The organism is Cystobacter fuscus (assembly GCF_044360685.1).
GTDB classification, from domain to species: Bacteria; Myxococcota; Myxococcia; order Myxococcales; family Myxococcaceae; genus Cystobacter; species Cystobacter fuscus_C.
The window spans coordinates 9756298-9813175 of sequence record NZ_CP043491.1 but is presented as its reverse complement, the minus strand read 5'-3'; the positions used below and the strand labels follow the sequence as shown (position 1 = coordinate 9813175).

The following is a 56878-nucleotide window of genomic DNA, read 5'->3' as shown; positions in this document are numbered from 1 at the left end:
GGGACTCGTGGGTGAGGATGTGGTCGGACACCGTGAGCAGGCCGAGGGCGCGGGCGCCGAACTCGGCCGCGACGCCGTAGAGGCCGGCCACCTCCATCTCCACCGCGAGCATGCCCATGCGGGCATACAGGGCGTTCTTCGCCACCTCGCCCTCGGGGGCGTAGAAGAGATCCGAGGTGAACACGCTGCCCACTCGCACGGGCCGCCCGCGCTTCTCGGCGGCCTCCACCGCCTGGCGGGCGAGCATGAAGTCCGCCACGGCGGGGAAGTCATGGCCACCCAGGCGCATGCGGTTGACGTTGGAGTCGGTGCCCGCGGCCGTCGCCACGATGATGTCGCGCAGCTTCACGTCCTGGCGCAGGGCGCCGCAGCTGCCCACACGGAGGATGACGCGCACGCCGTACTCGCGGATGAGCTCGGTGGTGTAGATGGAGAGCGAGGGGATGCCCATGCCATGGCCCATCACGGACAGCCGGCGGCCCTGGTGGGTGCCCGTGTAGCCGAACATGTTGCGGACCGAGGTGACCTCGCGCGCGTCCTGGAGGAAGCGCTGGGCGATGTAGCGGGCGCGCAGGGGATCTCCGGGCATGAGGATCACCTCGGCGAAGTCTCCCGGTGCGGCGGAAATGTGAGGAGTAGGCATGGGGCGGCAGCATAGCCCCTCCCCCGGGGACGGGATGAAGTTCCGGAATCCACCGGAACTCGGACCGCGCCCTGACGTTTCCCGGAGACTCACCCCGAACGGGGCTGCCCCGTGGGCCCATGTCATGCCCCGCGATGCGTTGGCGCCGGTCTTGCTCGTGACAATCCTTGCGCGCAGACCATGCGTTCCATGTCCTTCCGTTCGCTCTTTCTGCTGCTGATGGTGACACCAGTGGTGGTGGCGACGGGGCTGTTGGGCTGGTTGTCCTACCGGGCCGCCCGCGAGGTGGTGGATCAGGACGCCATCCGGGCGGTGGAGATCGTCGCCAACGCACGGGAACAATCGCTGAAGTTCCGCCTCTCCCGGCAGCGCGAGCGCGCCCAGGGCTTCCTGAACCTCACGCGCGTGCGGTGTGTTCCCATGTCCGAGCGCGAGCGCACCCGGTGTTTCCGGGACGCGCTCGCCGACTTCGCCTTCACCGAGACGGCACTGGGGGCGCGGCTCCAGCTCTCCCACGGAGAGCCGCTGCGGGTGGGCACCGCAGCGGAGGACCCGGCGCCCCTGGCTCGGCTGCCGCCCGACCAGTGGGTGCGCTTCGAGCCGGGACAGGGCTTCGAGCGCGTGTACGAGCTCATCGTCCACTCCGGAGACGACCTGCTGGGGCTCCGCTTCGGCCTGGGTCCCATCAACGGCATCTTCCTGGAGCGCTATGGGCTGGGGATGTCCGGAGAGACCTTCCTGGTCGACCCCGAGGGCGCCTTCCTCACGACGCCGAAGTACCCCGGGCACGGAGTGGAGAGCCATCCCCTCGACTCGCGGCCCATCGGGCTGTGTCTGGAGGGCCGGGACGGCGAGATGGCGGGGGTGGACTATCGCGGCGTCCAGGTCATCCACGCCTTTCGCTACATCGAGGAGATAGGCGGGGGCTGCATCATGGCCCACATCGAGCAGGCCGAGGCCTTCGCCCCGGCGTACAGGTTGCGCACCCGGGTGGCCCAGGCCTCCGCCGCGCTGGTGTCGCTCACCGTGGGGCTGTCCTTCCTCTTCTCGCGCCGGTTGTCGCGCCCCGTGCGCAACCTCACGCGGACGGCGCGGGCGCTGCAGGCGGGGGACTTCGACGTCGCGGTGCCGGCCGAGGGCCCCGGGGAGTTGAAGACCTTCGCCACCACCTTCGAGCGGATGGCGCGCTCGCTCCAGGCCTCCACCGACGAGCGCAACCAGTTGCTCGTGCGCGAGACGGAGGCCCGCGAGGAGGCCGAGTCCCAGAAGGCGCTGCTGCGGCTCATCATCGAGCAGAGCGGCGAGGGCCTCATCATGGCGGACACGAATGGAATCGTTCGTCTCTTCAACGCCGCCGCCGAGCGTCACCATGGGGCCACCGCGGCGCAGGCGTCCGCGCCATTCGATGCCCGGCCCTACAAGCTCTTCACGGTGGACGGGCGGGCCCTGACGCGCGAGGACGCTCCCTTACAAAGGGCGGTGCGGGGCGAGCTCGTCACCAACGCCCGCTGGCGGGTGCTCCGGCCGGATGGCCAGTGGCGCACGTTGGAGGGAACGGCCTCGCCGCTGCGCCAGCCCGACGGCACCCCCGTGGGCGCGGTCCTCATCGCCCATGACGTCACCGAGCAGCAGCAGGCCGAGGCCGAGCGCGAGCGGTTGGTGCGCGAGCTGAAGGTGGAGCGCACACGCCTGGTGGCGCTCGCGGGCCTGTCGCGCGCCCTGGCCGAGTCCCGGCTGTCGCTGGAGTCCATCCTGGACACCACGTGCCGGCAGCTGGCCGAGCACGTCGGGGACGTCTGCTGCTGGCGGATGGTCTCCGCGGATGGTCGCCTGCTGGAGGCCCGGATGCTCTATGCCCGGGACCCGGAGCTGGAGGCCAGTGCCCGCCACTTCCTGATGCAGCTCCCCCTGCACACCCAGGACGAGGTGCCAGCCCGGGCACTGGCCTCGGGCGAGCCCCTGCTCGTGTCTCCCCGGGCACCCGGTATCCATGACGTATTCCTGGCGGTGCCGCCCAAGGGATCGCTGGAGCTCGAGCGGTGGCGGCCCAACGGTGTCGCCCTGCTACCCTTGCGCGCTCCGGGGCGGACCCTTGGCTTGATGGTGCTCTACCGGTTCGCTCCCAATCCGGCCTACTCCGAGGACGACCTCGTGCTCTTCCGCGAGGTCGTCGATCGCACGGCGCTGGCCATCGAGAACGCCCGGCTCTTCCAGCAGGAGCAACAAGCGGTGCGCATCCGGGACGACCTGGTGGCCGTGGTGTCCCATGACTTGCGCAATCCCATCTCCGCCATCTCCATGTCGGCCAGCGTGATGCTCAAGCGCGAGGGGCTCACCGACTGGCAGGCCAAGGGGCTCAGCCGCATCTACTCGGCGGCGGATCGGGCGCTGCGGATGATCCGGGATCTGCTCGACTCCACCCAGGCGCGCGTGGGGGGCATCCCCGTGTCGCCCAGGCCGCTGGATTTGCACGGGCTCGCGCGGCACGTGGTGGAGGAAGTGCAGCTCGCGCACCCCGAGCGGCACATTCTCTTCCAGGCGAGTGGGGACGCGCACGGCGCGTGGGACGCGGACCGCATGGCCCAGGTCATCACCAACCTGGTGGGCAACGCCGTGCAGCACAGCCCCGCGGACAGCGCGGTGCGCGTGGAGTCGCGGGGTCTGGAGGCGGAGGTCCAATTGAGCGTCCACAACCAGGGCACGCCCATTCCCGCCGAGGAGCTGCCGACCTTGTTCGAGCCCTTCCGGCGGGGGCAGGGGGCGGGGGGCACTCCGGGCAGCGTGGGCCTGGGCCTCTTCATCACCCGGCGGATCGTCGAGGCGCACGGGGGCGTCATCGAGGTGCGCTCCCGAGCGGGGGAGGGGACCGTGTTCCAGGCCCGCTTCCCCCGCGACCGGATGCCCCCACCCTCGGCGGTGTGAGCTACGGCGCCGAGCACTTCACGGGGCCGGCCTTCTCCTGGAAGAAGTAGCGGTAGGGGTCCGGCGCGAGCGTGAAGTTGCAGGTGTTCACGCTGTCCGGATCCAGGCCGGGGTGGTTGCGCACGTAGCTGGCGATGTAGTCGCGCACGCCATCGGCCGAGGTCCACAGCACGCGGCCCTCGCGGTACATGGTGTAGCCGCCGCCGCCGCCCGCCCGGTAGTTGTTGATGGCGACGCGGAAGACGTCCGTGTCGCTCACGTTCTTGCCCTGGAAGCGCAAGTGGGTGAGGCGCGAGCCGGCGGGCCGGGTGAGGTCGTACCCGTACTCGATGCGCGAGTAGAGATCCCAGTTGTAGTCGGCCACGGTGCTGGTCAGGGCGCTCCGGGGCTTGGTGACGTCGGCCTGGGTATTCCAGGGCGCGAAGTAGTTCGCGTTCCACTCCAGGGCGCGGCGCAGGATGGAGCCGTTGATCTCCATCACGTACAGCGTGTTGTCATAGATGTAGATGCTGTAGGCGTCGCGCAGGGTGAGGTCGCCCACGGGCAGCTGGCCCTCGTCGGTGAAGAGGGCCGCGAGCGAGAAGTCCACGGGATGGCCATTGGCCGCGGCCGCCTCCTCCTGCACGGCGTTGATGAGGTCCGCGAGCGCGCTGTCCACGTAGCGCGCCGGGAGGCCCCCGGGAAACGCCGCGCGCGTGGAGCCGATGGGCGTGTTGACGTAGGCGACGGTGGTGTCGTGGTAGCCGCGCACGAGCCGCGTCACCTCCGCGTCCTCGGTCACGCTGGCGTCCACCTTGAGCAGGCGCGAGTCCTTGCCCTCCACCTTCCAGCGCTCGTTCTCGTGGACGAGCGACAGGTCCACCACGCCCAGGTGGCTGCCCCAGCGGTTGGGCTGGATGAGCAGCACGTCCTGGCCGCTCGTGTTGCGCAGCAGCATCTTGGGGATGGGCTGGTGGGTGTGGCCGGTGAGCATCACGTCGATGCCCTCGACCTGCTGGGCGATCTGCACGGCCTCGTTCTCGCCGGGCAGGTTGCCGCGGTCGGTCCACTTCGACGTGTCCGCGTAGTCCACGAGCCAGCTCGCCGGATCGCTCGCGCTGCCGGTGGGCTGCTTGTCCGGGCCGCTGTGGATGGCCACCACCACCACGTCCGCGCCCGCGCGCCGCAGCTCCGGCACGTACTTCCGGGCCGTCTCCAGGGGATCCGCGAAGCGCAGGCCGGGGATGTTCTCCGGGCGCTCCCAGGTGGGCACGCCCGGGGTCACCAGGCCGAGGATGCCGACCTTCACCCCGCATACGTCCTTGAGCAGGTAGGGGGTGAAGGCCTCGCCATCATCCGCGCTCTTGCGCACGTTGGCGCCGAGCACGGGGAAGGACAGCTCGTGCTGGAACCTGCCGAGGGTGTCCAGGCCGTAGTTGAACTCGTGGTTGCCCAGCGCCATGGCGTCATAGCGCAGCGCGTTCATGGCCACGGCCATGGGGTGCGGGGACGTCTTGTCCACCAGGGCGTAGTAGGTGCCCAGGGGCGTGCCCTGGATGGTGTCACCCGTGTCGAGCAGGAGGGTGCACTCCGGGTTCTCCGCGCGGGCTTGCTGCACGAGCGTGGCGACCTTGGCGAGACCGCGCTGCGCGTCCGCCTTGCCGGTGAAGTAGTCCCAGGCGAACACGTTGGTGTGCAGGTCGCTCGTCTGGAGCAGCCGCAGGGTGCGCGGAGTGGGGGGCGAGGGAGGCGAAGGCTCCGGGGTCTCACAGGCGGCGAGTGGAAGGAGGGCGCAGGTGAGGACGCGGAGCAGGGCCGCTTGACGCGTGCGCGTCGCGGAACGTGGAGTCATGGAAGAGCACCTCGAGGCAGGGCCCGGAACACCTCACCGGGCGCGCGCACCCTACTATCTGTCCCTGACCCCGGCCCTGTCCGGTGGACGACCGAGCGCTCGCGCGCCCCTCATTGGAGTGGAGAGGCGCATGCCCTCTTCTTATTGTCCTGCCCCCCCAATCCCTCGAAGGATGGACATGCGCGGTTCGAGCAAGACGAGAAAGCTGTGGGCGGTGCTGGCGGCGGTGGCGGTGTTGGGTGTGGGCTGCCGGGAGGACGAGACACCGGACGACCCACTTCCCGTGGATCCTCCCCCCATCACCCCGACCCATACGTGGAGCTGGGTCGACTTCCCCAACACCCAGTGTGACGAGGGAACCCCCACGGGCCTGGGCGTCAACCTGGCCAACAGCAAGAACGTGGTCATCTTCTTCAACGGCGGCGGGGCCTGCTGGGACGCGCGCACCTGTCTGGAGCAGAACCTCTCCACCCACGGGCCCTTCACCAAGGTCCAGTTCGAGCAGCTCGCCCCGCGCATCTCGACGGGGAGCATCTTCGACCGGGGGTTGGCCAACAACCCGTACAAGGACTGGAACCACTTCTTCATCCCGTACTGCACGGGCGACCTGCACATCGGCAACGCGGACAACGTCTACACGAGCGGCTCCGTCTCCGTGACGATCCACCACAAGGGCCGGCCGAACGCCGAGGCCTTCCTCGCGCGCATCGCCGCCACGGTGCCCGAGCCCGAGCAGGTGGTCGTCACCGGCTCGAGCGCGGGCGGCTTCGGCTCGGTGCTCAACTACGCGCTCGTGCGCTCGCACTTCCCCAAGGCGAAGGTCTTCCTGCTGGACGACTCGGGGCCGATGCTCAGGAGCGATGCGATCAACCCGCTGCTGCGGGCCGCCTGGGCCAACGCGTGGAAGTACGACGCGGTGATGAACGAGATCGATCCCGCGGTGAAGGATGACTTCTCGGCCATCCACCCGGCGCTCCAGCGCAAGTTCCCCGAGGATCGCATGGCGCTCTTGTCCTCGGCGCAGGACCAGGTCATCCGGGGCTACATGGGGTTGGCGCCGGACAAGTTCCAGGCGGCGCTGCTGGATCTCTCCAGCTCGGTGCTGGAGCCTCTTCCCCACACCCGGGCCTTCATCGTCCCGGGCCAGAGCCACACCATGCTGCTCAATCCCGGCAGCTACAGCGCCCAGGGCGTGCCGCTGCTGGAGTGGATCAACCAGATGCACACCGCGGACGACGCCACCTGGAAGACCCTGCGGCCGTGAGCGCTTCCGGGACGCGGCCTCGGGGGGAGGCCGTGTCCCGGACACCCCGCGTTCCTACTGCCCCATGAAGGGGTAGGGGACGCGGGTGGGCGGCACGAAGTTCTCCTTGATGGTGCGCGGAGACGTCCAGCGCACCAGGTTGAGCATGGAGCCGGCCTTGTCGTTGGTGCCCGAGGCGCGCGAGCCGCCAAAGGGCTGCTGTCCCACCACCGCGCCGGTGGGCTTGTCGTTGATGTAGAAGTTGCCCGCGGTGTGGCGCAGCGAGTCCATCATCTGGCGGATGGCCTTGCGATCCCTCGCGAACACGGCGCCCGTGAGCGCGTAGGTGGCGCACTGGTCGCACTCGCGCAGCGCGTCCTCAAGGCGCGCGTCCGGGTAGACGTACACGCCCACCACCGGCGCGAAGATCTCCTCCTGCATGATGCGGTGGCGGGGGTTGGTGAGCTGCACCAGGGTGGGCTTGACGAACCAGCCCTCGTTGCGGTCCACCTCGCCGCCCGCGAGGATCGCCGCCTCGGTGCCGCCGTGCCGGGCCATCTCGATGTACGAGGAGGTCCGCTTGAAGGACTTCTCGTCGATGACCGCGCCCATGAAGTTGCGGAAGTCGCTCACGTCGCCCACGCGCAGCTCGGAGATGAACTCCTGCAGCCGCGACTTGAGCCGGGGCCAGATGGACTCGGGCACGTAGACGCGCGAGGCGGCCGAGCACTTCTGTCCCTGGTACTCGTAGCCGCCGCGCACGATGGCGGTGGCGAGCGCGTCCAGATCATCGGCCGCCGAGGGGTGCGCGAAGATGAAGTCCTTGCCACCCGTCTCGCCCACGAGCCGCGGGTACTGCTTGTAGTGGGAGATGTTCTCGCCGACGAGCCGCCACATGCCCTGGAACGTGGGCGTGGAGCCGGTGAAGTGCACGCCGCCCAGGTGGGGGCTGGCCAGCACGGGGTTGCCGATGGTGGGGCCGTCGCCGGGCAGCATGTTGATGACGCCGTCGGGCAGGCCCGCCTCGCGCAAGACCTCCAGGAGGTACCAGTTGCTCAGCGCCGCCGTGCTCGAGGGCTTGAAGAGCACCACGTTGCCCATGAGTGCCGGCGCCGTGCTCAGGTTGAGCGCGATGGCGGTGAAGTTGAAGGGCGCCACCGCGAAGACGAACCCGTCCAGCGGCCGGTAGTCCGTCTGGTTCCACGTCTGCGCGGAGCTCACCGGCTGCTCGTGCAGGAGCTGCTGGGCGAAGTGGACGTTGTAGCGCAGGAAGTCGATGGCCTCGCACGCCGAGTCGATCTCCGCCTGGTGCGCCGTCTTCGACTGCCCGAGCATGGTGGCGGCGTTGATGAGGGGCCGGTACTTCGTGGCCAGAAGCTCCGCGGCGCGCAGGAAGATGGCCGCGCGCTCCTCGAAGGGCGTGCGCGCCCACTCGTCCTTGACCTCGAGGGCGCACTGGATGGCCTGCTGCGCGTGGGTGGCATCCGCCTCGTGCAGCGTGGCGAGCACGTGCGAGTGCCGGTGGGGCATGCGCACCTTGTCCGTGCGGGTGGAGTGGATGCGCTTGCCGCCGATGAGGATGGGGATGTCGATCTGCTCGGAGGCCATGCGCTTGAGCGCGGCCTCGAGCCCGGCGCGCTCGGGGCTACCGGGAGCGTAGGAGAGGATGGGCTCGTTCTGCGGAGAGGGAACGCGGACGTAGGCGTTGATCACGCGGAGCACCTGGGGTGGAAGAAGGGCGGCGGAGCATAGCCGCTCGGTGGCAATACCCAGGAACTTCCGGGGGCGTCCTCAGCTTCCCGTCTGCGCGGGAATGGCGCGGCGCGGCGGAAGCAGCTCGTGCAACCGGGAAACGAGGATCGCGGGGGGCACCGGCTTGACGAGGTAGGTGTAGCCCTGCTCGCGGACTCCCGCGGGGGGCTCATGTCCGCTGAGGAAAAGGAAGGGCACCTGCTCCAGGGGAGGTTCGGCGCGCACCTGTCGGTACAACTCGAAGCCGTCCATGCCCGCCATGTTCACGTCCGACAGGATGATGTCGGGCGGATGGCTCCTCGCATGGTTCAGGGCGGACGGACCGTCCTCGGCGAGCGCGCAGTCGAAGTCCGGGGCGAGCAGCAACCGCAGCGTCTGCCGCATGGACCACGAGTCGTCCACGATCAGGAGCCTCGGTTTCACGGCGGCCACCTCTCTTTGGAAATGGGGTGCCGCCGGTCTTCTGCATGACCCGCGCACCGCGAGCCCAACCTGTTCAGTTTCGCTCGTTTTCCGTGAAGAGGGAAGAGGATGCGGGTGAATGTCAGTTGGGCCCGGAGTGACCGGCGCCGCCCACTCCCTGTTGGGCGTCGGGCCGGGCCACCTCCGCGACGAGCATGTCCACCAGGGGGGAGAACTCGGCGGTGGGCGCGGCGATGCTGCACGCCGCGCCGCCGTGGACCAGGCCCACCACCCGCAGGTGGCGGTCCACCACGGGGGCGCCCGAGTCCCCGGGTTCACCCCTCAAGCTGGTGAAGAGGGCGCGGGGCACGTCCGGCAGCGACGGGCAGCGTCCGAGCCGCCGCAGCTCGACTTCCTGGGGGGCGATGGCGCGGTCGTTGCGGCCGGCGAAGAGGAGCGCCTCGCCGGGATTGGGGAGCCACGAGGCCACGGCCAGCGGGTGCACCGGGGCCAGGGTGTCGAAGCGCAGGACAGCCAGGTCGCGCTGGGAGTCCACGACCTTCACCTCGCCCCCCAGCACCTTCCCGTCCCGCGTCACCACGGATTGCCGCGCCCCGGGGGCGCCCTTGATGCAGTGCGCCGCGGTGAGCGCATGGCGGCCGTCGGCCACGATGACGCCCGCGCAATGTCCCGGAGAGATCGTCACCGTGGCGTCCTTGAGGGAGCGGATGTCGTCCTGCCAGGCCTCCTGCTGGGGCGCGGGCTCCTCTGGCTTCGTGGGGGAGCAGCCCATCAGACCCATCCCCAGGATCAGTCCCGCCAGTCTCGAGCGCTTCATCATCACGCCTCCCGTCTTCCCGCGGTGCCGCCCCGGCTCCGCTTCCTGGAAGGACGATGTGCATGCCCCGGGCACGGCCCTCGTCGCAGGTTCGCCCAGCGGGCGAGCCACCGGGCCCTGCGTGGAGTGCTAGGGTGGCGGCCCCATGTCTCCTGGCGGTCCCGCGGTGAATGCGCTCGTCGAGCTCTTCCTGGTGCTCGCCGTGCTGGCGATGGCCGTGAAGCTGTTGATGCTCAACGCCTGGCGCGCCTTCCTCTTGGTCTTTCCGGACCGGGTGCGGCTGCTGCCCGACGCGTCCGCGGAGCGGATGGCGCTGCCCCCCGCGCTGGTGGCTCCGGCCGAGCAGCTCCGGGCCCTGGGCTTCCGGCCGCTCGGCGTCCACCTGGAGAAGTCCCCCTTGCGCCGGGGCACGCGCTCCTATGACTTCGTCCACCCGGAGGAGCGCGTCTTCGCCACCCTCCACCTTTCTTCCCAGGAGCACCCCCGGCTCTACCTGCTGACGCCGCTCGCTCCCAGGGGGTTCGTGCTCACGGCCGACTTCAAACGGCCCACGTCCGACGTTGCCGGGGTGTACCGGGCGGTGGGCATGCCGCAATGCCCTCCCGAGTTGCTCCTCCAGGCCCATCGCCTGCGAGTGCGGGACGTCTGTCCAGCGGAAGACTTCACGTGGGAAGGCCGGTTACAGGCGGGGCGCGACTGGTATCAGGGGCCGGGTGCCCAGGAGATCCGGCGACAGAACCTGCCGGGGTTGTTATGGACGCTCGTGGCCCTCGCCATCGTGGTGTCCCTCTTCCTGGGCGGCGAGCGCACGGTCTGATGCAGCCGGGGCGTGCACCGCGCACCGGTGGAGAGTAGGAAGAGTCATCTATGAAGAGCCTGTCCAAGAGCGAAGAAATCTATTTCCTGTCCGGGAAGCGGACGCCGTTTGGGACGTACGGTGGCGCGTTGAAGGACGTGAGCGCCACGGACCTGGCCATCGAGTCCGCCCGGGCCGCGCTCGTGCAGGCCAGGGTCTCGCCCGAGTCCATCCAGCACGTCATCTATGGCAACGTGGTGCAGACGAGCGCGGACGCCATCTACCTGCCCCGCCACGTGGGCCTCAAGACGGGGGTGCCGGTGCCGGTGCCCGCACTGGGCGTCAACCGGCTGTGCGGCTCGGGCTTCCAGGCCTTCGTGAACGCCGCGGAGATGATGCTCACCGAGCAGGCCGACTGCGTGCTCGCCGGGGGCACCGAGTCCATGAGCCAGGCGCCCCACGTCATCCGCGGCGCGCGCTTCGGTATTCCCCTGGGCATGGGCAAGGGCAGCGGCATGGAGGACATGCTCTGGAGCGCCCTCACGGACAGCTATACCGGGAATCCCATGGCGATGACCGCCGAGCAGCTCGCGGTGGACTACGCGCTGTCGCAGGACGCGGTGGACGAGTACGCGGTGCTCACCCAGAAGCGCTTCGCCGCCGCGCAGGAGTCCGGCCGCTTCGCCCAGGAGATCTCCCCCGTCACGCTCAAGGGCAAGAAGGGCGATACGGTCTTCAGCCGGGACGAGCACAACCGGCCGGACACCTCGCTCGAGGGGCTCAAGAAGCTGCCCAAGGTCTTCAAGAAGGACGGCGTGGTGCACGCGGGCGCGGCCAGCGGCATCTGCGACGGCGCGGGCTCCATGGTGATGGCCACCCGGAGCTTCGTGGAGAAGCACGGGCTGACGCCCATCGCCCGGCTGGTCAACTGGGGCATCTCCGGGTGTGATCCGAAGGTGATGGGCATCGGCCCCGCGCCGGCCATCCGCCGGCTGCTCGAGCGCGCCCAGTGCAAGCTCGGCGACGTGGACCTCTTCGAGGTGAACGAGGCCTTCGCGCCGCAGTTCCTCGCGGTGGAGAAGGAGCTGGGGCTGCCGCGCGAGCGCACCAACGTCAACGGGGGCGCCATCGCCGTGGGCCACCCGCTGGGTGCCTCGGGCGCGCGCATCACCATGACGCTCGCCTATGAACTCAAGCGCCAGGGAGCCCGCTATGGCATCGGCTCGGCGTGCATCGGGGGCGGCCAGGGAATCGCGCTCCTCATCGAAGCGCTCTAAGAGGCGCTCTCAAGAGAATGGATCCGATGACGATGAGCAACGAGCTGGATGCGAAGGCGGCCCGGGAGCGGGCCAAGGCGATCGCCGAGCAGCGGCGGGCCGAGCGGCGCAACCGCAAGCGCCGCTGCGTGGTGTGCGGTCTGGAGGAGAGCGACAAGGCGCCCCTGGTGGCCCACCCCGATGGCATCGGGCCGTCCTGCAAGGACGACCTGTCCTGCCAGGCCCGCCGCGCCTCGGGTACGCGCTGAGCCCCCGCCCGGGTACGTCCCGGGCCACCCTCCCACTCCCAGAGGTAGGGTGGGAGGACGCCCCGGATTGTGGTCCAGCGGGTGGAAATCGGGGTCGTTTCCTTGATGGCCGTCAAGACTCGCGGTAAACCTGCGGAATCTCTTCGGCTGCATGAGGATCGGAATGGCCGTTACCAACTTCACGGGAGTGAAGGTGTTCTCCACGACGCTCGCGCGTGATCGCGAGAACATGGGCGAGAACATCACCAAGTGGCTCAAGGAGAATCCGAACGCGGACGTGGTGGACAAGACGGTCACGCAGTCCTCCGACAAGGAGTTCCACTGCCTGACCATCACCCTGTTCTACCGCCATAAGTCCTGAGTCGGACGTCGGCCGAGGCCGATTCGCACGAAGGCGCTCTTCCCGGATACAGGGGGAAGGGCGCCTTTCGTCATTTGGACTGGGCGGTAGTGGACGGAAACGGTTGCCAAGCGCGCGGCGTTTCCCCACCTTTGTCCGACTGCTGGATACTCCGGGTGGAGGGTGACGTGATGAGACCGATGCGAAGCTTTGGCGGGGGCGGGTTCGGCTTCGCCGGTGTGGAATCCATGGCCGCCAAGCTGGCCATCGGGCTGGTGGCGGGCTCGGTGCTCTCCCTGCTGCTGCGTCCGGCGGGAGACCTGTTGCTGCTGTCGCCCGAGGGCGTGCTGTCCCAGTTGTGGCTGTGGCAGCCCTTCACCTACGGCTTCATCGAGCGCAGCCCGCTGGGCATCATCTTCGGGGCGATGATCCTCTACTCCATCGGCGGTGGCCTGGAGATGAGCTGGGGTCCACGCCGCCTGCTGGCGGTGGTGTGGGGCGGCTCGGTGCTCGCGGGCCTGCTCACCGTCGCGGTGAGCCTCTTCACGCGCCTGCCCAACGGCTACACGGGCGGCGGGGTGATGACGACCCTGGCCTGGGTGACCTACGGCCTGTCGCTCGGACGCGCCCAGTCGAACTTCTGGGGCATCCCCGTCACCGGCAACGTACTGGCCGGCATTGGCGCGGGCTTCGTCCTGCTCAACGGCCTCACCGCCGGGTGGGTGACCCAGATTCCCGAACTGTTCGCGCTCGTCATCGCCTTCGTGGCCACGCGCGGCTTCAACCCCCGGCACCTGTGGCTGCGCGTGCAGCACTGGCGGCTGCAGCGGCAGCTGCGCGGGCGCTCGCGCCACCTGCGTGTCATCTCCGAGGAGCGGCCGAACGACCGCTACCTGAACTGAGCTCCCCCGTGCCCGGGGGCGGCGGCTCGGGGGGCTCGCCGTACTGCTTGAGCTTGCGGTAGAGCGTGGCGATGCCGATGTCGAGCTGCTCGGCGGTGCGGGCCCGGTTGCCGCCATTGCGCGCCAGCACCGCGAGCACGTACTCGCGCTCCATTGCCTCCAGGGTGCGCGGTTGCTCTCCGGGCAGGATGCTCGGGGGCGCCGCACGCACCTCTTCCGGCAGATCGTCCTTCTCCACCCGCGCGCCCTCGCACAGTGCCACGGCGCGCTCGATGGCGTTGCCCAGCTCGCGCACGTTGCCCGGCCACTCGTAGCGCAGCAGTTGCTCGGCCGCCTCCGGCGACAGCCCCATCACCCGCCGCCCGAGCCGCTCCGTCGCCTCCGCCAGCAACAGCCGCGCGAGCGGCAGCAGATCGTCCCGGCGCTCGCGCAGCGGCGGCACCTTGAGCTCGATGACGCGCAGCCGGTAGTACAGGTCCTGCCGGAAGCGGCCGGCGGCCACCTCGGCGGGGAGCTGGCGGTTGGTGGCCGCCACCAGACGCACGTCCACCTTGCGGCTCACGTTCTCCCCCACGCGCCGCACCTCGCGCTCCTGGAGCACGCGCAAGAGCCGGGCCTGCATCGCCGCGGGCACCTCGCCCACCTCGTCGAGGAAGAGCGTGCCGCCGTGCGCCGCCTCGAAGAGCCCCGGCCGGTCATGGGTGGCGCCGGTGAAGGCGCCGCGCACGTGGCCGAACAGCTCGCTCTCCAGCAGGCTCTCCGTCACCGCCGCGCAGTTGACCGCGATGAAGGCCTTGTGCGCCCGGCCCGACTCCTCGTGGATGAGCCGCGCGATGCGCTCCTTGCCCACGCCACTCTCGCCGGTGATGAGCACCGTGGAGTCCACCCGGGCCGCGCGGCGCGACAAGTCCAGCACCCGCTTCATGGTCTCGGTGCGCGCCACCATTCCCGCGGGGTCCTCCTTCACGCCCGACACCCGCGCGAGCGTCTGGCGCCGGGCGCGCAGCTCCCGCTCGGCCTCCTTGAGCGCGTTCGTCACCTGCGCGAGCGTTCCCTCCATGCACTGCGTCTCGTAGAAGCGCAGCGCCTGGCGGCACTCCGGGTGCCACTCCTCCTCGGGCTTGCCGATGATCTGGCAGACGGGGTCTCCCTTGCCCACGCAGCGCGTCTCGATGCAGTAGATGGGCTTGCCGTTGGTGTAGCTCATGTAGCCGCTGGCGAAGCCCGTGAGCGACCAGCACACCGGCTCCTCCGCCGTGCCCAGGTGCAACAGGTGCTGCTCGGCCTCGTACGAGTCGCGCCACAGCGCCTCGGCGAAGGGCGCCGGGCCGTCCTCCTCGCGGCGCTCCACCGGCTCGAGCACCACCAGGCCCTGCAGGGTGTGCAGCCGTCCTCCCGAGCGGCGCCAGTGCGACTCATCCGTCCAGGGGATGGCGCCCTTCATCGTCTCCGCCGTGCGCCAGCCGTGCGCGAAACCCAGCCGCGTGAGCAGTCCCCGCGCCGCCGTCACCCCCAGCGTCTCGATGAGCTCCTTGCGCAACAGCCCCATGGCCACCGGATCCCACAGCAACACCCGCTGGCCCGCGAAGTGGATGAGCCCTCCGTGGGGGTCGAACGTCAGCAGCTCGCGCAGATCCAGCGGGGGCAGGGGCTCCATGGCATCCTCTCGAAATGAGTGGTCAACCTATCATTTTGAGAGGCCGTCCGCGAGTCCAGTGGAGAGTGTCCGAGTAGTTTCAAGGGGTTGGCGGGTTGGGTTCCATGGCTCGGGGCTTGCTGTAGAGTCCGGGCATGCATTCGGACATCCAGGGAGGCGAGGTGGCGGCAGGGGCGGTGGCCCCGGCGCTCTTCGTGTCACCTGGCGCGCGGTGCTGGAGCGATGCACCGGATCGCCGGCTCGCGCATCCCTATGCCGAACGCTTGTCGCCGTTGTTCTTCGTCCTCGGTGCCGCCCTCCCCGAGGACCGGGTCATCCCCCGTATTCGAGGGTTTTCATCACGCGGGCTCGTCCATGCGCAGCTGCGCGCTGCGCGGCTGCGCCGCCTTTCGTTCGTGCCCCCAGCTGGAGATACACCATGAAGATGTTCATGAAGTCCGCCGTCGCCGCCCTCGTGCTCGCCGCCCCCTCCGCCTTCGCCACCGAGTACGTCATCGACTCGGGTCACTCGAGCGCGGCCTTCTCCGTGAAGCACATGATGGTGTCGAACGTGCGCGGCGCGTTCTCGAAGGTGACCGGCACCGCCAACATCGATGAGAAGGACCTGACCAAGTCCACCATCGAGGCGACCATCGACGCCACCACCATCAACACCAACGAGCCCAAGCGCGACGAGCACCTGCGCAGCGCGGAGTTCTTCGACACCGCGAAGTACCCGACCATCACCTTCAAGTCGACGAAGGTCGCCAAGGCCGGCAAGAACCTCAAGGTGACGGGCGACCTCACCCTGCACGGCGTGACCAAGCCGGTGGTGCTGGACGTGGAGGGCTTCACCACCGAGTCGAAGGATCCCTGGGGCAACTTCAAGCGCGGCGGCTCGGCCACCACGAAGATCAACCGCAAGGACTTCGGCCTGAGCTGGAACTCGGCCATCGAGACGGGCGGCGTGGCCGTGGGTGAGGAAGTGGCGATCACCATCGACCTGGAGCTCAACAAGAAGCAGGAGGCCGCTCCGGCCGCCGCTGCTCCGGCCGCCGCCCCTGCCGCCCCCGCCGCCAAGAGCACGAAGTAGTTCCCGGCGAAGTCCGGTGTAGCACCCGGCGGGGCCCTGGCAACGGGGCCCCGTCGTCGTTGGTGCTCCTTGGCTCGTGCCCCGGGATGAGGCATCGTGGTGTTTCATGATGAACACGAGATGTTCGCGGGCGTCGCGCTGGCGCGCGTTCGCTGGTGCCTTGATCGCCACCTGTGCCCTGTGGGGAGGAGGCGAGCGCACCGCCGAGGCCCGTGAGGCCCCAGCGCAGGGCGCGCCCGAGAAGAAGGCACCCGAGAAGAAAGCGCCGGAGAAGAAGGCACCCGAGAAGAAGGCGCCGAGCAAGAAGGCTCCCGGCAAGACCCCGCCCGCCAAGGCGGCCAAGCCCTCGGTGGATCCCGCCGCGCTCTTCACGAAGCTCGGCTGCCCGGTGTGTCACGCGCCCGGTGCCCGCTACCACGGGAAGATCCTCTCGGCCCCCTACAAGGAGCCGGAGATGCTGGCGAAGTGGATCCGCAACCCCGAGAAGTTCCTCCCCAGCACGGCGATGCCCTCCTACGAGACGATGCTCGACGAGCCGAGCGCGCTCGCCCTGGCGCGCTGGCTCCATGAGGCCGGTCCCGGCTCTCCGACGCACGGTTATTAGGGGCCCCGCGCGGCCGCGCGCTCACGGCTCGATGACCTGGTTGAGCATCCACTCGAAGAGGGAGGGGACGCGGGCGAGCTGTCGGATGATCCGGGCACGCAATCCGGGACGCCGCGCCAGGGTGAGCAGCAGCCGGGTGAAGAACACGTAGCGGAGATAGGGCGCGCGCACGGCCCGCTCATAGCTGGCGAGCGACGCGCGTGACGCCCCGTTCGCGAGCACCTCGGGCAGCCGCCGTCCCAGCTCGGCCGCGGAGCGGAAGGCGAGCGTCAGCCCCTCACCGGTGATGGCATCCACGTACCCCGCCGCGTCTCCCACCAGCACGAAGCGGTCCAGGCTCCGGGCGCGCACGCCGCGCTCCAGGGGGCCCGCGCCTCGTGGCGAGGAGTCCGGGGCCATGCCCGCGAGCCGGGCCTCCAACGCGGGGAAGTGGCGCACGAGCTCGGCGAAGCCGATGTGCCCCTGCATTCCTCCGTCCTGCCAGAGGAAGGCCACGCCCACGCGCTCGCCACCCGCGGGCGTGACATAGGCCTCCACGCCCTGGGCGAAGTGGACCTCCACGAAGGGGGTCCAGGGCTTCATCCGGAAGTGCTGGCGCAGGCCGTAGCGCTTGGGCGCCGAGGCGGGCGACTCCACGTCCAGGCCCTGGTCCCGCCGCAGTGGCGAGGCCAGTCCATCCGCGGCCACCAGCAGGCGCGCCTCCACCTGCTCTCCGGTGGCGGTCGTCAGCCGCACGCGCTCGGACGTCCGATCCACCACGGTCACCTGGGCGTGTTCGCGGATCTCCACGCCCACGTTCCGGGCCACGCGCTCCAGCGCCGTCTCCAGGGCGAGCCGGCGGATGCCGAGCCCACCGGGCGAGGGCAAGCGGCCCTCGACCGAGGTGCCATCCTCCTGGAGGTAGCGGATGCCCACGATGGGGGCACAGTCGGCCGGGGTGAGGTGCTCGCGCGCCCCGAGCGCCTCGAGCTCGCGCAGCCCCGCGGGCATCAACCCCTCCCCACAGGCCTTGTCGCGGGGCAGTCCCTGCCGCTCGAGCAGGAGTGTGGGGATTCCCCGCCGCGCGGCATGGATGGCCACCGCGAGCCCCGCGGGTCCACCTCCCACGATCGCCACGTCCGTCTTCGTCATGGCGCGGCGGCCTCAGCGCGGCTCATGGACGCTTCCGGGAATGAAGCGGGGACGTGCCTGGAAGGCCTGACGGTACTCGGCGCCGAGCGCCGCCTCCTCCGCGCGGATGCGCACGGTGAGCAGCACCGCGTTGGCCACCGAGAACACGAGGGCCGTCAGGTAGCCCCCGTGGATGAGGGGGATGCACACCATCTCCAGGATGACCGCGACGTAGTTGGGATGGCGCACGAAGCGGTAGGGGCCGGAGGTGACTGGCTGGGCCCCGGGAATGAAGATGATGCGCGTGTTCCAGCGCTCGCCGAGCGTGGAGATCGCCCAGTAGCGCAGCGCCTGCGCCGCCACGGCCCCTACGAGCGCGGCCCACCCCAGTGCTCCCGGGAAGGCCCGCTGGAAGACGAGCACCTCGCCCACGCAGGCCAGCAGGAACGCCGTGTGGAGCACCGTCATCACCCGGTAGTGCCCCTGGCCGACTTCCCGGCCTCCCTGGGCCAGCGCCCGGCGCGCGTTGCGCGCGGAGAGGACCAGCTCGAAGAGGCGCTCGACCAGGATGAACCCCAGGAAGAGCAGGTAGGCCCGTGCGGAATCGGACATCACCATCGCAGCTACACCCGTTCCAAGATGAAACGGCCTCCCCGCAACCCGGAGGTTGCAAGGGGCCGTTGGTTCAAGGGCGTTCTGGATGGCGAGCGCCCGCGGGGAAGATAGGCCCGCGGGTCCGCTCACGCACCCACTCGGGGAAGACTCCGAGTGGAACTCAACCTTCCGCGACGGTCTGCACGCTGGAGCGATAGATGAAGATGCGCGAGGTGTTGGTACGGGTGTCCGCGGGGATGACGAAGAAGCCCTGGCCCGTGCCCTGGTAGTCGTTGGAGAAGCCCGCGACCTGGCGGCCGTCGTTGAAGGTGACGCGGATCTTCTGTCCCTCGGGTTGAGGGGGACGGCTGCCGGTGGCGAGCATGAAGAAGATGGCCTTCACGCGCTGGATGGCGATGGACTCGGGGGCGAAGCCGGCCTGCTGCTCCAGGGGGATGGCCGCGTCGAGCAGGTCCACGTCGCGGATGGCGCCCCGCTTCACCTGTCCCTCCACCGTATGGATGATGACGCGGTGCTCGCCCGCGATGAAGGCGTTGAGGGGAGCCACGGCGGCCTGAGCGGGCGGCGGGGTCGTCACGGTCGCCATGGCCTGTCGCGAGGCTCGCGGCGGCGGAGCGCCGGGCACGAGGGCGGCGGGCGCGGTCGGGATGGCGAAGACCGGCGGAGTGGTCTGGGCCCTCGGGAGCGGCGCGGGCGCGGCGGGAGGCGCCACGGGCGCGGGCGGAGGTGTCACGGGCGCGGGCGGAGGCGCCGTGGGGAGCGCCACGTTTCGAGGCGCCGGAGCCGCGGCGGGAGCCGGAGCCCTGGGGGCGGGCACGGGCGCGGGCGGAGGCGCGACGGGAGCCGGCGCCACCGCCGGAGCCTCCTCGGCGGCATCCGAGAGATCGATCTCCTGGAAGTCCATCGTGGCCAGACGCACCGGCTCGGGCTCGGCTTCCATGACGGGGAGGTCGGGCTCGGCGGGCGGCGGTGGCTCGGCGGGCGCGGCGCTCTCCTGGGCTTGTTCCCACGACTCGGAGGCGGCGGGAGCGCTCCATTCGCTCTGCATGGGGCTGGCCCAGGTGGAGTCCTGCTCCGCGGCGGGAGCGCTCCATTCAGGTGCGGCCGTCCCCGAGGCGGGCTCCGACGCCGCCCATTCGGAGGAGGCCTGCTCGCCCGGCGCACCCCACTGCGAGGCGGCGCCATCCGTCGACCACTCGGGCTGGGCGGGAGCCGTCCAGTGGGCGGAGTCCTGGCCCGGGAGTGGCTCGTGCGCGGGCATGGCCCACTCGGGCTGGGCCTCGGCGGCCGGCTGGGCCTCCGCTGACGCGCTCCAGTCGGAATGCGTGTCGGTGGTGGGCGCGTAGGGGTCGGCGGGTGCGGACCAATCCGTCTGAGCCCCGGTGTCGGGTTGGGCCTCGGCGCTCGCCCACCCGCCCTGGGCACTCCACTCGGGCTGGGCCTCCATCACAGGCTGGGCGCCCCATTCGGGCTGGGCCTCCGGTTGGGCGCCCCACTCGGTCTGGGCTGGCTGAGCTTCTGGCTGGGCGCCCCACTCGGGCTGGGCTTCCGACTGCGCGGCCCACTCGGACTGGGCTTCCGGCTGGGCGCCCCACTCGGGCTGAGCCTCTGGTTGGGCACCCCACTCGGGTTGTGCCTCCGGCTGAGCGCTCCACTCGGGCTGCGCCTCCATGACCGGCTGGGCTTCCGACTGCGCGGCCCACTCGGACTGGGCTTCCGGCTGGGCGCCCCACTCGGGTTGCGCCTCCATGACCGGCTGGGCTTCCGACTGCGCGGCCCACTCGGACTGGGCTTCCGGCTGGGCGCCCCACTCGGGCTGGGCTTCCGGCTGCGCGGCCCACTCGGGCTGAGCCTCTGGCTGGGCGCCCCACTCGGGCTGAGCCTCCATGGCCGGCTGGGCTTCCGACTGAGCGGCCCACTCGGGCTGAGCCTCCATGACCGGCTGGGCTTCCTCGGGCTGGGCTTCCAGCACCGGCTGGGCCTCCGGCTGAGCGGCCCACTCGGGCTGAGCCTCCATGACCGGCTGAGCTTCCTCGGGCTGAGCCTCCAACACCGGCTGGGCTTCCGCTTGAGCGGCCCACTCGGGCTGAGCCTCCAGCACGGGCTGGCCCTCTTCGGGCTGAGCCTCCAACACCGGCTGGGCCTCCGCTTGAGCGGCCCACTCGGGTTGAGCCTCCAGCACGGGCTGGCCCTCTTCGGGCTGAGCCTCCAACACCGGCTGGGCTTCCTCGGGTTGGGCCTCCAGCACAGGCTGAGCCTCCGGCTGAGCGGCCCACTCGGGCTGAGCCTCCATGACCGGCTGGGCCTCTTCAGGCTGGGCCTCCAACTCCGGCTGGGCCTCCGGCTGAGCGGCCCACTCGGGCTGAGCCTCGATGGGGGCCGGCTCGCTGGCGGGAGTGGACCACTCGGCCTGGGCTTCGGTGGCCGGGACCGCTTCGCTCGGAGTGCTCCAGTCCGCGGAGTCGCTCGACCCGTTGCCGTCGTACGGCGTGCCGTAGGCATACGTCCCCTCGGCGGCGCTGGTCTCCTGGGCGGGCTGCTCGCTCTCCGGCCGGTGTCCCCAGGTGGCGCTCGCCGAGATGAACTCCGGCGTGCTCATGAAGTCCGCGGCGCTCTGCAACTGGAGCGGCTCCGACGTGCCGTGGTCCAGGTCGTTGCTCATCCAGCTCGAGCGGATGTCCGCCTCGAGCGGCACCGGCTCGTCGGACACCGTGCCGTTGGCGTGCCGCGTGTTGTGTCCCAGGTAGTCGGAGGCGCTGGTGAGTGGGACGGGGTCTCCCGGATGGCCCGTGTCGAACGTCTGCTCACCCGTGCCCCAGTCCGACGGCTGGGTGGCCTCGGGGTTGAACGAGTCGGCGACTTCGACGGTGTCCGCCACCAGATCGGGTCCCACCTGCACCGGATTGAGCTCCAGCGAGGTCGGATGGTAATCGGCCGGGTCTTCCACGGCGGCCGGAGCGGGCTCCATCTCGGCGCCGAGGTCGGCCACGTCGAAGGTGGGTTGCTCCGTGGACTCGGGCTCCGCCGCGAGCTGCGCGGAGGGCGGTGGCTCGACGGGCGCGCTCGGTGCCACCTCCGGCGCGGTCTCCCACGGGGTCTCCAGCGAGGCGTCCGTGGGGGCCGGTTCGGGCGCGGCCTCGAGTTCGGAGACGTCGAACGTGGGCGCCTCGTCGGCCGCGGGGGTCTCCGCGGGGGCGGGGTAGGGTTGTGGTTCCGCATAGGCGGGCAGCGCGTACGACGCGGTGACCTCCATCCGGTCCGCTTCCCTCAGGGCCTCTTCGGTGGACGTGGGCTCGAAGGAGCGATGTTCGCTGGCGTCCGTCCAGGCGTCCTCGGTGGGCGGAGGCGCCGAGGTGGCGCCGTCCACCGCGAGCGGCGCGGAGGCCCATTCCTCGGAGACGGGAGCCATGGGCTCCTCGGCGAACATCGGCTCGGCCGGGAGCGGTCCCTCCGCGGTGTCGAGCACCGAGATGTCCGTGGCCGGGATGTCGAGGGTCTGGGGATGCGCCAGCAACTCCTCGTGCACGGGCGGCGGGGAGGAGACGGGGATGGGGTCCGCGTCGGTGTTGAGCGAGGAGAAGTCGTCCTCACCCAGTTCCTGGATGGGCTCCGAGGCGCTCCTCACGGGAGCGGGAGCCGGCGCGGGAGGCGGGGGCGCGAGCGCGGTGGCCGAGGGAGTGGTGGTGTCCTCCCAGTCGCTCATGTCGACCGTCTCGACAGGCTCGGGAATGCTGATGGCCTCGCTGACGGGCGTCAGGTCGGTGTCGGCCACCTCGAAGACATCGTCGGCGGGCTGTCCCCCATCCAGGGACAGGGGTTCGGGGTCGAGCGGAAGCGCGGTCAGCTCGGTGGTGGGCGGGACCTCGAGAACGGCATCGTTCGCATCCTGGGCCGACAGGGGCTGGGCGGAAGGGGCCGTGTCGCCTGAGTCCTGCTGCGCGTAGGCCTGGGGGTCATAGGCCTGGGGCTGCTGGGGATCGTAGCCAGCGGGGTAGGCGTACCACTGGCCATCATCGCCGTAGTAGCCCTGGGGCTGCTGCTGCGCGTAGGCCTGGGGATCATAGGCCTGGGGCTGCTGGGGATCGTAGCCAGCGGGGTAGGCGTACCACTGACCATCGTCGCCGTAGTAGCCCTGGGGCTGCTGCTGCGCGTAGGCCTGGGGGTCATAGGCCTGGGGCTGCTGGGGATCGTAGCCAGCGGGGTAGGCGTACCACTGGCCATCGTCGCCGTAGTAGCCCTGGGGCTGCTGGGGATCGTAGCCAGCGGGGTAGGCGTACCACTGGCCATCATCGCCGTAGTAGCCCTGGGGCTGCTGCGCGTAGTCCGCGGCCTCCGTGGACGCACCCTGGCCGCCCAGGAGTCCCTGGAGCTCGGTCCATCGAGCTTGTTCCGCCGGGGAAAGACTCCCCTGCGTCCGCTTCTCATCCAGGAAGCGAAACTCCCTCATCGCCACGCTCGTGTCGGACATCCGTCACCTCGCTGCGAACCGGAGAGCCGGCTCTCCCGTCACAGCGCCAAGCAAGAAACTTTCCGCGCGCAAGTCTAGGAGAGTCAGCAAGGGGGGTAAACTTCACGAACGCGGATTCCGCCTGCCTGTTACCTGCGCGAGAGAGCCGCCTTCACCGCTTCGTCCAATTGCGTCACGCTCCGGCCGTACTGGTGCTGGAGCGCCTCCTCGAAGGTGGAGCCCTGGCCGACCTGACGGATGAGGCCGAGGAGCCGGCCGGGCCCTCCCTGACTCAGCAGTTCGCGCACCGCCATGCCCGCGGTGCCATAGGCCAGGGCCGGGTCCCCCTGCTGGATGAGGGCCTCGCCCGCCATCCGGGACAGCGAGGGGAGCTGACCGGCCTGGGCCGCGCCCCGCAGGCGGTTGACGAGCGAGTAGGGCGGCTTGTCGCTGCCCAGGTAACGCCACTCCACGTACTCCGCGAGCCCCTCGTTGAGCCAGACGGGGACGGGTTGGCCGCCCGCGTCGGCGCCCACGAGGTCATCCACCACGGCGTGCACGTACTCGTGCACGAGGGTGGCCTTGGTCTGGGGGGTGAGCTCGGCGGCGTCGTTGATGCGGATGGCGCCCGCGGAGTACAGGCCGGCCACGGCGCGCGCGAGGGCGGCGCCCTGGTGGGTGCGGAACTCCTCGCGGGTGTAGAGGACGACGTCGACGGGCGTCTCGCGCGCCTCGCCGAGCACCTGGCGGGTATGGGTGCGCGCCTCGTCGAGCGCGGCGACGATGCGGCCCTCGTACTCGGCGCGCTGGCCGAAGTCGCGCGCGTTGTTGAAGTACTTCACGATGAAGCGGCTGTTGGCGCGCGTGCGCATGCCGTCCTCGCCCACGCTGGAGGCGAAGGCGAGCCCCGAGGTGGACGCCGGGCGCGAGGGCGGAGCCTCCGCCTCGCCCGAGAAGCGCCGCTCGATGGCGAGGAGCTGGGCGCGCGCCGCGTTCTCCTCGTTCGCCGCGGCGAGGGCCTTCTGCATCAGGGCCTGGGCCTGGGGCGCCTCGGGGGCGCGAGAGGGAACGCGCCGCAGCACCGCGAGCGCCCCCTCCGCGTCCTTGTCCTCGAGCAGCAGCCGGCCCAGTTCCAGCCCGAAGTAGCCCTGCTTGGGGAAGTGCTCCAGTCCCTGGCGCAGGGCCTCCTCGGCGGCGCCGCGCTGGTCGGTGACGAGCGCCGTGCGGACCAGGCAGCGCAGGCCCCGCACCGTTTCCAGGAAGTTCACGGCGCGCTCGGCGAGCGAGTACGCCATGACGGCATCCGAGCCGGCGAGGGTCTCGCATCCCTGGAGCAGGGCGGTGGCGATGGTGCGGCGCTCGGCGGGGGAATGGGTCTTGGGTTTCACCGCGGCCCAGGCCAGGTACAGCTCATCCCAGTTGCCCTGGGCGGCGAGCTTCTGGGCCTGCGCCGGCGTGGGGGGGGCGGCCGAGAGCAGGGCGGAGAGGAGCAGGGCACGCATGCGCGCCGCAGTATGGCCGAGCCCACGCGCCCGGGCGAGCCGGAAGTCTTCCCAGGTGGGTCCTCCAGCAGGCTCTTGCAGGTAGTCCCTCGCGGACCCGGGCACCTGCCTTCCTTTTATTTATCGGGTTTCGAAGTCGAGCCGGCTCGACCGCGAAGGATGACGAGGCGGCTCAGGGACATTCGTAGCGGAAGTCGCGGCGCACGGGCCCCTCATCCAGGCCCGGCGTGCCCGAGTACTCCTCGTGCACCAGCCGGCCCGTGGCATCCCGGACGTGCGTGCGCTGGGCATCCACCGCTCCGTCCTCGTTGTTGTCCCACTCGTCGAGCGCGACGATCGGGGTGCCACAGATGAAGGTGGTACGGCGGGTGATGCGCTGGTGGGTCCAGTAGTCCTCGCAGGCACCGATCTGGCAGTCACCGAGATGGAAGACATCCTTCGCGAACCGCTCGCGCCAGCCCGCCGGATCGTGGACGGTGGTGGTGAGGGACTCGCTCGAGGTGGTGAACGTGCTGGAGGACGTCCTCACGCGGATGAGGCGGCCCGACGCGTCGTAGGCCAGCGTGGAGTCGCTCCCGCCAGCGCTATACTCCCAGCCCGAGTGGATGAGCCGGCCGGCCTCGTCGTACTCATCGAAGTAGGAGTTGTATCCCGCCATCGACCAGTCATGGCGTTTGAGCTGGCCATTGGGCCAGTAGGAGAAGGTCGCGCAGCGGTTTTCATCCCGGCCGCAGATGTCGGCGCTGTCGATGGAGATCAGCCGGCCCGCCGCGTCGTACGCGTAGTGGCTCGTGATGACAATGGTGTTGTAGTGGCCGACCACCTGGGAGATGCGGCCCTGGGTGTCGTAGGTGATGTCGAGCGAGTTCGTGCCGTACCAGTTCCATCCCGTCATGACCCGCCGCAAGAGCCGCCGCTGCGCGTCGTAGGTCCACTCCGTCTGCTCGAACCGCCCATCCGGGTAGTCCACCCGGCGCAGCAGCTCGAGCCCGTTCCGCCAGGTGTGGGTCTCCACGGAGGCGAGCGCTCCCGTGGCGGTATAGGTGCGCAGCTCCAGCAAACGGCTGTCGGCGTCATACCGGGCGCGCTGCGTGGTGCCATCCGCGAACTCGGAGGACACCTCGCAAGCCGTGGCCCGTACCGGAGGCGTGGTGTACGTCCACGGGATGCAGGCCCGCGGCGGCAGTGAAGGCTCGGCCTCCAGGGGCGAAGGCGTGCCACCGTCTCCAGGAGGCGTGCCGCCATCCGAGGGAGGCGTGCCGCCATCCGAGGGAGGCGTGCCACCGTCTCCAGGAGGCGTGCCGCCATCCGTCGGCGCGGGGCTTCCCGCGTCCGGCGGGGCGCCGCCTCCGCCGGGAGGCGTGGAGCCATCGGGCGTGGGAGATGGTGTGCCCGGGCCAGTGCCAGGAGGGGGGCCCGTCCGCTCGCCATTTCCTGGCGTCTCCGGGGACGGAGGTGGAGTGGAGGAACCGCATCCGATCAACGCCAGACAGACGCCCAGCGCCCATGCCCCGTGCCATCGCCCCATTGACTCCCCTCCGTGGGCGCAAGCTGTTCATTGATTGCCCGATCGCCAAGTCTGGAGTTGGCCGCGCTCGCTGGCTCGCCTCCCGTTTCGCTCAGGCGAGGCGCAGCTCCTGGGTCTCGCAGGACTGGAGCCGCAGACACTCACCCCGCACACAGACTTCCAGCGGCTGCTCCAGGGGGCTCCACAGGCCGGTGAGCCGCAGCACGGCCGGAGTGAGCTCCACCTCCACCCAATGCTTGTGATAGCGCAGCGAGAACTTCAGCCGCTTCACCTCCTGGGGCAGGTGGGGATTGAAGTGCAACACGCCTGCCCGGACCTCGAGGCCCGTGTACGCGCGCTGCAGCAGGTCCACCGTGCCCGCCATGGCGCCCAGGTGGATGCCCTCGGGCGTCGTCCCGCCCTGCACGTCCGAGATGTCGCTGCGCAGGGCCTCGTTGAAGAGCCGCCACGAGGCCTCCCGGTCACTGCGTGCCAGCACCCACGAGTGCACCACCCCGCTGAGTGTCGAGCCGTGCGAGGTCCGTTGCAGGTAGTAATCCACGGTGCGCGGGATCATCTCCGGCTCGAACGGGTAGCCGAGCCGCTCGAAGAGCTCGCGCAGCTCGTCGGCCGAGAAGAGATAGAAGAGCATCAACACGTCCGCCTGCTTCGACAGCTTGTAGCGGTTGGGCGAGTCCCCCTCGGCTTCCAGGATGCGATCCAACCGATGGATGTCCGGGTAGCGCCCGCGGTACGCCTTCCAGTCGAACTCCTGGAGGCGCTCGTAGCCCTCGAACTGGCTGAGCACCCCGTCCTGGTGGAACACCAGCCGCATCTTCCGGCTCACCTCGTCCCAGCGCTTGAGCTCCGAGTGCTCCAGCCGCAAGGACTCGAGGAGCTCCGCGCGGCGCTCGCGCGGCAGCAGGTGGAGGGTCTCCAACGCCTTGCTCAGCACCCACACCGCCATGAGGTTGGTATAGGCGTTGTTGTCCAGCCCGGGCCCGGACCGGTCCGGGTAGCCCGTGTGGTACTCGTCTGGCCCCATCACGTTCTTGATTTCGTAGCGCCCCAGCACGGGATTCCACTGGGCCAGGCTCGCCCAGAAGCGCGCCAGCTCCAGCATCATCTCGGCCCCGTAGTAGTAGAGGAACTCCGAGTCGGCCGTGGCCCGATGGTATTGCCAGACATTGTAGGCGACGGCCGCGTTGATGTGCCGTTGCAGCCACGTCACGTCCTCCACCCACCGCCCCGAGCGGGGATTGAGGTGCAGCCGCTGGCTCTCCTCGCGGCCGTTGCTGCCGCTCTGCCAGGGGAACATCGCTCCCTGGAAGCCCGCCTCGCGTGCCGCCTGGCGCGCCCGTCCCAGCCGCCGGTAGCGGTAGCGCAGGATGGCGCGGGTGAGGAAGGGCAGCCTCAGGTTGAGGAAGGGGAAGATGAACAGCTCGTCCCAGAAGATGTGCCCCCGGTATGCCTCGCCATGCCAGCCGCGCGCGGGCACGCCCACGTCCTGGTCGATGCTGTGCGGGGACACTGTCTGCAACAGGTGGAAGATGTGCAGGCGCAGCACGCGCTGGGGCTCGTCCTGCCCGTCCAGCTCCAGCTCGATGTCGACCCGGCGCCACAGGTGCGACCAGGCCTGGACGTGCGTGGCCACCAGCTCCTCGAAGCGCCCGGGGGCCGTCTTCAGCGCCTCCCGGGCCTCCATCGCCGCCTCGGACACGGCGGGATCCTTGGACGAGTACAGCGCGACCACCTTCTCCACGTTGAGGCGCTGACCCTCGGTCAGCGTCACGGTGAACTCGTGCGCGAGGAAGCCCTCCTCCTGCAGGAGCGTCTTCTGGAGCACCGCTGGGTGCCCCTCCACGAACAGCCGGGTGCGCGCCGCCTCCGCCACCTCCAGGCGCGACTGCACCGTCTCGACCTCCAGCAGCAGCGTCTCCGGATCCACCGCCTCGGCCACGAGCAACCGCAGGTGCCGGCCATTGAGCTGCCGGTAGCGGGCCACGCCCGCGTTCACCACCCGCCCATCCAGCCCCGAGCGCACCTGGACGCGCCCGCTCCAGTTCTCGGGCACGAGCACCAGCTCCTGTCCCGCCAGGTGCTTGTCGCCCATGTGCACGAACCGGCGTTGCTCCAGGCGCGTCCTGCGGCCCGCCGCGTCCTCGAAGCGCACCGTGCGCAGCAGCAGCCCTCGTTCCAGGTCCAGCACCTGCCGGTATTCCAGCGGGGTGACGGAACGCACGTCGAACCAGTCGCCGCCCTCGAGCCGGAAGGTCAGGGGCAGCCAGTTGGGCATGTTGACGAGATCCTCGTTCTCCACCACCCGCCCGGCGAGATCCGTCTTCAACCGGTTGTAGCCGCCCGCGAGGTAGGTGCCCGGGTAGTGCGTCCCCTCCGCGTGGGCCTCGGGCGCGGCCCCGCGCGTGGCGAAGTAGCCATTGCCCAGCGTGCAGAGCGCCTCGCGCAATCCTTCCCTCGCGAGTTCGAAGCCTTCATAGGTGAACAGCCATTGTTTCCGGCTCATGGCATCGCTTCCTCGGCGTGGAACTCCGGACGCGGGGGCGCTGTACCCTCCACGCGCACGGCGGACAGTTCCTCCACCTCCACGTCCGCGCCAGCTCGCAGCAGGGCGCCCGTCTCTCCCGAGCGGCGGACTCCGATGACGAGCGCGAAGCCTCCGAGGCGCCCGGCCCGCACTCCCGCCTGGGCGTCCTCGAACACCGCGGTCCGCGCCGGCACCGCCCCCAGACGCCGGGCGCCCTCGAGGAACGTGTCGGGAGCGGGCTTGCCCGCGAGGCCCAGCTTCCCGGCCTCCACTCCATCCACGCGGGCGTCGAACAGGTGCTCCAAGCCTCCCAGTCGCAGCACCGCCGCGCCGTTGCGGCTGGAGGTCACCACCGCCGTGCGCAGGCCCGCCGCGCGCACCCGCTCCAGCAAGGCCACCGCCGCCGGGTCCACTTCCACGCCTCGCCGCTCCAGCTCCTCGAGGAACCAGGCGTTCTTGCGCTCTCCCAGCCCGTGAACTGTCTCCGCGTCCGGGCCATCGGCGGGGGAGCCCTCGGGGAGGGACAGGCCCCGGCTCGCCAGGAAGCAGCGGATGCCCTCCAGCCGGGGCCGTCCATCCACGTACCCGCGATAGTCCTCCTGCGTGAAGGGCCGGAAGTCCCGGGCCGGGTCCGCCGCATGCTTCCAGAGGAACGTGTCGAACAGCCGCTTCCACGCGGCGGCATGCACCTGGGCGGTCCGGGTCACCACGCCATCCAGATCGAACAGGACCGCGTCGAGTTCCCCACGCGACAGGATGACGACCACGGGGTCGGGCGAGGACATGGCGGGGCACTCCTGGAGGGCACGGTGCCTCTCCGCCTTCACGCTATGCACGCGCCCCGTCTGCGGGTCAGTGTCGTTGGGGGGTCAGGTCCCGGTGCCAGGCGATGGCTCCCTGGACCGGGCGAACACCTGCCCGGCTTGCTTCCGCTTGAGGACCAGGTGCCGACGAGCGACTCACCGCTGCGGGCGCCACCATAGGCCTTTCAGTCCCGCCTTGTCACAGGCCTGCTTCGCTTCTTCCGTGAAGCAGTAGAAGGTCAGTTCGGGTACACTGAAGACCGGTGGGAATTCGCCGTCCGGCGTGCGCAGCTCGAGGTGCTGGGCCTCTTCCATTCCCAGGTAGCTCACATCTGCCTGTTGGAATGGCACGCCGTTGACGAGCGTACGGTCACGATCGAGGCAATCGATCTCCTCCATGAGTTGCAGGATGACGAAGTCATCATTCCTCAGCGTGGGGTCCTGCACTTCGTACCAGGTGCGCCGCCGCGTCAACCTGTCGATCACGAGGTGCTTGATTTTGTCCGAGTAGATCGTCGCTGGGATCAGCCGATAGTGAAACGGCTTCACGGACTCGAGTACGCGCACCATCCTCTTGGAGATCAACAAGAGACCCATGGGCGCGGTGAAGATGTGATCAAGCCATGCGGCATGCTCCAGGTTTCCGACGAACTCGATGACCTGGGGAGCGCCACATCGCTCATGGTAGTCCACGCCTGGCTGGAAGAACGTAGCGCCTTCGAACCCATCGAACTCGATGAGGACGGCATCGAACACATCCTCTTCCTGGATGTGTGCCGCGTCAGCTGTCAGTCCATGAATCATGCAGTAAAGCTGGCTCCATTGGGTCGCAACTCCTGCATCGCCAGCTTCTTTCCCACTGGGATGCCATCCTCGATGAGTTCCTTCAGCACCTTCTCCGGGAGGCTACCAGACTCGATCGCCTTGCGCAGATCGTTCTCGATCTTCAAGATCAAGCTTTCGATCACGTTGGGTGCGAGCTTGGAAGGAGTGGACAGCCTCCTCGTTGCATCGTCGAGCTTGGAGATGACGTACTTGTTGTATTCGGGGTGGCTACCAAGGTGCAGGATCTTTCCCTCCGTGTTCTTGGTGGCTGGCATGTCGAGGATGTTCGTTCCGTGATCAATCGTGTACTTTTCGACGCGCTCGAGCGCTTCCCGGAGCAGTGGGTGGCGTTGAGCAACTGCGTCCGGGATCAGGTGGTGCAGTTGGTTGCCAGCGCTGATTCGAGCTGCGGCCGCTTCGCGGGCGGGCCCACCCTGCGTCTTTTCTATCCAGTCCAGGTAGTTCGTCCGATAACGGCTGTAGATACTGATGCGGTTGGCCCCGTCCACCTTGAGAACGATCAATCCGTCCTCCGTCACCGTGAGCGCCGCGTGCTCGTCGCCTTGTGCTTTTCCTTTCAGGCGACGTAGCCGGTACGGCTGCGGGCCCTCCTTCAGCACATCCAACTGGTAGCCGGCCGCCTCCAGCTCCTTTTTGAGAGCGTTGAACGCTTGCGTACCTGGCTTCGGAATGCGGTGTCCAATGTAATCCTTGATCTTGTCCCAGTTCGGGAGCTTTTCCAGCAGCTTCTCCAGCTCGGCGTCGTTGAGCGTTCTGTTGGTGAGCTCCTTGCCGGTGGATGTGCCCCTGGCTTCATTCATGCTCGTGGAGAGGACGCTCGCCATGGGCTTGATGGAGATGGTCGTCGCGCCCGTGGCGGTGATGCTGCCAGGATGGAACACAGGCACGGCGACCGCACGGCCGTTTCCTCCCACTCCCGCCATCATGACCATGCGTGGCGGTGTGATCTTCACCCCCGCGGCCAGCTTCAACCCACGCCCGAGGTTCGACTTCATGCCGATCTTCGCCAGCACGGCCATGGCGATGCACACCAGCATGCGGATGAAGGACTTGCTGGCCGCCGCGAGCTGTGCCATCTCCCCATGGGCCTTCCATGCCCGTGTGATCCAATCCTGGGCATGTTTCAGTGCTTCGACCCCGGCCTCGACCATTCCCTGAGCTCCAAAAGCCGCCAGCCCCAGTTGGATGACTGCCGCCGCGAGCTGCCCCACACCCGTGGGGGTCGTAGCCAGGAATGCCGATAGCGCCTCCGCCGCGATGAACGCCGCCACGATCCCCACGATCTCTCCGAGATGCTCGCGGAGCGCATTCGCATACTCACCGGCGACGGCCTCGAAGTACCTAGGCGACATCCTCACCGAGGCGATGATGTCCTCCAGGTGTTGCGCCGCCTTCTTCGCGGATGCGAACGCGCCTCCTGTGATGGAGCCACTCGGCACGAGCTTCTGCAACTGATTGGCTAAAGCCATGCTGACCAGCCAGATGCGATGGTCCGCGACGAGTTGCACATCGTCACCGATGCGTCGGATGCCCGCGCGGCCAGCCTGTTGGTTCACGTAGAGGATGACGTTCTCGTAGAATCGCAGGTCGCGACCCGGCTCGATGCCCCGGTGATAGAGGCGCGCCGCGACCGGCTCGAGCATGTCGCCCGGCTTGACGTGGTAGAGCGTCGCGGACAGCTCGGGAAGCTGGGTTGTGATGCGGAAGCCTTGTACATACCCACGCAGCAGGTGGTTACCAATGATGGTCGCGACATATGACCATTCTGGCTTCTGCGGGTGGGGACGGATGAGGGTCACGGGCGTGCCTGGCGGCAGTGGCACCGTCGTCAGACATTTCGTCCCAGGCAGTTCCGCCGGGGCGGTTCGGATGTTCGCTCCATCGCCGTGATCGATGAACCCGCTCTGAACGGCCAGCGTGCCTCCCCACAGGGCCCGTAAATGAATCCGGGGCGACAGCAGAGCAAGAACGACACGGGCAGGGCAAGTGACCTTCCCTCGACTCCTTCCCTCCCTCCTGAAGTCCAGGACCGGGTCCGCCGCCTGCTTCCAGAGGTACGTGTCGAACAGCCGCTTTCACGCGAAGGCATGCACCTGGGCGGTTCAGGTCACCACTCCATCCAGGTCGAACAGGACCGCGTCGAGTTCCCCACGCGACAGGAGGACGACCACGGGTTCGGGCGAGGACATGGCGGGGCACTCCTGGAGGGCACGGTGCCTCTCCGCCTTCACGCTATGCACGCGCCCCGTCTGCGGGTCAGTACTGTGCGAACACCTGCCTGGCTTGCTTCCGCTCGAGGAAGCAAGCCACGTCCCTGAGCGGAGCCCCTCACCGCCGTGAGTAGGTGCCTTGGGGGACGGGTTCCACTCCGTAGGTGAAGATGAACTCCTCGCCCTGGTGCATTTCTCGGGTATGCACGGTCCCATCATCGCGGCACCAGTCCATCTGGTCCTCGCGCAGCGAGCGCGTCAGGTAGGGCAGGAGTGTCCGCGGATCCGTCACGAGTTCGAAGCGCTTGAGGGCCCGGGCCCGCTCGCATGGATCAGACGCCCGGTACGGGTGGAGGGGCTCGGTCACCGAGAGCACCCGCACACATTTCTTCTCCGAGTCGTCCTGTGAGCACGCGACTCCTGTTTCGATCGTGATGCGCTCCTCGGCTTCCATCTCCTCCCGCTCGAGGGAGCTCTGCCCCACCCACATCCTAGTCTTGAGCCGCACCGTCTCTCCCGGCACGAACATGACGTCGCGCCAGCGTCCCACGCGCTGCATCCAGCGCTCCCGGGCCACCTCCTCCCGCGCCGCCTCCAGCTGCTCGCGAACCGCGGCGGCCTGCTCGTCACTGAGCGGCAACGCGTTCAGCAAGCCCAGGGCTTCCGATTCCTCGTGCGACTCGTGGCTCACGAAGTCGCCCTGGGCGTCGAAGATGATCGAACTCTCGGGGTCCGCCATCGCGGAGAGCGGGGACTGGGAGGTACCGGCCTCCTCTCGAACGAGCAGCCGCCGCTGTCCCTCCTCGGGTCCTGGCCGCATCGACCACCAGTAGGTCCGCTGGCCTTGGGAGCCGCTGATGAGGAGGGTGTGGGTGACCCTGGCGGAGAGCTGCTCCGGCCACGCGAACCGCAGGACGACTGCTCCTTCGGGTACTGGCTTGTGTGAAGCAGAGGAGGTGACGCAGGCACACAGCCCAGTGAGCAGGGCGGCGGACAACGATGAGCGAAGCATGGGGTTCATGATGCCCGCAGGATAGTCGAAGCGCTTCATGTGCGAAGGAACTGCACAGGTCGACGCCGTGGGCCTTGGGCTCGCGCCGCGAGTGCGCCAGGAACGCCTTGCATCCATGGACCACGCCCCAGCGATGCTCGCGCCATCTGCGCATACCTCCTCCTCCTCGCCAGATGTGTCTTATGGCTCCTTCGCTGATGCCTTATGTGCCAGGAGTGCGGTGTCTCCGTGACAGACAGATAGGTTTTTACCTCTTGAACGGATTGAATTGATATGCTTGTATAGCCAGGAAAACTGGAGATTCTTGAAAATGCGGAATGAATCTGTGCGCTACACGCTGCTCGCCCTGCTCATCGCGGGAGGTTCGCTCGGGGGATGTGGGCCGGAAGGAGCCGAGACGATCCCTCTCGACGAGCCCACGGCCTCGACGGAACCTTCAGCGGCTGGCGCGGTGAACCCGGGCATCAGCGTCGATAGACCGGACGCGACTCCAGGGTTGGCAACCGCTGCTGTCGTGGCCAAGACCTATTATGTTTCGCCCACCGGAAAGCCGACCAATACCGGCGCTGGTTTCAACAGCGCCTGGGATTTCAAGACCGCTCTCGCCGCGGTCGTGGCCGGAGACACCATCTTGCTTCAGGGCGGGACGTACGCGCTCCCCTATACTCCCGGGGCGAAGAACACGATTGATTTCACCAAATCCGGCCAGGCCGACAAACGGATAACCGTTTCGTCCTACAACAACGCCAGGGCCGTATTCGACTTTTCCTTCCCCGCGCAGGCCTGGGTCCAGGATTCCTTCGGCTTCTACGTGACCGGCAGCTATTGGACCTTCAAGGGGATTGATATTACCCGGGCTGGCTACCAGGGGGCCTATGTCACCGGCTCCTACAACACTTTCGAGAACTGCCGTTTCTACGAAAACCGCAACACCGGCCTGGAGATCAACAAGGGGGGCAACCATACCACGGTGCTCAACTGCGATGCCTTCCGGAACTACGACCCGAAGAAGCTCGGCAGCATGGCCGACGGCTTCGGGCCCAAACAAACCATGGGTCCCGGTAACGTCTTCATCGGCTGCCGGGCCTGGGAAAACTCCGATGACGGCTACGACGCCTTCGACAGTCCTGAAACGGTTGTCTTCAAGGATTCCTGGGCCTTCCGCAACGGGGTCGACGTCTGGGGTTACGGCGGCTTCACCGGCAACGGTAACGGCTTCAAGATTGGTGGCAACGCCAAGCAGGCCAATCACCAACTGACCAACTGCGTGGCCTTCGGCCAGCCGAAAAAGGGTTTCGACCAGAACAACAATAGCGGTGGGGTGAGCATCTACAACTCGATCGCTTACAAGAACGGCACCAACTTCGGGCTCGGAAACCCGGTGAACTCGGGTCAGAAGCACATCCTGAAGAACAATATCTCGCTGGGTGCCTCGAACAGCATCGCCAATTCCACCGAGCAGAAGAACTCCTGGAACACCGGCTTCTCGGTGTCGTCGGCCGACTTCCAGAGCCTGGACACCAACCTGGCGACCGCCGCCCGCAACCCGGACGGGAGCCTGCCCGCCACGACCCTGTTCCGCCTCAAATCGACGAGTGCCCTCGTCAACGCTGGGGTCAACGTCGGTCTGCCCTACAACGGTTCGGCGCCCGACCTGGGAGCTTTCGAGACCCCGTAGCCGCATCGGCGCGACGTCATGCGCGACCTTCCCTCTGGGCAATCCCCCTTTTCACGTGGAAGGTCCGGGCTTCGTCGAGGAGGGCACCTGACGGCGCTCCCAGCGGTACAACGCGGCGACGAGGGCGAGCGTCGCGGCCAGGCCTCCCAGGAAGAAGGTCCGGCCGCTCACGAGGGCGGCGATCGCGCAGAAGGCGGCTACCTCGAACTTCCGGGCACGCGTCACCGTCATGACCGTGCCCCGGTCGTAGCTCAGGCTGACGCCCGCCGCCTCGGGCACATGCAGCATCCGGCGGAAGAGCACGAGATTCTGCAGGTGAACGGAAATGACCGCGAAGCGCGTCATGACGAGCGCGCCACACATGGTCTCGGACAGCTTGTCGGCCAGCCCCTCCGGTAGCTCCTCCGCCACCCACTGGAAGTACGCCACCGCCATGGGGAACAGGAAGGCGCCAAGTGCCAGCGTCAAGAGGAACCGCCGGGATACCCACTGTCCCTTCTCCACCGCCCGCACGAAGAGGGGATTGAGCTCGAGGCTGCCCCCGAAGCGCACCCGCTCCGGGAGATCCCCACGGACACGCAACCTCGCCGTGGCGATGGTGAGCAGATAGTCAGCGCAATGCAGCACGAGCCACAGCACGCCGATCCCGACCGGACTCCAGAGCCAATCCATGAGACCTCTCCCCTCCGGCGCATAGCACGAAGCCTCCGCGCCCCGCGTCCCCGCTCACACCCCGCGCTGCCTGAGGCGCTCCAGCTCGGCCTGTGACTCCGCGAGGCGGCGTTCCAACTCCTCCCGCCTCCGTGTCTCGTCCGCCAGACGCCGCGTCTCGTCCTCCAGACGTCTTTCCGCTTCCTGGCGCAGCTGCTCCGCTTCCTGGCGCAGCCGCTCCGCCGCCTCCAACTGCCGGGCCTCGTCATCCGCGCGCTGTTGCAGCCCCTCCATCATCTCCTGCATCCGGGCGATGAGCTCCTCGTACTCCAGCAACAGCGCGTGCCCCGCCCAGAAGCGCAGCCGCCCCTCTTCCACCTGCAACTCCAGCCCCAACACCTCCGAGGCATAGCGGCCCTGCTCCGGGGTGATGGGGACGTACTCCCTCGCCGCGCTGGACGGCAGCCGATAACCCTCCAGCCGCTGACGGGCCCGGTCGTAGATGAAGTACTCGGGGATGCCCAGCCGCGCGTAGCGCCTCACGTTGTATTCGGCGTCCTTCTTCCGGTCGCCGCCGACGTGAACCTCCAGCACCCAGTCCAGCCCCTTGCCCTCCTGGTTCACCACCCACTTGTTTCGAGGGTGTGTCTCGGCATCCAGCACGGCCAACAGGTCCGGCGCGAAACGGCGCTCGGCGGGGTAGTACACCGGCAGCTCCGTGCCCAGGTACACCCGCCGCCGTTGCCGGGAGAAGTACCCCTTGAGGGCCTGCAGCGCGCCCATCTTCGCCTGGGAGTGCAGGTCTCCCTCCGGCATCGCCATTTCGTCCCATGTCACCTCTCCGGGCAAGGCCTCCACTACCCGGACCCGCTCCTCCTCGCTCATCCTCGCCCACTCTTCCCGAGAGGGTGCCCGGGGAAAGGCATCCTCTCGTTCCTGTTCATCCCGTGCCATGCCCGCCAGGGTGAGGCGCGCGGCGGGCCCGGTCAATCGTCCCCGTGTCGCCAATGAGCAAGCGGTAGGCCATGTGACACAGGCGCGCCCTTTCGAGTGAGCATCGCCGGGAGGCGCGACGAGCCCACTCCACCGCACGTCTCACAGGAGAGACGGTTCAGGCTCTCGCCACCAGCTTCGCCGGACACGAGACCCCTGGCCGAACTCAACCGCCGAGCAACTGCACTTCATACAGAGTAGGCGTGTACCAGTTGTTCGGATTGTTCCACAGCACTGCGTTGACGAGCACGATACGGACGTACCGGGCGTTGAAGTTCACCGCATCTGTCGTGAAGCCATACGTTTTATTCGTCGTTCTATCGATCGTCGTCCAGGTCGTGCCGTTCGTGCTGTGTTCGATCCGATATTGGTGATAGGCCTCCGAGCCGTTGTACAAGAACCACGAGATATCGACCTCCTGGATGTTCCGGGTCGCACCGAGATCGACCTGCCACCAGGAGGGCCAGGTCACGCCGGACGCCTTCCATTCCGCCTGGTAATTGCCGTCGTTCACCCGGCTCGCGGCGAAGCCAGAAGCCGAGGAGCTGGCCGTCGCCGCTCTCCCCAGGGCATGATTGACGAGATTCGGATACGAAACGGCCCCTGTCACGGCATCGATGTTCCACTGACTGCGCCATTCCAAGGAGGCGGTTCCGTTCGCGCCGTTCAAGGTCAGCGGTAGCCAGACGTAGCGAGAATCTCCGAGGCGGCTCGGATTCCACCGGTTTCCCATGTAGAGGTACGTCGTCGCCGACGTGCCCTGCACGGGCAGGATGAAGTTGGACTGCGAATAGAACGTCGAGCTGTTGCCCAGGTTCTGCGCGGCCGACCACGGTCCGTTCATGGAGGTGGCCGTCATGTATTTGGCCTGGTTTGGATACCAGCCCGATGCGCCCGACGTGATCAGGAAATACCGTCCACCCTGTTTGGCGACCGCCGGAGCCTCCCGATGCCCGTTCTCGGCCACCCAACCGAGGAAGGTGGAGACGTTCAAATAGTCGTTCGTCAGTTTGAAGGACGCGAGTGAACCGTTCGTCCCCGTTCCGGAATTCGAGGCGGACAGCAGGTAGGCGCTGCCGTCCTCGTCCTTGAACACGGTCATGTCCCTCGACTCGTAGCCGAGCGGCCGGAAGCTGCCGTGATAGGTGTAGCTGCCGCAGACCGAATTGCTGGAGGCGACCGCGACCCGGCCCAGGGAGTAGTCCGTGGCGTTCTCGTAATGCATCCACATGACGTACTTGCCGGTCGTCTGGTTGTAGATGACTTTGGGCCTTTCGATCTTGCTGCTCGCCAATTCGGCATGAGAACTGGGTTTCAGTGGATAGCCGACCCATTTCCAGTTCTTCAAGTCGGGCGAGGAGTAGCACACGACGTTCCTGAACGTCGCCGAATCATGGAGCTTGTCTTCTCCGATCCAATAATACGTGGAGTCCACCTTGATGACGGAGCCCCCATGCGCCTGAATCGTTCCTCCCGTCGTATCGTACCAGACCGGCCCGTTGTTGATCGTCACGCTCGCCAGTTCGGCACGGTGGGCGTATACGGAAGCCGCTGACACGAGTGGCAAAGAACAAATCGCAAGCACCAGTTTCATCATATTCACGAACATCCCTCCAGAGCATGGGTTGATACGGCCGTTGTGCGGATGATGCCGGCTCATCATCCATGCGGGCCGATCATGCCCCATCAAACAAGGAGCCGTTCGAGTGCTCGATGCCGGTGCCCGGTCGAAACGCTCTTTTTCGACCATCTGACAGAAGGTCAGGTGCCTTGTTCGGACCTCGGGGGGATGTCTTCGCCGTGCAGCTATCGTTCGGGCATGAGTTCGACTCGTATCCTCCGTCGCGTGAATGCTCCGCGTGCGAGCGTCTATCGCGCGCTTCTCGATGCGCGTGCGGTCGCGGCATGGAGGGTGCCGCCCGGCATGAGCAGTCACGTGCATGTATTCGAGCCCCGCGAAGGTGGCTCGATCCGCATCTCGCTCACGTACGACGCGCCGGCCGGGACCGGCAAGACGACCGCGCACACCGACACGTACCACGGCCATTTCGTGAAACTCGTGCCGGACGAGCAGGTGGTCGAAGTGGTCGAATTCGAGACGACGGATCCCGCGCTGAGCGGTGTGATGACGATCACGATCTCGCTCTCCGATGCCGGCGGTGGCACCGATGTCCTCGCGGTACACGATGGGGTTCCGAGCGGCGTGTCGCCCGCTGACAACGAGTCCGGCTGGCGGTTGTCACTCGCGAGACTCGCGGCGCTCGTCGAGGCGGGCTGATACACACGCGACCTGGCTTGAGAGCCAGGACTCGCCTTGCGGATTGTGGCGTACCTGGCGGTCCCCGTGGGGTGCGCGCCATCTGGGGGCACCCTGGGACTTCTCCCCGGAGTGCCTTGGCGTCCGCGCCCGTGGGCTTCAGGACGCACCCGTGCACGTGTCCGTGGGTTCCTCCAGCCACGCGGTGCGTCCGTACAGCCACGTCCTCGCGCTTCCTCCCGGCACTCGCCACGGCCCGCTCCTCTGGCCTTGTCCGCTCGCCTGCTCGGCACTCGCCGTGCATTGCCCTCATCCCGAGAGGGCATTCATGAACGAGCAGAATCAGAACGAGACGCAGCAGCAGGAGTCACGGACGCACGGCGAGGAGAAGCGGAGCGGGTTCCTCCGGAAGATGAGCTCCCTGGCCGGCGAGGCGGCGCGCGGGATGGTCAGCCGGGTCCGGTGGCTCGTCTATGCCGAGCGCGGGCGCCGGGTGATGGCCGGGCTGGCGGTGACGGGGATGGTGGTGGGCGTGGGGGTTGCCCAGCCCGTGTGCATGATCGAGCCTGGCGAGGTGGGCATCCGGGTCAACCGGCTTACTGGCAAGGTCGCCGAGCTGCGCGAGGGCTGGGCCCTGCTGGTGCCGCAAGTCCACCGGCTGAGCCGCTACAGCCTGAAGGACCAGACCTACCAGCCCACCCGGAGCACCCGCGCCACGGACTCGGCTCCCTTCCAGTCCGTCGAGGGCCTGTCCCTAGGCGTCGAGGTCACCATCCGCTACGTGCTCGACCCGGAGCGGATTGCCGCCCTGGCCGCGCGGCTTCCCGAGGATATCGGCCGGGACATCGTCGAGCCGGTCATCGACGGCGTGCTCCGCCGCCACTTCGCCCAGCACACGGTCCGGGAAATCTTCTCGACCCATCGGGTGAAGATCCAGCAGGACATCTCCGCCGAGCTCTCGCCCCTGCTGGCCGCCGATGGCGTCATCGTCCGCTCGGTCACGCTGGGCAACGTGGACCTGCCCCAGCAGTACCGTACCGGCATGGAGGCGCTGCTCGCCGAGGAGCTGAACGCGGAGAAGATGCGCTACACGCTCGAGCTCAAGGACAAGCAGGTGAAGCAGTCCGCGCTCGAGGCCGAGGCCGACAAGGTCCGGCGCGAGAAGGCCGCCGAGGCCGCTGGCAACGAGGAGATCATCGCCGCCAAGGCCAAGGCCGAGGCCATGCGCCACGTCCTGCCCTTCAAGGAGAAGGAGATCGAACAGCGGCGCCTGGAGGCCGAAGCCGCCAAGGTCTCCCGTCTCACCCAGGCCAGCGCCGAGGCCGAGGCGCACCGCATCGAGGCCGCGGGCGAGGCGGATGCCCGGCGCAAGCTCGCCGAGGCCGATGCCTACCGCGTGGATGTCACCGGCAAGGCCACCTCCGAGCAGCTCGCTCGCGACGCCGAGCTGATCAGCCGCAACCCGTTGCTCATCCAGAAGACGCTCGCGGACAAGCTGTCCGACAAGATTCAAGTCATCATCGCTCCGCCCCAGGCGGGCGGTTTCATCGCCGGCAACCTGTTGGGCCAGCCCCAGGAGGCCCGGTACGCGGGCGGCTCGTCGAAGGGCACGCCCCTGGCTCAGGCCGCGGTTTCCGAGAACACGGACTCCGACACCACCGGCTCCGAGGAGTAGGCACATGCTCGCCACGCTCGTCGCCATCGCCCTCGTGGTGCAGGACCAGACGCCCCTGCGCGCCGCGTCACAGGACTCCGCTCCCCGCCAGGCCACCCTCTGGCAGGGCGAGTGGCTGGAGGTCCGGGGAGAAAGGCAGGGGTTCATCCAGGTCTACGACCACCGCCGCGAGCGCCCCGGCTACGTGCGCGCGCAGCAGGTGCGTGTCATCCACCTCGACGAGGCGAGCGTGCCCCGGCTCCAGGCGGTGGTGGAGTTCCTCGAGGACACGCCGGGCGCGGAGGCGCTGGGCATCGGCTACGCGGCGGCGCTGCTGCGCGCGGCACCGGCCTCTCAGGTGGGGCCAGAGATCTTCGACGCGTTGGGCACCCTGGCGGACCGGCTCGCCCGGCGGGCCACCTCCCACAGGAGCAATGACGCATCCCTGGCGGCGCACCTCGACGTGGCGGCCAGCTACGGGGTGAAGCTCGTCAGCTTCGAGCGCGAGGGCCGCACCCGCGTCTGCTATGACGGCGAGGCGTTCCGCCGGGTGCTGGCGCTCGGTGGAAGCCCCGAGATGCGGCTCCGGGCGGCGCTCGCGCTGACGCGGCCCGAGTGCATCGACCCGGCGATGAACCCGCTGGAGCGGCAGGCGCTCGACGAGTGGCGGAGCACGGTGCTGGAGCAGGTGGACGCGGGCCGGCTGCCGGCGTACCTGGCCAACCGCCTCCACCTGCGCCGTGCCGAGGTCCACGCGGCCCTGGCCTACCAGCTCTCCCGCCGGGGCGAGGCGCAGCGGGGCACGAAGGCCAGCGAGCACGCGGTGGCGTCGCTGGCGAGCGTCCTCAAGGCGGAGCTGGCCGAGGAGGACAAGTCCGCCTACGCGGTCGCCGCGGTGCGGGTGGGCGCCTCGCGCTTCGCGTCCGAGCCCGCCTCGGAGCAGCCAGGGGCCGGGCCGGTGCTCGCGCTCTCCAAGGGGCAGCCGGGGGAGACCTGCCTGCGTCTGGCGGACGCGAGGGCTCCAGGGTCCGCCCTCTTCGAGCGCTGCACCTATGGGCTGGTGTGGCCGGGCTCGGTGCGGCGCTCCGCCCAGGGCTCGGCGGTGGCGGTGGCGGTGCAACTGCTGGAGGGGTGGACCGAGCTGTGGGTCTTCCACCAGGAGGGGGAGGGGTGGGTGCTGGACGCCCTGGCGCCCGCGGCGACCGAGCCGAGCCTGGGCTACGTGGAGCTCGCGGGCTTCTCCCCGGATGGCTCGCGCGTGTTGGTGGCCCGGGAGGCCCTGGTGGAGAGCCGCATCAAGTCCTCCTTCCAGGTGCTCAAGCGAGACACCCTGCTGCCGGAGAAGAGTGCCGACAGCCCGGGGGCCCTGGGCGCATTCCAGCGCTGGAGTTCCGCTGACTGGCGCGGCGGCACCGTGGCCATGCGCTGAGCCCGATACCCTCTTGGTCCCTCTGTGGCTTCCGGCGAGCATGGCGAGTTGTCCGGACTTGAGGAGGCGCAATGGCTGGAGCAGTTCACGACGATTGGATGCAGCTCGAGCGCTTCTCGTTCGGCGATGGGCCAGCCTTGATCGACAGCCTTCTCGCCCTGGTTCTGTCGGGCGCGAAGACCGCCACCTGCTGGGCGGCGCGCGACGGCAAGCTCACGGAGGTGGGTAAGCGGATGGTCGCCTGCGACTCCACAGGCACCCCGCGTGTCGTCCTGGAGACCGTCACCCTCGAACAGGCGCGGTTCGATGAGGTGGACGAGGACTTCGCCCGGGAGGAGGGCGAGGGCGACCTCACGCTTGCCTGGTGGCGCGAGGCCCACCAGGCCTATTTCGAGCGCAACGGTGGCTTCGACCCGAAGATGCTGCTGTGGTGCGAGCGGTTCCGCGTGGTGCGGCTTCTCTAACTAGCCCTGGAGGGCCTCGTAGGCCGAGCGCCAGAAGTCCACGAACGCCGCGGGCGCGGTGGGCGAGTCCATGGTCCGCTGCGTCAGCAGGATGCCGATCAGCCCCGTCTCCGGGTCCCAGTAGCAGGAGGTGCCGTAGCCGCCGTCCCAGCCGAAGCCCCGGGGATCTCCGGGCTCGTGCCGGGTGATGACGGACACGGCATAGCCCCAGCCCTGCTTGTCCCAGAAGCCCGGGCTGAAGGGCGACACGGCCTTCTGCGCGGGCGTGATGTGGTCGGTGGTCATGAGCGACACCGAGTGCTCCGAGAGGATGCGTCCGCCCGGGTACGCGCCCCGGTTCAGCATCATCCGGGCGAAGGCGAGGTAGTCATCGGCCGTGGAGACCAGGCCCCCCGCCGCGGACGGAAACCCCGGCGACTGGCTGAACCGGCTGTCCTTCCCCGGGGGGTCGAAGACGATGAACTCCCCGGACTCGGGGTTGCGGAAGTAGGTCGTGGGCAGCCGCTCGAGCTTTTCGGCCGGCACGCTGAAGCCCGTGTCCTTCATGCCCAGCGGCTCGAAGAAGCGCTCCCGGAGGAACGTCTCCAATGGTTGGCCCGAGGCCCGCGCGAGCAGTGCGCCCAGCACGGTGATGCCGGTGTCATACATCCAGACCTCGCCCGGCTGATGGATGAGCGGCAGCGAGCCCAGGGCCGCGAGCCAGGCCTCCGCGTTGGGCGCCGTGGACAGCTCGGGACCCACGCCCACGCCCCGCTCGTTCATCGCCTGGACGATGGGGTAGTCACCCGGTGACATGATGGCGCCCGTTCCCAGGCGCAGCGTCAGCAGATCGCTCACGAGGATGGGACGCTGGGCGGGTACGGTGTCGTCCACCGGGCCATCGGGACGCTTGAGCACCCGGCGATGGGCGAGCTCCGGCAGCAATCGGTCCACGGGCTCGTCGAGGCGGAGCTTGCCCTCCTCCACCAGCAGCATCGTCGCGGCGCCCGCGAGGGGTTTGCTCATCGAGGCGATGCGGAAGATCGTGTCGCGCCGCATCGGCGCCGCGCCACCGAAGCCCAGGGAGCCGATCGCGTCCGTGTGCACCTCGTCGCCCCGGGCGAGCAGCGTCACCACCCCCGGCAGGTCGCCCCGCTCCACGTGGGCGGCCATGGCCGCGTGCAGGCGCTCGAGCCCCGCCTGGGAGAAGCCCGAAGCGTCCGTCCCGTCCCGCGTCTCCGGCCGGCTGCACCCCGCCAGGGCCGCCACGCCCAGCGCTCCGGCCCCCTTGAGGACATTCCGCCGGCTGATCGTCTCCGAGCCCGTGCCATTGCCGCGACGTCGCATCATCCGCTCCTATCGTGCCCCGGTGGGGGCGAAAGGGGACAACCCGGGGCACCTTAGGAATGGCCCCTGACACGGAGTCGGAGGCCCCAGCAGGGTGTCAGACGACTCGTAGGCCCCCATCAGGGTGTCAGACGACTCGTAGGGACGACTCGTAGGCCGGGCGGGGTGTCCCGGGCGGGGTGTCAGACGACTCGTAGGCTGTTGGAACGAGTCCTTTGACACCTTTCCCGGGGGGACTCGTCTCAGGCCGCCACGGCCTCGGTGATGCTGAGCGCGGCCGGCGTGTGGATGACTCGCGTGAGCCGCAGCCCCGCCTGAGCGAAGAGCGTCCTGAACTCCTCCTCCGTGCGCTCGCGCCCCGGCAGGGACATCATCAGCATGACGTCCACCACCTTGCCGTCATGCGGCGTGTTCCCTGGGGGAACGACGGCGTCCACCACCAGGATGCGCCCGTGCTCCGGCATGGCCTTGCGGCAATTGCGGAGGATGCGGACGCAGACCTCGTCGTTCCAGTCGTGGAGGATGCGCTTGAGGAGATACGCGTCCGCGCCCGCGGGTACCGACTCGAAGAAGTCCCCCTCCGCGAGCTCGCAGCGCTCCGTCAGGCCCGCCTGGGCGATCCGGGCCTCGGCGAGGACGTGGCGATGGTCGTAGAGCACGCCGCGCACCTGGGGAGCGGCCTTGAGCACTTCGACGATGAAGCCACCATGTCCTCCCCCCACGTCCACCACGCGTTTCATCGCCGAGAAGTCATAGCTCCTGGCGATGGGGCCATTCTCCAGGTCGGACAGGCAGGACATGCCGCGGTGGAAGCGGGCCCCTTCCTTGGCGTCACGCTGGAGGTAGTCGAAGAAGGGCGCGCCGAAGATGCGGTCGAAGGGATCCTTCCCCTTGCGCACCGTCTCCGAGAGTTCCCCGGCGGGCGCCCAGAAGGTGCGCTGCGTGAGCATCAGCACGGCGCTGCGCAGGGAGTCCGGTGCGTTCGTGCGGAGGTAATGGGCGGCGGGCGTGAGCGAGAAGCGCCCGGAGTCGTCCTCGGAGAACACCTCCACGCTCGCCAGCAGGCGGAGGAGCCGGTACAGCGATTGGGGATCGGCCCCCAGCTCTTCCGCAAGTGACGCGGCGCTCCGAGGGCCTTGTTCCAGCAGGTCGGCCACGCCCAGTTCCGCCGCGGCACACAGTGCGGCGGAGTGGATGAAGCCAAAGCTCAGGTCGACAATTCGCTGCGAGGGATTCACTGTGAGCGGATTCATGCCTCACATTCTTGGGCCAGATTTCAAGAGGAGGTCAATAGAAACGCGTACCCGCCGTGAAGGTTGCACACGTGCCGCGCTCGCGGCTGGGCTGTGTCGCCAGCGAAGGTGTCTGCCGAGAGGGTGTCCGCTATGGTGCTTACGCCATTGGGGATTCACGAACACGTATGGGTGAGACGGCTACGGTGATCGAACGGACGAGCATGATCAACGCGCCCCTGCGGTCCGTATGGGAACGCGTCGCGAGTGCCGAAGGGATCAACGACGAGATGCGACCCTGGCTCACGATGAGCGCTCCGCGTGGGGTTGGCGTACTCGATCTCAATACCGTACCCGTGGGGGTGCCGCTTGGCCGCGCGTGGTTGAGGCTCTTCGGCGTGCTCCCCCTCGACTACGATCTCTTGACCCTCGTCGAGCTGGAGCCGGGCCACCGCTTCCACGAGAAGTCGACCATGGCGAGCATGAGGTGCTGGGAGCACGAGCGCGTCCTCGTCGCACGCGGTGGCTCGACCGAGGTCACGGATCGGGTCACGTTCGTGCCGCGCTGGGGACTCTTGTGGGCGCGGCCCATGCTCGCGCGCGTGGTGCGGGAATTCTTCGCGCATCGGCATCGCCGGTTGGCGCGGTATTTCGCGCGCGCTCGCTGAACTCGAGGGTCCCTGTCGCTCGGGACCTCGAGGGCAGGCGCATCGAGGGGCGCCTCGACTCGGATGCTCTACTGGAGCCGTGCCGGCTCGGAGTCGGGCGCCACCTCGGGACGACGACGTGGAGGGCTGGCGTTACTTCTGGCCCCCGAGCCACGTGCCCCACCGCACGAGGCGCGTGCCACCCTCGGACTCGCGCTTGCCACCGGCGGCCACGCGCTCGGTGCTGCTGGCGAGCGGCTGGAAGCGCGCCTCATAGGGCAGGCCCGCGAGCGCCGGAGCCCACGGCTCGGCCGCGTAGGTCTCCGAGAAGACGCGCGAGGTGCCCTCGACGTTCTCGGTGCGCTGCTCGGTGAGGGCGGGCACGCTGCGGCCCTCCGCGGTGAAGGTGCCACGGGTGCCGGACGCGGCGGTGGCGGGAGGCCAGTTCCCCGAGGACAACGCCTCCCAGGGCAGGCTGATCAGCAGCTCCTCGAGCGGCTCCGGCTCGGCCTGGGAGAAGTCGGAGCAGGGGGCGGTCTGGGGGTCGATGGGGCCCTCGGTGCGCAGCAGGTAGCCACGCTCGGCGGCGAAGCACACGCGCTGCACGCTGGGAGAGGGGCCCACGTCCACGCTCCGCTCGTAGTACGCGCCCGGGCCCAGGGGCCGCTCCAGCGCGGGCACGGGCGTGTTGGCACCGTCCGAGCCCTCGCGGAACTCGCGCAGGGTGAGCTGGAAGCCGCCCGAGGCGCCGAAGCCGGAGAGCGTGGTGTTCGCGTCGAGCAGGCCGCGGGTGAGGTAGAGCGGGCCCGGAGCGTTGGCGTACACGCGCGTGCGCAGGGGGCCGTCCACGGGACGCTGGTCGCTGACGTAGCGCATGGCCTCCCAGGTGCGGCCCGCGCTGGAGGGCGTCTCGGCGGTGGCCTCGCCCGCGTGGGGCACGTCGAGCGGGCGCGTCGTGTCCGCGCGCACGGGGAGCAGGAGCTCCTGCGACAGCCGCGGATGGGCCAGGGGCTTGCCGGCCTCGTCGGTGTAGGCCAGGCGCACCCAGACCCAGGGCTGCTGCACGGCCACCACCTCCAGCGTCAACTGACCGCCGAGGGTGCGCGCGGTGCCGCCGCCGCGGGGCTCGGAGCCGTGGGTCGCGGAGAAGGAGTAGGTGACCCGGTCGCCCACGCGGGCGCGCTTCCAGGCGTCAGCGGTCTGCATGGCGGTGGGCTCCTGGGTCTGGGACGGAGAAGGGCTGCTCGACTTCGTGGTCTCGCAGCCCGGGAGGAAGGACAGGGCCGCGCCCAGCAGCGCGGCGAGGGGGAGGTTGGAGTGGCGCATGTGCATGTGGGACTTGATACACCGGGAGCGTATTCACGCCCATTCCAGTGACTCGGAGCGTATTCGGTCCATCCTCGAGCCCTGATGCGTGCGCGGGGTGGTCAGGGTCCACTGTCCGAATGGAAAGCACCCCGTCCGAGATTCGGACAACCCGGTGTCGTGTGCGCAACCCTTTGAGCTGATAGCTTTTTTAGCACAAAACGTCAGGACCCTTTACAAGAAGTCCGGAGACAGCGGGAGCACCCGTGCTCCAGGGTTAAGCGGGTATTGCCAGCCAAGTCCTTGTTTTCCGGTGTGCCCGGGTGTTGGCCCGAGGGTTGCTCATGGCAAGGGGCGCGCGGTCGCGGCTGGACCCCCCCAGGCGACCGCGTCCAACCTCAGGACGACGGGATCACGAAAATGTTCAAGAGAGCGGCAATCCTCGTGGTGAGCTGTGGCGCGGTGCTGTCTGGTTGCGGTGCCGACATGCAGAGCGAGAACCAGGAGATCATCTCCAACCTGGTCGAGGCTGGGTTTCCGGCCGATGACATCATGGTTCACGAGGGTGCCGTGTACGTGGGGCTCGACGCCCACGTGACCCTCGAGGCGTCGCGCGAGATGCTCCAGCCGGGCAAGGAGAGCGCGGAGCAGTACCAGACGACCAACCTCGTCGGTACCTCCGTGACGAAGATCTGCGTCAATCCCACCTCCTCGTTCACCAGCTACAGCCGGCTGAGCGCCGGGCTCGATGCGGCCATCGCCAATTACAACGGCCTGGGGCTGCGCATCACCTTCGCGCGGGGACCGACCACCGGCTGCACCGCGAACATCACCGCGACGACCATGTCCGGCGCCGGCGGCTCCGCGGGCTTCCCCTCGGGCGGCAAGCCCTACGGGACCATCAATATCGGCACCGGGCTGCAGAGCTACAGCGCTGACGTGAACGAGCACGTCATCACGCACGAGCTCGGCCACGCGATCGGCTTCCGCCACTCGGACTACTACAACCGGTCCATCAGCTGCGGCGGCACCGCCACCAACGAGGGCTCCTCGGGCGTGGGTGCCATCCTCATCCCCGGCACGCCGAGCACGGCCACGGTGGGCGGTTCGATCATGAACTCCTGCTTCCGCTCGACCGAGACCGGCGAGTGGACCAGCTCCGACAAGACGGCGCTGAACTACCTCTACTGAGATGGCGCCGCGGCCCCCTGGTCCGTTCATGACTCTGTGGGGCCCGCTCCTCGCGGGCTCCGTCGTCCTGGGCCTCGCGGCCTGTGGAACGGCGGCGCCCGTGGATCCCCCGGTCTGCGAGGAGCCGGAGAAGCCAGAGGTGAGCAGCCTCTGGCAGTGCGGTCCGACGCTCGATTTCACCCCCATCAACAGCTACCAGGGCGAGTTCGCCGACGTCGTCCAGGACAGGGAAGACGCGGTCGTCCTGATCGACGGACGCTGCACCGGAACGCTGATTGAAGCGAGCGCGGGACCGGTGGTGTTGACCGCGGGTCACTGCGTCGGACTCGGCGACCGGTCGCTGCTGGTCTTCAACTTCGAGAACGAGCCCGACGGCGACCCGCTGGTGGTCGAGGGCACGGTCATCGAGCAATCGGCCGAGCCCGACTATGCGCTCATCCAGCTCGATGCGCTTCCCGCGGTCACGCCGGTCTTGCTGACGACCCGGATCAGCGAGCGGTTGGCGATCATCCAACATCCCCGGGGCCGGCCCAAGGTCATCGCCGAAGGCAGGTTCCTGGGCTCATGCAATCAGCTCGTCTACTACACGGACCTGGACACCCTGGTGGGGAGTTCCGGCGCTGGCGTGCTCAACCGTCAAGGCTACCTGGTGGGCATCCACACCGACGGCGATTGCGATGAAAAAGGCCACGGAGCCAACAGGGGTTGGACCGTGCAATCGATTGTCGAAGCCTCTCCGTACCTGCAGAGCACCGACCTCGCCGAACGCTGACGTCACACCGGTGTCCACGCCAGTTCCGTGGATTGAATGCAAGCTGGACGCCGGATAGAACCCGGGAATGGGTGAGACGAGGGTTCGCTACACGGGTGGTTGTCTCTGCGGCGCGCTGCGGTACGAAGCCGAGGGGGAACCGTTGTTTACCGGCTATTGCTACTGCGCCGACTGCCGGAAGGCCTCTGGTTCGGGCTTCATCCCGTTCATGGGGTTCGCGAGCAGCGCGGTCCGCTTCAGCGGCGAGACACGGCAGTTCTGGTCAAAGTCATACAGGGGCACGGACTCCGTGCGCAACTTCTGTCCTGTCTGCGGCGGGCTCGTGTTCGGGGGAGAGGTCGGCAAGGACGATTCCCATACCATCTACGCGGGTTCCCTGGACGAGCCGTCGTCCTTCCGTCCGCAGATCGCGATCTTCACACGCAACCGCCCGGCCTGGGTCGCGCTACCGCCGGACCTCCCGGCCTTCGACACCATGCCGGATTGAGCCCCGCGAACCTGGGGGCGATTCGTGGCGGGCATCACGGCCGCAGCGACTGAAGCCTCGTGCTCCGCGCTGGCGCGGCGGCGACCATGGCGTCGATCAGCGTGCGCGCCTCCCCGGGCCCCTTCTCTCCGAGTGAGGCGATCATGGGGTGCCGGCTGAGCAACCACAGCCCGAGCGTGGTGACAGGCGCCGGTAGCTTGCCGAGGATCGCCAGGTTCGAAGGCGTCACCGGATGCCCGAGCGAGCGAACGAGGGCGAGCCCTTCGGCCAGGCCGAGAGCCACCTCGCGCGACTCCTTCCACGAGAGCCCGGAGCCTCGCTCGTGCACACGGGTCGCGGTGATCATCACGGGCACCACCACCGAGGCGTGGGTGCGCAACCAGCTGTGCATCTCGACCTGCGTGTCGGTGGCGATGCCGGCCTTCGAGAAGACCTCGGCCCATGCGGGGTCCGTCACGATGGTGATCTGCGGAGCGACGCGCGAGCGAGGGATGACTAGCGCTTTGAGTTTGCCGTCCTTGAGTTCGGCGAAAATGGCTGGAAAGCCAAAGACGAAGCGGTGGGCCCCCACCGCTTCGCGCAACCGGTCGAGCGGCGCGAAGGTGTTGAACATGAACATCACCTGCTTCGCGGCGCTGTGTTGCAACGCGGGCAACACCGCATCGACCTGGTGTTCGAGAACGGTGACCAGCACCAGATCCCACGGGATGGTGGTGTCGAGCGCGGCACTCACCTCGACCGGTGCGCGCTGCTCCTCCGTGGTGACGATGGCGCGCTCCTTCTCGAGCCACGCGAGGCGGGCACCGCGCGCGACGACCGTCACGTCGTGACCCGCGCGAGCGAGATGAAAAGCGAATGTGCTGCCGATGGGACCGGGTCCGACGATGGCGATTTTCATGGTGGGTCAGACATTTGTACAAATGTCTCGAACAGAAGTCTAGGACAAGTGTCCAAGACGCTTGTTCCGATATCGGGTATGCTCGCACCCATGGGAAATCGTGAGGATCTGCTCGCGGGAGCCAGGCGCTGCCTGTACGAGAAGGGGTACGCGCGGACGACGGCACGCGACATCGCCGCCGCGGCGGGAACGAGCCTGGCGGCGATCGGCTACCACTTCAAATCCACCGAGGCGCTGCTGAACGCGGCGCTCCTCCACACGTGCGAGGAGTGGGGCGAGGAGATGCAGCGTGCGCTGGCCTCCGAGGTCCTGTCCGAGGCCACGCCCCTGGAGCGGTTCGAGGCCATCTGGAAGCGGGTGTTCGAGTCGTTCGCCACACACCGGCGGATGGTGTCCGCGAGCGTCGAGGCCTACGTGAGCGCGGGGCACGTGCCGGAGGTCCGCGAGCAGCTCGCCACCGGCCTGGAGGCGGGGCGCGTCCACCTGGCCCGGATGTTCCAGGACCTGGATGCCACCGCCGACAGGAAGGCGTGGGCGGTCGGCTCGTTCTACCAGGCGCTCCTCAGCGGGTTGCTGCTGCAGTGGCTGATGGATCCGGAGCGCGCTCCATCGAGCAAGGACCTGACCGACGCACTGCGGATCATCGCGGCGGGCGTCGAGCCGGGCGGAACGAAGGACAAGGTCCAGAAGGGCAAGGCCAGGAAGGGCAAGGCCCCTCCGGCCGGAGGCAAGCGGGGCTGAGCGTGCCCGGTGCCTCAACCGCCATGGAGGGGGAGGCGCTTGCGCGGCCCTCCGCTGCGGGTGATGTCCATCTCGCTCGGGGCCTTCTTGCGGCCCTGGACCGGTGAGCCGCGCTTGCTGCGCGCCTCCTGGCGCTGCTTCGCCTCGTTGCGCGGCACCTTGGGACGCTCCTCTCGGCGGTAGGCGGCGGCCTCCTCGGTGGCCACCGTCTTGCGGCGGTGCCCCTGGCGATAGGTGGCGGCGGCCTCGTCCGGAATCGTCTCGCGGCGCGAGGTGCTGCTGCCGGTCCCGGGCAGGGGCAGCTTGAGGCTCTGGGCCGTCTTGCCCTCACCGGGCGGGCGGCGCCGGCTGACGGAGCGCTCGGTGGTCCGAGTGCTGCCGACGACACCGCGGCTCTTCTTGAGGGCGTGGGCGCTCTTGCCGACGGGGACCTCGCCGGTATCCGAGGCCATCACCGTCATTGTCGTGCCCTTGGCCTTGGCTGTCTTGGCACGCAGTTGCTTGGTCTTCTCTGGCATGGGACCTCCCACCTGTTGAGGTAGGAATGGCCCTCCAGATTGACCAGGGGGCGGTCCAGTGGTCCAAGGCCCCGCCATGCCCCTGGGGGAGGGCGTCTGGGCAGGCGTGCTCAAGCCGACGAGGAGGATGGACGTGGAGCTCCCCATCCCCGTTCGGGCTCATGGGCTTCTTGCAGCCGGCGGTGGTGCGCGGCCAGCAGATCGCTGCGCGTGAGGATTCCCACCAGCGTCCACGGCGCGTCGCGCTTGACCACTGGTAGCCGCCCCACGCCCTCCCTCACCATGTGGTCCGCCGCCTCGCGCAGGGTGCTGTCCTCGAAGACCACCGCGGGAGGCCTGCCAATGAGCTCGCGCACGGGCCGGGACTCGCCCGCCTCCGCCAGCAGCTCACGCCGGGTGACGACCCCCAGAAGCCGTCCAGCCGCGTCCACCACCGGGAAGCCCTGGTGCCGTGTGCCCGCCGCCCCTCCCTCGAGCCAGGCGCGTACCGCCGCCACCGTGTCCTCCGCCCTCAGGGTCACCACGGGCCGCAGTCCCTGCTCACGCACCAGCGTGTTGGCGAGCACGTCCGCCGCGTATTCCGTGGGCACCCGCGCCCCGCGCCGCGCCAGCTTCTCCGTCATGATGGAGTGGCGCATGAGCAGCGCCGAGACGAGATAGGCCGCCGCGCAGCCACCCAGCAGGGGCAGCAGACCCAGGGGTTGGCGCGTCGTCTCGAAGGCGAACACCACCGAGGCCAACAGCGCGCGCGATGCCCCGGCGAAGATGGCCGCCATGCCCACCAGCGCCGCGATGCGCACGTCCACCCCCAGTCCGGGCACCCACACCACCGCGAGCGCCCCCAGCGCCGAGCCGAGCCCTCCTCCGATGGTGAACAGCGGCGCCAGCGTCCCGCCCGAGGTGCCGCTGCCCAGCGCGATGGACCAGGAGGTGAACTTCAACAGGCAGAAGACGAGCGCCGCCGTGCCCACCAGCCGCCCCGAGAGGATGGCCTCGATGTTGGTGTAGCCCACGCCCAGCGTCCGCGGCTCGAACCACCCCACCGCCCCCACCGCGAGCGCCCCGAGCGCCGGCCACCACATCCAGTGCAGGGGCAGCCGCTCGAAGGCGTCCTCGATGGCATAGACGGCCCGGGTGGCCCCCACCGAGGCCACGCCCACCAGCGCACCCAGGGCGATGTAGAAGGCCAGCGCTCCGCCTCCAGGCGCCGCCACGTCCGGCACCGCGAAGGCCGGCGCGCCTCCCACGAAGAGCATCCGCACCGCCGTGGCCGTGCTGGTGGCCAGCGCCACGGGGATGAGCGAGCGTGGCTTGAGCTCGAACAGCAGCAGCTCCACGGCCAGCAGCACCGCGGACACCGGCGCCCCGAAGGTGGCCGCCATGCCCGCCCCCGCTCCCGCCGCCAGCAGCACCTTGCGCTCGTCCGCCGTCACCCGGAGCACCTGGCCCACGAGCGAGCCCAGCGCGCCGCCCGTGGCGATGATGGGGCCCTCCGCGCCGAACGGTCCTCCCGTGCCGATGGCCACCGCCGCCGACAGCGGCTTGAGGAACGTCATCCGCGGAGGAATGCGGCTGCGGTTGAGCAGCACCTGCTCCATGGCCTCGGGGATGCCGTGCCCGCGGATGGCCTTGGATCCATAGCGTGCCATCACCCCCACCACGAGCGCCCCGAGCACGGGAATCACGAGCACCCACGCGCCTCGCGTGTGCTCCGCGGGCGACACCTCCTCCAGCGACACCCGGCCGAAGAAGGCGAGCTGGGTGATGAGCGCGATGAGCGCGCCGAGCAGCCGGGCCACCAGCCCCGCGGCGATCGCCAGCAGCACGCTCAGGCCACAGAGCCACACCACGCGGCCGTCCACGGGGCCCGTGGTGAGGGGCGCGCGTGGCTCGGTCTGCAACGTGGGCCCCATCGAGGGCGCCACCGGCAGTGTGTCCCGGCCGTTCAGCCCCTCCTCGGGCGAGAGAACCTCAGGTCTTTTCATGGCGTCGTTTCCCCTGGCGCCGCTTCGTGGGCGCCTCGTCCTCGAAGAAGAGCGGTGCGGCCTGCTTCTCCAGCCCCAGTTCGCGCACGAGCGCGTCGAGTCCCCGCGCGAGCGCGGTGCGCTGGTCCGGCTCCAGCCGGAGCACTCCCGCGATGAGCTGTGTCTGGGCCATGGGCGGCGCGGTGCGCAGCAGCTCCTCGCCCTCTGCCGTCAGCGACACCTCCACACGCCGCCCATCCACCGGCGAGGGCCGACGCGACACCAGCCCCGCCTCGATGAGGCCGCTCACCGCCACCGAGACCGAGCTCTGGTGCGTGAACGTCCGCTCGGCCAGTTGGTTGATGGAACAGGGGCCCGCCTCCGCGAGCTGTTGGAGCACGAAGAGCCGCGCGCCACTCAGGCCCAGCCGCTCCTCGGAGGCCCGGGCGGACATGCGCAGCATCCGCACGATGCGCCGGATCGCGTCCAGCGACGTGCGCACCTCCTCTGGATTCTCCGAGGCGGGCCTGGCTCGGGCGGGGCGAATTGTATGGGAGCCCATATAATTCTCCGGATACACCCGAGCGGGTACGCGCGCAAGGGTGGGGTGCTCCTTTGCTCGACGAGTCACTCGCCATTCGGGGGAGGCGGTGACAGTCTTCGTGTGGTTCCCGGAATGGGAGGAGCACGTATGCCCGCTGCGTTCGAAGAGCTCGCCAGGCCCGTTCTCATCGGCCGCTCGAGTTCACACTTCACGCGCGTCACGCGGATCTTCGCCGCGGAGATGCGCATCGACTACTCCCTCCAGGTGGTGCGCGACCTCATGTCCTCCAATCCGGAGGACTACGGCGGCAACCCCGCGCTCCGAATACCGGTCTTGCGGACGTCCCGCGGTGTCTGGTTCGGTGCGCTCAATGTCTGTCGCGAGCTGTGGCGGCGGGCGAGTCCCAGACCTCGCGTGGTCTGGCCAGAAGACCTCGACGAGCCCTTGCTCGCCAATGCGCAGGAGCTGGTGCTTCAGGCCATGGCGACGGAGGTGGCGCTGATCATGGCCGGGATGGCCGGCACCAGCGACAGCAATGCCCACCACGCGAAGATGCGAAAGGGGCTGGCCGACATGATGTCGTGGCTGGAGGAGAACGCGAGGCCCGCGCTCGCCGCGCTCCCGCCACACCGGGACCTGAGCTTCCTGGAGGTCACGCTCTTCTGTCTCGTGACCCATCTGGAGTTTCGGGGCGTCTTGCCGACGGCCTCCTATTCCGAGCTGAACAGGTTCTGCCAGCAATTCGCGACGCGAGCTTCTTGCGGCGAGACCACGTATCGCTTCGACACGTGAAGGCCGGCAGGACGCGTTGGTGGCTTGACCGGAGCGTACTTGCGGAATGACACTTCCGCGTCCGCCACCATCGCCGAGGAAGAGCGACATGACGCTCCCATCGAAGGACTCGTTGACGAGGCCGTTGCTCGTGCCCGGTCCGGCCTCTTCTCAGCGCAACGCCGTAGTCCCCCGGGGCCGCGCGAATCCCTTCCGAGCCTCCATCGTCGGCTCCTCGTGGGTCGAGGTGGCCGGAGAAACGCTCCAGAGTTCCCTGGCACAGGAGGAACTGCACTCGCTCGTCACGTCGATGACGCCGGACGAGTTGCTCTCGTGGCTGCGGTTGCTCTTCGGTGAGGACATTCCTCCGAGCGCCTTCCAGCGCCTGCGCACCGCCGTGCTCGATGGCTCCTTGCCCCAGCCCCGGCTCGTCATCGTGCGTGACGCAATCGACGGGCATCCGGCCGCCTATCACGGCAAGAGCCGCTCCATCCTCCTCTCCCGCGAGTTGGTGCTCCGGGCTCGGAGCGACAACACCGAGGCCTGGAAGTTGCTCGTGTGTCTCACGGAGGAGTACGGCCACCACGTGGACCAGATGCTGCGCACGCACTATTCCTCCGTCGGAGGGGATGCGCACCTGGACGAGGGAGCCCGGATGGCCTACTCCCTCATCGACTTCGGCTATAGCCGGGGGCAGCGGCACCGCGAGTTCGCCCGTCACACCACGGCCACGGGAACGGTCGCCCTGGAAGTGGAGTTCGGAGCGATGACGGCGGCCGTCCAGCGCTTCGTGAGCGCTCCGGAGCAGTGGGAGGACTCCCGCGCGAAGAGCCTGGAGTACTTCGGCGCGGGGCGGGGCTCCGGACGCGCGGGCTCCTACGGGCACGAGTCCATCGAGGATTCGCTGAACAAGGCGGGTTTCGGCGACGCGGACCGCAAGGCCATCTACTTCGGCAACTGGCTGCGCGATCACTCGCAGCTCATCGATCCGAAGATCATCCGCAGGAAGGACCAACCGGTCACGAAGGGCCTGGCCCGGGAGAGCGTCACACGCATCGTGGACGTCCTGGCGCGTGAGAAGTTCGGCAATGCCAAGCGCAACAACGTCCCCGTGTTCCAGGTCACCCCCCAGCGCCTGGGCGTCTACCGGAACGAGGAGCACATCGACAATCCGAACGGCATCACGGATCAGCGCTCCATCGACCCGGCCTTCCGCGGCGCCTGCCGCGCCGAGGAGCTGGCCGTCAACTCCCTGCAGATGAAGAACTTCATCCGCAGCAAGGGCTTCTCCGGAGGCCAGCCACCGCGCACCCACCGGGTGAAGGACGGGGACACGCTGGACAGCATCGCGCGCGCCAACGGCCTCACGTGGCAGGAACTGGCGCGCTACAACTTCGGCACCGACGTCACGGCCGAGGTCTCCCGGCAGCTCTACTCGAAGGTGGGCTGCCGCAAGAAGACCCACGATGGCCACAACTACATCTTCACGAGCCAGGACTCGCCCGGTCTCATCCAAATTCCCGGCGTCAACGGGGGCCTCGCCCAGGAGGCGGCCTACAGTGCCTTCCATTTCATGAGCAACGAGCTGCGCGCGGCCGTGAAGCTGGGCCGCTCGAGCGAAGGGTACCGGCACTTCGGCCACGCGCTGCATACGCTGGAGGACTTCTTCAGCCACACGAACTTCGTGGAGCTGATGCTCATCCAGCTCGGGGCCTGGGTGGAGCCCTGGGTGCCTCAGCGGGGTGCCAAGGCGGGAGACTCCCGGCCCCTGGTGCTGACCAGCGGCATGTTCGGCGGACTGGACACGATGGCGAGCCTCACCCTGGGGATCGCCGAGTCGATGCAGAAGGAGCATGAGTGCATCGCGGGCGAGGCGACCGCAGGGTCGAAGATCGCCCTGATCCTCCTTGAGGACCAGGGCTACATCGAAGCCCGCGACATGCTAGGGGGCTTGCTGGAGCGGCTGCATGAGTTGGAGAGGAAGTACCCCGTCGTCGCCACCTTGAGCTGCGAGACGATCGGTGTGGTGCTGCGCTCCATGAAGAGCAGGCTCGGAGGCATCGTCCACTCCGCGGGCAGCATCATCGACGATGCGCAGACCGCCTTCCTGAGCAATCCCAACAGTACCGATCCGACCCACTCGCAGCTCGCCAAGGACCATGACGATCACCCGCTGCACGCCCTGGCGGCCAACCTGGCGGCGGGCGCCGTACTGGACGTGGGCAAGACCCT

General features: G+C 68.7%; 48 protein-coding genes (2 of these 48 running past the window's edge). 22 read left to right on the top strand and 26 right to left on the bottom strand.

All coding sequences use genetic code 11. From position 1 onward, the window contains the following. Positions 1 to 643: the 5' portion of a purine-nucleoside phosphorylase gene (gene deoD, locus F0U63_RS40205; protein ID WP_395838778.1), read on the bottom strand. The gene continues 74 nt to the left of window position 1, outside the view; the window shows 643 of its 717 coding nt (coding positions 1-643); the start codon lies at positions 641 to 643; the stop codon falls past the left edge of the window. 189 nt (positions 644 to 832) lie between these two features. Between deoD and F0U63_RS40200 the strand changes: the two genes are divergently transcribed. Then, entirely contained in the window at positions 833 to 3565 is a 2733-nt protein-coding gene (locus tag F0U63_RS40200; RefSeq protein ID WP_395838776.1) for an ATP-binding protein, read from the top strand. Position 3566: 1 nt separating this feature from the next. Here F0U63_RS40200 and F0U63_RS40195 read toward each other — a convergent pair whose 3' ends face one another. Then, entirely contained in the window at positions 3567 to 5396 is a 1830-nt protein-coding gene (locus F0U63_RS40195; RefSeq protein ID WP_395838774.1) for a bifunctional metallophosphatase/5'-nucleotidase, read from the bottom strand. A 178-nt stretch (positions 5397 to 5574) separates the two neighbouring features. Between F0U63_RS40195 and F0U63_RS40190 the strand changes: the two genes are divergently transcribed. Next, positions 5575 to 6660 (top strand): pectin acetylesterase-family hydrolase, encoded by a 1086-nt coding sequence (locus F0U63_RS40190; protein ID WP_395838772.1) that lies wholly within the window; start codon positions 5575 to 5577, stop codon positions 6658 to 6660. A 54-nt stretch (positions 6661 to 6714) separates the two neighbouring features. Here the strand turns inward: F0U63_RS40190 and pruA are convergent, their stop codons facing one another. From pruA to F0U63_RS40175, 3 genes are all read right to left on the bottom strand, one after another. After that, complete coding sequence (gene pruA / locus F0U63_RS40185; RefSeq protein ID WP_395838770.1) at positions 6715 to 8352, bottom strand: L-glutamate gamma-semialdehyde dehydrogenase; 1638 nt, start codon at positions 8350 to 8352, stop codon at positions 6715 to 6717. 78 nt (positions 8353 to 8430) lie between these two features. After that, positions 8431 to 8814, bottom strand: coding sequence for a response regulator (locus F0U63_RS40180; RefSeq protein WP_395838768.1), 384 nt, complete (start codon positions 8812 to 8814; stop codon positions 8431 to 8433). 121 nt (positions 8815 to 8935) lie between these two features. Then, on the bottom strand, positions 8936 to 9634 hold the full coding sequence (locus tag F0U63_RS40175) for a serine protease (protein WP_395838766.1): 699 nt from the start codon (positions 9632 to 9634) through the stop codon (positions 8936 to 8938). A gap of 142 nt (positions 9635 to 9776) precedes the next feature. Here F0U63_RS40175 and F0U63_RS40170 point away from each other — a divergent pair, with 142 nt between their 5' ends. From F0U63_RS40170 to F0U63_RS40150, 5 genes are all read left to right on the top strand, one after another. Further along, positions 9777 to 10448, top strand: coding sequence for a hypothetical protein (locus F0U63_RS40170; protein WP_395838764.1), 672 nt, complete (start codon positions 9777 to 9779; stop codon positions 10446 to 10448). 50 nt (positions 10449 to 10498) lie between these two features. Next, entirely contained in the window at positions 10499 to 11704 is a 1206-nt protein-coding gene (locus F0U63_RS40165) for an acetyl-CoA C-acetyltransferase (RefSeq protein ID WP_395838762.1), read from the top strand. A gap of 32 nt (positions 11705 to 11736) precedes the next feature. After that, on the top strand, positions 11737 to 11952 hold the full coding sequence (locus tag F0U63_RS40160; protein WP_071899186.1) for a hypothetical protein: 216 nt from the start codon (positions 11737 to 11739) through the stop codon (positions 11950 to 11952). Positions 11953 to 12115: 163 nt separating this feature from the next. Then, on the top strand, positions 12116 to 12313 hold the full coding sequence (locus F0U63_RS40155) for a hypothetical protein (protein WP_095990234.1): 198 nt from the start codon (positions 12116 to 12118) through the stop codon (positions 12311 to 12313). A gap of 170 nt (positions 12314 to 12483) precedes the next feature. Beyond that, complete coding sequence (locus tag F0U63_RS40150) at positions 12484 to 13194, top strand: DUF1751 domain-containing protein (RefSeq protein ID WP_395838760.1); 711 nt, start codon at positions 12484 to 12486, stop codon at positions 13192 to 13194. On the opposite strand, the gene F0U63_RS40145 is transcribed toward F0U63_RS40150, so the two are convergent. After that, entirely contained in the window at positions 13154 to 14851 is a 1698-nt protein-coding gene (locus tag F0U63_RS40145) for a sigma 54-interacting transcriptional regulator (RefSeq protein ID WP_395838758.1), read from the bottom strand. The genes F0U63_RS40150 and F0U63_RS40145 overlap by 41 nt on opposite strands. A 134-nt stretch (positions 14852 to 14985) precedes the next feature. On the opposite strand from F0U63_RS40145, the gene F0U63_RS40140 reads away from it, so the two are divergent. The 3 genes from F0U63_RS40140 (at position 14986) to F0U63_RS40130 (ending at position 16527) form a co-directional block, all read left to right on the top strand. Continuing rightward, complete coding sequence (locus tag F0U63_RS40140) at positions 14986 to 15273, top strand: hypothetical protein (RefSeq protein ID WP_395838756.1); 288 nt, start codon at positions 14986 to 14988, stop codon at positions 15271 to 15273. Further along, positions 15270 to 15923 (top strand): YceI family protein, encoded by a 654-nt coding sequence (locus F0U63_RS40135; protein ID WP_395838754.1) that lies wholly within the window; start codon positions 15270 to 15272, stop codon positions 15921 to 15923. The genes F0U63_RS40140 and F0U63_RS40135 overlap by 4 nt, the downstream gene beginning before the upstream one ends. Before the next feature lie 106 nt (positions 15924 to 16029). Next, complete coding sequence (locus tag F0U63_RS40130) at positions 16030 to 16527, top strand: hypothetical protein (RefSeq protein ID WP_395838752.1); 498 nt, start codon at positions 16030 to 16032, stop codon at positions 16525 to 16527. Between the two features lie 21 nt (positions 16528 to 16548). On the opposite strand, the gene F0U63_RS40125 is transcribed toward F0U63_RS40130, so the two are convergent. The 10 genes from F0U63_RS40125 to F0U63_RS40080 all read right to left on the bottom strand — a co-directional run bounded on the left by F0U63_RS40125 (position 16549) and on the right by F0U63_RS40080 (position 33124). Further along, the gene (locus tag F0U63_RS40125) at positions 16549 to 17658 is read right to left on the bottom strand and encodes an NAD(P)/FAD-dependent oxidoreductase (protein ID WP_395838750.1); all 1110 of its coding nucleotides are present in this window, start codon (positions 17656 to 17658) and stop codon (positions 16549 to 16551) included. A 12-nt stretch (positions 17659 to 17670) separates the two neighbouring features. After that, positions 17671 to 18249, bottom strand: a complete 579-nt coding sequence (locus F0U63_RS40120; RefSeq protein ID WP_395838748.1) for an isoprenylcysteine carboxyl methyltransferase family protein — start codon at positions 18247 to 18249, stop codon at positions 17671 to 17673. Between the two features lie 163 nt (positions 18250 to 18412). Further along, positions 18413 to 22720 carry a DUF6982 domain-containing protein gene (locus F0U63_RS40115; RefSeq protein WP_395838746.1) on the bottom strand — a complete coding sequence of 1436 codons (4308 nt, stop codon included), beginning with the start codon at positions 22718 to 22720 and terminating at the stop codon, positions 18413 to 18415. 128 nt (positions 22721 to 22848) lie between these two features. Continuing rightward, positions 22849 to 24306, bottom strand: a complete 1458-nt coding sequence (locus F0U63_RS40110) for a peptidase MA family metallohydrolase (protein ID WP_395838744.1) — start codon at positions 24304 to 24306, stop codon at positions 22849 to 22851. 67 nt (positions 24307 to 24373) lie between these two features. Continuing rightward, positions 24374 to 25729, bottom strand: coding sequence for a hypothetical protein (locus F0U63_RS40105; protein WP_395838742.1), 1356 nt, complete (start codon positions 25727 to 25729; stop codon positions 24374 to 24376). A gap of 91 nt (positions 25730 to 25820) precedes the next feature. After that, entirely contained in the window at positions 25821 to 28232 is a 2412-nt protein-coding gene (locus F0U63_RS40100; RefSeq protein WP_395838740.1) for a glycoside hydrolase family 65 protein, read from the bottom strand. Beyond that, a complete protein-coding gene (locus tag F0U63_RS40095; RefSeq protein ID WP_395838738.1) occupies positions 28229 to 29038 on the bottom strand; it encodes an HAD family hydrolase in 810 nt (269 codons plus the stop codon). The genes F0U63_RS40100 and F0U63_RS40095 overlap by 4 nt, the downstream gene beginning before the upstream one ends. Positions 29039 to 29212: 174 nt before the next feature. Then, entirely contained in the window at positions 29213 to 29860 is a 648-nt protein-coding gene (locus F0U63_RS40090) for a hypothetical protein (RefSeq protein ID WP_395838736.1), read from the bottom strand. Next, on the bottom strand, positions 29857 to 31701 hold the full coding sequence (locus F0U63_RS40085) for an AHH domain-containing protein (RefSeq protein ID WP_395838734.1): 1845 nt from the start codon (positions 31699 to 31701) through the stop codon (positions 29857 to 29859). Before F0U63_RS40085 ends, F0U63_RS40090 begins: the two co-directional genes overlap by 4 nt. 529 nt (positions 31702 to 32230) lie before the next feature. After that, complete coding sequence (locus tag F0U63_RS40080; protein WP_395838732.1) at positions 32231 to 33124, bottom strand: hypothetical protein; 894 nt, start codon at positions 33122 to 33124, stop codon at positions 32231 to 32233. A gap of 325 nt (positions 33125 to 33449) precedes the next feature. On the opposite strand from F0U63_RS40080, the gene F0U63_RS40075 reads away from it, so the two are divergent. After that, positions 33450 to 34802: a right-handed parallel beta-helix repeat-containing protein gene (locus F0U63_RS40075; RefSeq protein ID WP_395838730.1), complete on the top strand. Its 1353-nt coding sequence runs from the start codon at positions 33450 to 33452 to the stop codon at positions 34800 to 34802. A gap of 51 nt (positions 34803 to 34853) precedes the next feature. Here F0U63_RS40075 and F0U63_RS40070 read toward each other — a convergent pair whose 3' ends face one another. The 3 genes from F0U63_RS40070 to F0U63_RS40060 all read right to left on the bottom strand — a co-directional run bounded on the left by F0U63_RS40070 (position 34854) and on the right by F0U63_RS40060 (position 38043). Beyond that, on the bottom strand, positions 34854 to 35474 hold the full coding sequence (locus F0U63_RS40070; RefSeq protein WP_395838728.1) for a hypothetical protein: 621 nt from the start codon (positions 35472 to 35474) through the stop codon (positions 34854 to 34856). 54 nt (positions 35475 to 35528) lie between these two features. Next, positions 35529 to 36407, bottom strand: coding sequence for a Uma2 family endonuclease (locus F0U63_RS40065; protein WP_395848499.1), 879 nt, complete (start codon positions 36405 to 36407; stop codon positions 35529 to 35531). A 205-nt stretch (positions 36408 to 36612) separates the two neighbouring features. Next, on the bottom strand, positions 36613 to 38043 hold the full coding sequence (locus F0U63_RS40060) for a family 43 glycosylhydrolase (RefSeq protein WP_395848498.1): 1431 nt from the start codon (positions 38041 to 38043) through the stop codon (positions 36613 to 36615). Between the two features lie 48 nt (positions 38044 to 38091). On the opposite strand from F0U63_RS40060, the gene F0U63_RS40055 reads away from it, so the two are divergent. The 4 genes from F0U63_RS40055 (at position 38092) to F0U63_RS40040 (ending at position 42250) form a co-directional block, all read left to right on the top strand. Further along, positions 38092 to 38724: an SRPBCC domain-containing protein gene (locus F0U63_RS40055; protein WP_395848497.1), complete on the top strand. Its 633-nt coding sequence runs from the start codon at positions 38092 to 38094 to the stop codon at positions 38722 to 38724. 307 nt (positions 38725 to 39031) lie between these two features. Continuing rightward, positions 39032 to 40378: an SPFH domain-containing protein gene (locus tag F0U63_RS40050; RefSeq protein WP_395838726.1), complete on the top strand. Its 1347-nt coding sequence runs from the start codon at positions 39032 to 39034 to the stop codon at positions 40376 to 40378. 4 nt (positions 40379 to 40382) lie between these two features. Next, entirely contained in the window at positions 40383 to 41786 is a 1404-nt protein-coding gene (locus tag F0U63_RS40045) for a hypothetical protein (protein WP_395838724.1), read from the top strand. A 71-nt stretch (positions 41787 to 41857) separates the two neighbouring features. Further along, a complete protein-coding gene (locus F0U63_RS40040) occupies positions 41858 to 42250 on the top strand; it encodes an ASCH domain-containing protein (RefSeq protein WP_395838722.1) in 393 nt (130 codons plus the stop codon). On the opposite strand, the gene F0U63_RS40035 is transcribed toward F0U63_RS40040, so the two are convergent. Both F0U63_RS40035 and F0U63_RS40030 read right to left on the bottom strand, forming a co-directional pair. Next, positions 42251 to 43579 (bottom strand): serine hydrolase domain-containing protein, encoded by a 1329-nt coding sequence (locus tag F0U63_RS40035; RefSeq protein ID WP_395838720.1) that lies wholly within the window; start codon positions 43577 to 43579, stop codon positions 42251 to 42253. A gap of 239 nt (positions 43580 to 43818) precedes the next feature. Then, the gene (locus F0U63_RS40030; RefSeq protein WP_395838718.1) at positions 43819 to 44829 is read right to left on the bottom strand and encodes a methyltransferase; all 1011 of its coding nucleotides are present in this window, start codon (positions 44827 to 44829) and stop codon (positions 43819 to 43821) included. Between the two features lie 203 nt (positions 44830 to 45032). Here F0U63_RS40030 and F0U63_RS40025 point away from each other — a divergent pair, with 203 nt between their 5' ends. Beyond that, positions 45033 to 45476 (top strand): hypothetical protein, encoded by a 444-nt coding sequence (locus F0U63_RS40025; RefSeq protein WP_395838716.1) that lies wholly within the window; start codon positions 45033 to 45035, stop codon positions 45474 to 45476. Positions 45477 to 45608: 132 nt separating this feature from the next. Here F0U63_RS40025 and F0U63_RS40020 read toward each other — a convergent pair whose 3' ends face one another. After that, positions 45609 to 46787, bottom strand: a complete 1179-nt coding sequence (locus tag F0U63_RS40020) for a DUF6068 family protein (RefSeq protein WP_395838714.1) — start codon at positions 46785 to 46787, stop codon at positions 45609 to 45611. Positions 46788 to 47180: 393 nt separating this feature from the next. On the opposite strand from F0U63_RS40020, the gene F0U63_RS40015 reads away from it, so the two are divergent. The 3 genes from F0U63_RS40015 to F0U63_RS40005 all read left to right on the top strand — a co-directional run bounded on the left by F0U63_RS40015 (position 47181) and on the right by F0U63_RS40005 (position 49210). Continuing rightward, a complete protein-coding gene (locus tag F0U63_RS40015; RefSeq protein WP_395838712.1) occupies positions 47181 to 47951 on the top strand; it encodes a zinc-dependent metalloprotease in 771 nt (256 codons plus the stop codon). 1 nt (position 47952) lies between these two features. Next, a complete protein-coding gene (locus F0U63_RS40010; protein WP_395838710.1) occupies positions 47953 to 48723 on the top strand; it encodes a trypsin-like serine peptidase in 771 nt (256 codons plus the stop codon). Positions 48724 to 48790: 67 nt separating this feature from the next. Next, positions 48791 to 49210, top strand: coding sequence for a GFA family protein (locus F0U63_RS40005; protein ID WP_395838708.1), 420 nt, complete (start codon positions 48791 to 48793; stop codon positions 49208 to 49210). 34 nt (positions 49211 to 49244) lie between these two features. Here the strand turns inward: F0U63_RS40005 and F0U63_RS40000 are convergent, their stop codons facing one another. After that, a complete protein-coding gene (locus F0U63_RS40000) occupies positions 49245 to 50108 on the bottom strand; it encodes a ketopantoate reductase family protein (protein ID WP_395838706.1) in 864 nt (287 codons plus the stop codon). Positions 50109 to 50198: 90 nt separating this feature from the next. Here F0U63_RS40000 and F0U63_RS39995 point away from each other — a divergent pair, with 90 nt between their 5' ends. After that, positions 50199 to 50849: a TetR/AcrR family transcriptional regulator gene (locus tag F0U63_RS39995; protein WP_395838704.1), complete on the top strand. Its 651-nt coding sequence runs from the start codon at positions 50199 to 50201 to the stop codon at positions 50847 to 50849. Between the two features lie 14 nt (positions 50850 to 50863). On the opposite strand, the gene F0U63_RS39990 is transcribed toward F0U63_RS39995, so the two are convergent. The 3 genes from F0U63_RS39990 to F0U63_RS39980 all read right to left on the bottom strand — a co-directional run bounded on the left by F0U63_RS39990 (position 50864) and on the right by F0U63_RS39980 (position 53893). Then, on the bottom strand, positions 50864 to 51367 hold the full coding sequence (locus F0U63_RS39990; RefSeq protein WP_395838702.1) for a hypothetical protein: 504 nt from the start codon (positions 51365 to 51367) through the stop codon (positions 50864 to 50866). Between the two features lie 110 nt (positions 51368 to 51477). After that, positions 51478 to 53352 carry a chloride channel protein gene (locus tag F0U63_RS39985; protein ID WP_395838700.1) on the bottom strand — a complete coding sequence of 625 codons (1875 nt, stop codon included), beginning with the start codon at positions 53350 to 53352 and terminating at the stop codon, positions 51478 to 51480. Next, positions 53339 to 53893, bottom strand: a complete 555-nt coding sequence (locus tag F0U63_RS39980) for a MarR family winged helix-turn-helix transcriptional regulator (protein ID WP_395838697.1) — start codon at positions 53891 to 53893, stop codon at positions 53339 to 53341. The genes F0U63_RS39985 and F0U63_RS39980 overlap by 14 nt, the downstream gene beginning before the upstream one ends. Before the next feature lie 129 nt (positions 53894 to 54022). On the opposite strand from F0U63_RS39980, the gene F0U63_RS39975 reads away from it, so the two are divergent. Together F0U63_RS39975 and F0U63_RS39970 are read left to right on the top strand one after the other, a co-directional pair. Then, complete coding sequence (locus tag F0U63_RS39975; RefSeq protein ID WP_395838695.1) at positions 54023 to 54667, top strand: glutathione S-transferase N-terminal domain-containing protein; 645 nt, start codon at positions 54023 to 54025, stop codon at positions 54665 to 54667. An 88-nt stretch (positions 54668 to 54755) separates the two neighbouring features. Further along, on the top strand, positions 54756 to 56878 hold the 5' portion of the coding sequence (locus tag F0U63_RS39970) for an HET-C-related protein (RefSeq protein ID WP_395838693.1). The gene runs 265 nt beyond the window's last position; 2123 of the gene's 2388 nt are visible here — the first part of the coding sequence; it begins with the start codon at positions 54756 to 54758; its stop codon lies beyond the right edge, outside the window.

Coding starts and splice junctions, on each gene's coding strand:
- F0U63_RS40200 (WP_395838776.1), top strand. CDS start 833: ATGTCCTTCCGTTCGCTCTTTCTGCTGCTGATGGTGACACCAGTGGTG.
- F0U63_RS40195 (WP_395838774.1), bottom strand. CDS start 5,396: ATGACTCCACGTTCCGCGACGCGCACGCGTCAAGCGGCCCTGCTCCGC.
- F0U63_RS40190 (WP_395838772.1), top strand. CDS start 5,575: ATGCGCGGTTCGAGCAAGACGAGAAAGCTGTGGGCGGTGCTGGCGGCG.
- F0U63_RS40175 (WP_395838766.1), bottom strand. CDS start 9,634: ATGATGAAGCGCTCGAGACTGGCGGGACTGATCCTGGGGATGGGTCTG.
- F0U63_RS40170 (WP_395838764.1), top strand. CDS start 9,777: ATGTCTCCTGGCGGTCCCGCGGTGAATGCGCTCGTCGAGCTCTTCCTG.
- F0U63_RS40165 (WP_395838762.1), top strand. CDS start 10,499: ATGAAGAGCCTGTCCAAGAGCGAAGAAATCTATTTCCTGTCCGGGAAG.
- F0U63_RS40160 (WP_071899186.1), top strand. CDS start 11,737: ATGAGCAACGAGCTGGATGCGAAGGCGGCCCGGGAGCGGGCCAAGGCG.
- F0U63_RS40155 (WP_095990234.1), top strand. CDS start 12,116: ATGGCCGTTACCAACTTCACGGGAGTGAAGGTGTTCTCCACGACGCTC.
- F0U63_RS40150 (WP_395838760.1), top strand. CDS start 12,484: ATGAGACCGATGCGAAGCTTTGGCGGGGGCGGGTTCGGCTTCGCCGGT.
- F0U63_RS40145 (WP_395838758.1), bottom strand. CDS start 14,851: ATGGAGCCCCTGCCCCCGCTGGATCTGCGCGAGCTGCTGACGTTCGAC.
- F0U63_RS40140 (WP_395838756.1), top strand. CDS start 14,986: ATGCATTCGGACATCCAGGGAGGCGAGGTGGCGGCAGGGGCGGTGGCC.
- F0U63_RS40135 (WP_395838754.1), top strand. CDS start 15,270: ATGAAGATGTTCATGAAGTCCGCCGTCGCCGCCCTCGTGCTCGCCGCC.
- F0U63_RS40130 (WP_395838752.1), top strand. CDS start 16,030: ATGATGAACACGAGATGTTCGCGGGCGTCGCGCTGGCGCGCGTTCGCT.
- F0U63_RS40125 (WP_395838750.1), bottom strand. CDS start 17,658: ATGACGAAGACGGACGTGGCGATCGTGGGAGGTGGACCCGCGGGGCTC.
- F0U63_RS40120 (WP_395838748.1), bottom strand. CDS start 18,249: ATGTCCGATTCCGCACGGGCCTACCTGCTCTTCCTGGGGTTCATCCTG.
- F0U63_RS40115 (WP_395838746.1), bottom strand. CDS start 22,720: ATGTCCGACACGAGCGTGGCGATGAGGGAGTTTCGCTTCCTGGATGAG.
- F0U63_RS40105 (WP_395838742.1), bottom strand. CDS start 25,729: ATGGGGCGATGGCACGGGGCATGGGCGCTGGGCGTCTGTCTGGCGTTG.
- F0U63_RS40100 (WP_395838740.1), bottom strand. CDS start 28,232: ATGAGCCGGAAACAATGGCTGTTCACCTATGAAGGCTTCGAACTCGCG.
- F0U63_RS40095 (WP_395838738.1), bottom strand. CDS start 29,038: ATGTCCTCGCCCGACCCCGTGGTCGTCATCCTGTCGCGTGGGGAACTC.
- F0U63_RS40090 (WP_395838736.1), bottom strand. CDS start 29,860: ATGATTCATGGACTGACAGCTGACGCGGCACACATCCAGGAAGAGGAT.
- F0U63_RS40080 (WP_395838732.1), bottom strand. CDS start 33,124: ATGCTTCGCTCATCGTTGTCCGCCGCCCTGCTCACTGGGCTGTGTGCC.
- F0U63_RS40070 (WP_395838728.1), bottom strand. CDS start 35,474: ATGGATTGGCTCTGGAGTCCGGTCGGGATCGGCGTGCTGTGGCTCGTG.
- F0U63_RS40065 (WP_395848499.1), bottom strand. CDS start 36,407: ATGGCACGGGATGAACAGGAACGAGAGGATGCCTTTCCCCGGGCACCC.
- F0U63_RS40060 (WP_395848498.1), bottom strand. CDS start 38,043: ATGATGAAACTGGTGCTTGCGATTTGTTCTTTGCCACTCGTGTCAGCG.
- F0U63_RS40055 (WP_395848497.1), top strand. CDS start 38,092: ATGATGCCGGCTCATCATCCATGCGGGCCGATCATGCCCCATCAAACA.
- F0U63_RS40050 (WP_395838726.1), top strand. CDS start 39,032: ATGAACGAGCAGAATCAGAACGAGACGCAGCAGCAGGAGTCACGGACG.
- F0U63_RS40045 (WP_395838724.1), top strand. CDS start 40,383: ATGCTCGCCACGCTCGTCGCCATCGCCCTCGTGGTGCAGGACCAGACG.
- F0U63_RS40040 (WP_395838722.1), top strand. CDS start 41,858: ATGGCTGGAGCAGTTCACGACGATTGGATGCAGCTCGAGCGCTTCTCG.
- F0U63_RS40035 (WP_395838720.1), bottom strand. CDS start 43,579: ATGATGCGACGTCGCGGCAATGGCACGGGCTCGGAGACGATCAGCCGG.
- F0U63_RS40030 (WP_395838718.1), bottom strand. CDS start 44,829: ATGAATCCGCTCACAGTGAATCCCTCGCAGCGAATTGTCGACCTGAGC.
- F0U63_RS40025 (WP_395838716.1), top strand. CDS start 45,033: ATGATCAACGCGCCCCTGCGGTCCGTATGGGAACGCGTCGCGAGTGCC.
- F0U63_RS40020 (WP_395838714.1), bottom strand. CDS start 46,787: ATGCACATGCGCCACTCCAACCTCCCCCTCGCCGCGCTGCTGGGCGCG.
- F0U63_RS40015 (WP_395838712.1), top strand. CDS start 47,181: ATGTTCAAGAGAGCGGCAATCCTCGTGGTGAGCTGTGGCGCGGTGCTG.
- F0U63_RS40010 (WP_395838710.1), top strand. CDS start 47,953: ATGGCGCCGCGGCCCCCTGGTCCGTTCATGACTCTGTGGGGCCCGCTC.
- F0U63_RS40005 (WP_395838708.1), top strand. CDS start 48,791: ATGGGTGAGACGAGGGTTCGCTACACGGGTGGTTGTCTCTGCGGCGCG.
- F0U63_RS40000 (WP_395838706.1), bottom strand. CDS start 50,108: ATGAAAATCGCCATCGTCGGACCCGGTCCCATCGGCAGCACATTCGCT.
- F0U63_RS39995 (WP_395838704.1), top strand. CDS start 50,199: ATGGGAAATCGTGAGGATCTGCTCGCGGGAGCCAGGCGCTGCCTGTAC.
- F0U63_RS39990 (WP_395838702.1), bottom strand. CDS start 51,367: ATGCCAGAGAAGACCAAGCAACTGCGTGCCAAGACAGCCAAGGCCAAG.
- F0U63_RS39985 (WP_395838700.1), bottom strand. CDS start 53,352: ATGAAAAGACCTGAGGTTCTCTCGCCCGAGGAGGGGCTGAACGGCCGG.
- F0U63_RS39980 (WP_395838697.1), bottom strand. CDS start 53,893: ATGGGCTCCCATACAATTCGCCCCGCCCGAGCCAGGCCCGCCTCGGAG.
- F0U63_RS39975 (WP_395838695.1), top strand. CDS start 54,023: ATGCCCGCTGCGTTCGAAGAGCTCGCCAGGCCCGTTCTCATCGGCCGC.